General features: G+C 60.6%; 53 protein-coding genes, 4 pseudogenes, 1 riboswitch and 1 other annotated feature (1 of these 59 only partly in view). Of the genes and pseudogenes, 35 read left to right on the top strand and 22 right to left on the bottom strand.

The window, feature by feature from the left end:
• Positions 1-54 carry the 5' portion of an IS110 family RNA-guided transposase gene (locus LOX95_RS13820; RefSeq protein WP_242915591.1) on the bottom strand. Its footprint begins 969 nt before the window's first position, so only the first 54 of its 1,023 coding nucleotides appear in the window; the start codon lies at positions 52-54; its stop codon lies beyond the left edge, outside the window.
• Between LOX95_RS13820 and LOX95_RS13815 the strand changes: the two genes are divergently transcribed.
• The 3 genes from LOX95_RS13815 (at position 1) to LOX95_RS13805 (ending at position 1,379) form a co-directional block, all read left to right on the top strand.
• Positions 1-222: a hypothetical protein gene (locus LOX95_RS13815; RefSeq protein WP_242915638.1), complete on the top strand. Its 222-nt coding sequence runs from the start codon at positions 1-3 to the stop codon at positions 220-222. The genes LOX95_RS13820 and LOX95_RS13815 overlap by 54 nt on opposite strands.
• A complete protein-coding gene (locus LOX95_RS13810) occupies positions 203-895 on the top strand; it encodes an IS6 family transposase (RefSeq protein ID WP_242915590.1) in 693 nt (230 codons plus the stop codon). Before LOX95_RS13815 ends, LOX95_RS13810 begins: the two co-directional genes overlap by 20 nt.
• Before the next feature lie 88 nt (positions 896-983).
• Complete coding sequence (locus LOX95_RS13805) at positions 984-1,379, top strand: hypothetical protein (protein ID WP_242915588.1); 396 nt, start codon at positions 984-986, stop codon at positions 1,377-1,379.
• Positions 1,380-1,491: 112 nt separating this feature from the next.
• Here the strand turns inward: LOX95_RS13805 and LOX95_RS13800 are convergent, their stop codons facing one another.
• Positions 1,492-4,131: a TonB-dependent receptor domain-containing protein gene (locus LOX95_RS13800; RefSeq protein ID WP_242915586.1), complete on the bottom strand. Its 2,640-nt coding sequence runs from the start codon at positions 4,129-4,131 to the stop codon at positions 1,492-1,494.
• Positions 4,132-4,223: 92 nt separating this feature from the next.
• Here LOX95_RS13800 and LOX95_RS13795 point away from each other — a divergent pair, with 92 nt between their 5' ends.
• The 8 genes from LOX95_RS13795 to copD all read left to right on the top strand — a co-directional run bounded on the left by LOX95_RS13795 (position 4,224) and on the right by copD (position 10,610).
• The gene (locus LOX95_RS13795) at positions 4,224-4,844 is read left to right on the top strand and encodes a GntR family transcriptional regulator (protein ID WP_242915584.1); all 621 of its coding nucleotides are present in this window, start codon (positions 4,224-4,226) and stop codon (positions 4,842-4,844) included.
• A 101-nt stretch (positions 4,845-4,945) separates the two neighbouring features.
• Complete coding sequence (locus tag LOX95_RS13790) at positions 4,946-5,353, top strand: organic hydroperoxide resistance protein (RefSeq protein ID WP_242915582.1); 408 nt, start codon at positions 4,946-4,948, stop codon at positions 5,351-5,353.
• A 16-nt stretch (positions 5,354-5,369) separates the two neighbouring features.
• Positions 5,370-6,347 carry a zinc-binding dehydrogenase gene (locus LOX95_RS13785; RefSeq protein ID WP_242915580.1) on the top strand — a complete coding sequence of 326 codons (978 nt, stop codon included), beginning with the start codon at positions 5,370-5,372 and terminating at the stop codon, positions 6,345-6,347.
• Between the two features lie 118 nt (positions 6,348-6,465).
• Positions 6,466-7,158, top strand: a complete 693-nt coding sequence (locus tag LOX95_RS13780) for an IS6 family transposase (RefSeq protein ID WP_242915578.1) — start codon at positions 6,466-6,468, stop codon at positions 7,156-7,158.
• A 119-nt stretch (positions 7,159-7,277) separates the two neighbouring features.
• The gene (locus LOX95_RS13775; protein ID WP_242915576.1) at positions 7,278-7,976 is read left to right on the top strand and encodes an IS6 family transposase; all 699 of its coding nucleotides are present in this window, start codon (positions 7,278-7,280) and stop codon (positions 7,974-7,976) included.
• 266 nt (positions 7,977-8,242) lie between these two features.
• Positions 8,243-8,962: an IS6 family transposase gene (locus tag LOX95_RS13770; RefSeq protein ID WP_242915574.1), complete on the top strand. Its 720-nt coding sequence runs from the start codon at positions 8,243-8,245 to the stop codon at positions 8,960-8,962.
• 366 nt (positions 8,963-9,328) lie between these two features.
• Positions 9,329-9,691: a copper homeostasis periplasmic binding protein CopC gene (copC, locus tag LOX95_RS13765; protein ID WP_242915572.1), complete on the top strand. Its 363-nt coding sequence runs from the start codon at positions 9,329-9,331 to the stop codon at positions 9,689-9,691.
• A gap of 4 nt (positions 9,692-9,695) precedes the next feature.
• On the top strand, positions 9,696-10,610 hold the full coding sequence (copD, locus tag LOX95_RS13760) for a copper homeostasis membrane protein CopD (RefSeq protein WP_242915571.1): 915 nt from the start codon (positions 9,696-9,698) through the stop codon (positions 10,608-10,610).
• Between the two features lie 12 nt (positions 10,611-10,622).
• Here the strand turns inward: copD and LOX95_RS13755 are convergent, their stop codons facing one another.
• From LOX95_RS13755 to LOX95_RS13745, 3 genes are read right to left on the bottom strand one after another with little or no spacing between them, the layout of a single operon-like run.
• A complete protein-coding gene (locus LOX95_RS13755) occupies positions 10,623-11,114 on the bottom strand; it encodes a nuclear transport factor 2 family protein (RefSeq protein WP_242915569.1) in 492 nt (163 codons plus the stop codon).
• A 49-nt stretch (positions 11,115-11,163) separates the two neighbouring features.
• Positions 11,164-11,640 (bottom strand): DUF411 domain-containing protein, encoded by a 477-nt coding sequence (locus tag LOX95_RS13750; protein ID WP_242915567.1) that lies wholly within the window; start codon positions 11,638-11,640, stop codon positions 11,164-11,166.
• Positions 11,637-12,791: an acyltransferase family protein gene (locus LOX95_RS13745; protein ID WP_242915565.1), complete on the bottom strand. Its 1,155-nt coding sequence runs from the start codon at positions 12,789-12,791 to the stop codon at positions 11,637-11,639. Before LOX95_RS13745 ends, LOX95_RS13750 begins: the two co-directional genes overlap by 4 nt.
• A 140-nt stretch (positions 12,792-12,931) precedes the next feature.
• Here LOX95_RS13745 and LOX95_RS13740 point away from each other — a divergent pair, with 140 nt between their 5' ends.
• The 8 genes from LOX95_RS13740 (at position 12,932) to LOX95_RS13705 (ending at position 21,133) form a co-directional block, all read left to right on the top strand.
• The gene (locus LOX95_RS13740) at positions 12,932-13,198 is read left to right on the top strand and encodes a hypothetical protein (RefSeq protein ID WP_242915564.1); all 267 of its coding nucleotides are present in this window, start codon (positions 12,932-12,934) and stop codon (positions 13,196-13,198) included.
• Positions 13,195-13,635, top strand: a complete 441-nt coding sequence (locus LOX95_RS13735) for a Spy/CpxP family protein refolding chaperone (RefSeq protein WP_242915562.1) — start codon at positions 13,195-13,197, stop codon at positions 13,633-13,635. Before LOX95_RS13740 ends, LOX95_RS13735 begins: the two co-directional genes overlap by 4 nt.
• Before the next feature lie 9 nt (positions 13,636-13,644).
• Positions 13,645-14,226, top strand: a complete 582-nt coding sequence (locus LOX95_RS13730) for an RNA polymerase sigma factor (RefSeq protein WP_242915560.1) — start codon at positions 13,645-13,647, stop codon at positions 14,224-14,226.
• Positions 14,227-14,343: 117 nt separating this feature from the next.
• A complete protein-coding gene (locus tag LOX95_RS13725) occupies positions 14,344-16,125 on the top strand; it encodes a copper resistance system multicopper oxidase (RefSeq protein WP_242915557.1) in 1,782 nt (593 codons plus the stop codon).
• A complete protein-coding gene (locus LOX95_RS13720; protein WP_242915555.1) occupies positions 16,122-17,402 on the top strand; it encodes a copper resistance protein B in 1,281 nt (426 codons plus the stop codon). The genes LOX95_RS13725 and LOX95_RS13720 overlap by 4 nt, the downstream gene beginning before the upstream one ends.
• Positions 17,403-17,422: 20 nt before the next feature.
• A complete protein-coding gene (locus tag LOX95_RS13715) occupies positions 17,423-17,803 on the top strand; it encodes a copper resistance CopC family protein (RefSeq protein WP_242915554.1) in 381 nt (126 codons plus the stop codon).
• Positions 17,804-17,871: 68 nt separating this feature from the next.
• A complete protein-coding gene (locus tag LOX95_RS13710; RefSeq protein ID WP_282452807.1) occupies positions 17,872-20,244 on the top strand; it encodes a heavy metal translocating P-type ATPase in 2,373 nt (790 codons plus the stop codon).
• A gap of 196 nt (positions 20,245-20,440) precedes the next feature.
• Positions 20,441-21,133 carry an IS6 family transposase gene (locus LOX95_RS13705; RefSeq protein WP_242915630.1) on the top strand — a complete coding sequence of 231 codons (693 nt, stop codon included), beginning with the start codon at positions 20,441-20,443 and terminating at the stop codon, positions 21,131-21,133.
• Positions 21,134-22,098: 965 nt separating this feature from the next.
• On the opposite strand, the gene metK is transcribed toward LOX95_RS13705, so the two are convergent.
• Positions 22,099-23,334, bottom strand: a complete 1,236-nt coding sequence (gene metK, locus LOX95_RS13695; protein ID WP_242915552.1) for a methionine adenosyltransferase — start codon at positions 23,332-23,334, stop codon at positions 22,099-22,101.
• Positions 23,335-23,440: 106 nt separating this feature from the next.
• Positions 23,441-23,869 (bottom strand): DUF3293 domain-containing protein, encoded by a 429-nt coding sequence (locus LOX95_RS13690; RefSeq protein ID WP_242915550.1) that lies wholly within the window; start codon positions 23,867-23,869, stop codon positions 23,441-23,443.
• 28 nt (positions 23,870-23,897) lie between these two features.
• Positions 23,898-24,001, bottom strand: a riboswitch (SAM-I-IV-variant riboswitch).
• 184 nt (positions 24,002-24,185) lie between these two features.
• On the opposite strand from LOX95_RS13690, the gene LOX95_RS13685 reads away from it, so the two are divergent.
• Positions 24,186-24,437, top strand: a complete 252-nt coding sequence (locus tag LOX95_RS13685) for a beta/alpha barrel domain-containing protein (protein WP_242915548.1) — start codon at positions 24,186-24,188, stop codon at positions 24,435-24,437.
• Between the two features lie 158 nt (positions 24,438-24,595).
• Here LOX95_RS13685 and LOX95_RS13680 read toward each other — a convergent pair whose 3' ends face one another.
• From LOX95_RS13680 to LOX95_RS13650, 7 genes are all read right to left on the bottom strand, one after another.
• Positions 24,596-26,077 (bottom strand): SulP family inorganic anion transporter, encoded by a 1,482-nt coding sequence (locus tag LOX95_RS13680; RefSeq protein ID WP_242915546.1) that lies wholly within the window; start codon positions 26,075-26,077, stop codon positions 24,596-24,598.
• A gap of 37 nt (positions 26,078-26,114) precedes the next feature.
• Positions 26,115-26,176, bottom strand: a sequence feature (sul1 is cis-regulatory element that is thought to sense ions involved in sulfur or methionine metabolism; They are found in Alphaproteobacteria).
• Between the two features lie 131 nt (positions 26,177-26,307).
• Positions 26,308-27,549, bottom strand: a complete 1,242-nt coding sequence (gene chrA, locus LOX95_RS13675; RefSeq protein WP_242915545.1) for a chromate efflux transporter — start codon at positions 27,547-27,549, stop codon at positions 26,308-26,310.
• A gap of 22 nt (positions 27,550-27,571) precedes the next feature.
• The gene (arsH, locus tag LOX95_RS13670) at positions 27,572-28,318 is read right to left on the bottom strand and encodes an arsenical resistance protein ArsH (protein WP_242915543.1); all 747 of its coding nucleotides are present in this window, start codon (positions 28,316-28,318) and stop codon (positions 27,572-27,574) included.
• Complete coding sequence (gene arsN2 / locus LOX95_RS13665; protein WP_242915541.1) at positions 28,315-28,809, bottom strand: arsenic resistance N-acetyltransferase ArsN2; 495 nt, start codon at positions 28,807-28,809, stop codon at positions 28,315-28,317. Before arsN2 ends, arsH begins: the two co-directional genes overlap by 4 nt.
• Complete coding sequence (gene arsB, locus LOX95_RS13660; RefSeq protein WP_242915539.1) at positions 28,755-29,840, bottom strand: ACR3 family arsenite efflux transporter; 1,086 nt, start codon at positions 29,838-29,840, stop codon at positions 28,755-28,757. Before arsB ends, arsN2 begins: the two co-directional genes overlap by 55 nt.
• The gene (gene arsC, locus LOX95_RS13655) at positions 29,840-30,262 is read right to left on the bottom strand and encodes an arsenate reductase (glutaredoxin) (RefSeq protein ID WP_242915537.1); all 423 of its coding nucleotides are present in this window, start codon (positions 30,260-30,262) and stop codon (positions 29,840-29,842) included. Before arsC ends, arsB begins: the two co-directional genes overlap by 1 nt.
• Positions 30,263-30,269: 7 nt before the next feature.
• A complete protein-coding gene (locus LOX95_RS13650; RefSeq protein WP_242915535.1) occupies positions 30,270-30,605 on the bottom strand; it encodes an ArsR/SmtB family transcription factor in 336 nt (111 codons plus the stop codon).
• A 388-nt stretch (positions 30,606-30,993) separates the two neighbouring features.
• Between LOX95_RS13650 and proA the strand changes: the two are divergent.
• Positions 30,994-31,287 (top strand): annotated as a pseudogene (gene proA, locus LOX95_RS13645) (glutamate-5-semialdehyde dehydrogenase); the annotation flags it as partial.
• 97 nt (positions 31,288-31,384) lie between these two features.
• Here the strand turns inward: proA and LOX95_RS13640 are convergent.
• The 3 genes from LOX95_RS13640 to LOX95_RS13630 form a co-directional block, all read right to left on the bottom strand.
• Complete coding sequence (locus tag LOX95_RS13640) at positions 31,385-33,883, bottom strand: membrane-bound PQQ-dependent dehydrogenase, glucose/quinate/shikimate family (RefSeq protein ID WP_242915533.1); 2,499 nt, start codon at positions 33,881-33,883, stop codon at positions 31,385-31,387.
• A gap of 214 nt (positions 33,884-34,097) precedes the next feature.
• Complete coding sequence (locus tag LOX95_RS13635) at positions 34,098-35,453, bottom strand: IS1380-like element ISKpn23 family transposase (protein ID WP_003168745.1); 1,356 nt, start codon at positions 35,451-35,453, stop codon at positions 34,098-34,100.
• A gap of 301 nt (positions 35,454-35,754) precedes the next feature.
• The gene (locus LOX95_RS13630) at positions 35,755-35,937 is read right to left on the bottom strand and encodes a helix-turn-helix domain-containing protein (RefSeq protein ID WP_242915531.1); all 183 of its coding nucleotides are present in this window, start codon (positions 35,935-35,937) and stop codon (positions 35,755-35,757) included.
• A 148-nt stretch (positions 35,938-36,085) separates the two neighbouring features.
• Here LOX95_RS13630 and LOX95_RS13625 point away from each other — a divergent pair, with 148 nt between their 5' ends.
• Positions 36,086-36,517, top strand: a complete 432-nt coding sequence (locus LOX95_RS13625) for a hypothetical protein (protein ID WP_242915529.1) — start codon at positions 36,086-36,088, stop codon at positions 36,515-36,517.
• Positions 36,514-36,810, top strand: coding sequence for a hypothetical protein (locus LOX95_RS13620; RefSeq protein WP_242915528.1), 297 nt, complete (start codon positions 36,514-36,516; stop codon positions 36,808-36,810). Before LOX95_RS13625 ends, LOX95_RS13620 begins: the two co-directional genes overlap by 4 nt.
• A gap of 51 nt (positions 36,811-36,861) precedes the next feature.
• Here LOX95_RS13620 and terL read toward each other — a convergent pair whose 3' ends face one another.
• From terL to LOX95_RS13605, 3 genes are all read right to left on the bottom strand, one after another.
• Positions 36,862-38,340, bottom strand: a complete 1,479-nt coding sequence (terL, locus tag LOX95_RS13615; RefSeq protein WP_242915526.1) for a phage terminase large subunit — start codon at positions 38,338-38,340, stop codon at positions 36,862-36,864.
• Complete coding sequence (locus tag LOX95_RS13610; RefSeq protein ID WP_242915524.1) at positions 38,337-38,747, bottom strand: DUF5681 domain-containing protein; 411 nt, start codon at positions 38,745-38,747, stop codon at positions 38,337-38,339. The genes terL and LOX95_RS13610 overlap by 4 nt, the downstream gene beginning before the upstream one ends.
• Positions 38,748-39,133: 386 nt before the next feature.
• Positions 39,134-40,156, bottom strand: a complete 1,023-nt coding sequence (locus tag LOX95_RS13605) for an IS110 family RNA-guided transposase (protein WP_242915522.1) — start codon at positions 40,154-40,156, stop codon at positions 39,134-39,136.
• Between LOX95_RS13605 and LOX95_RS13600 the strand changes: the two genes are divergently transcribed.
• From LOX95_RS13600 to LOX95_RS13545, 12 genes and pseudogenes are all read left to right on the top strand, one after another.
• A complete protein-coding gene (locus LOX95_RS13600) occupies positions 40,103-40,324 on the top strand; it encodes a hypothetical protein (protein WP_242915636.1) in 222 nt (73 codons plus the stop codon). The two genes, LOX95_RS13605 and LOX95_RS13600, sit on opposite strands and share 54 nt — an antisense overlap.
• A complete protein-coding gene (locus LOX95_RS13595) occupies positions 40,305-40,997 on the top strand; it encodes an IS6 family transposase (protein WP_242915520.1) in 693 nt (230 codons plus the stop codon). Before LOX95_RS13600 ends, LOX95_RS13595 begins: the two co-directional genes overlap by 20 nt.
• A 64-nt stretch (positions 40,998-41,061) precedes the next feature.
• A pseudogene (locus LOX95_RS13590) lies at positions 41,062-41,211 on the top strand (IS6 family transposase); the annotation flags it as partial.
• 181 nt (positions 41,212-41,392) lie between these two features.
• The gene (locus tag LOX95_RS13585) at positions 41,393-42,274 is read left to right on the top strand and encodes a BrxR family transcriptional regulator (RefSeq protein ID WP_242915518.1); all 882 of its coding nucleotides are present in this window, start codon (positions 41,393-41,395) and stop codon (positions 42,272-42,274) included.
• Positions 42,275-45,028 (top strand): DUF499 family protein, encoded by a 2,754-nt coding sequence (locus LOX95_RS13580; protein ID WP_242915516.1) that lies wholly within the window; start codon positions 42,275-42,277, stop codon positions 45,026-45,028.
• Positions 45,029-45,039: 11 nt separating this feature from the next.
• Positions 45,040-46,017, top strand: coding sequence for a hypothetical protein (locus tag LOX95_RS13575; protein WP_242915514.1), 978 nt, complete (start codon positions 45,040-45,042; stop codon positions 46,015-46,017).
• A gap of 13 nt (positions 46,018-46,030) precedes the next feature.
• Positions 46,031-49,228 (top strand): hypothetical protein, encoded by a 3,198-nt coding sequence (locus LOX95_RS13570; RefSeq protein WP_242915512.1) that lies wholly within the window; start codon positions 46,031-46,033, stop codon positions 49,226-49,228.
• Between the two features lie 2 nt (positions 49,229-49,230).
• The gene (locus tag LOX95_RS13565; protein WP_242915510.1) at positions 49,231-49,731 is read left to right on the top strand and encodes a hypothetical protein; all 501 of its coding nucleotides are present in this window, start codon (positions 49,231-49,233) and stop codon (positions 49,729-49,731) included.
• A gap of 8 nt (positions 49,732-49,739) precedes the next feature.
• Positions 49,740-52,253: a DEAD/DEAH box helicase gene (locus LOX95_RS13560; RefSeq protein WP_242915508.1), complete on the top strand. Its 2,514-nt coding sequence runs from the start codon at positions 49,740-49,742 to the stop codon at positions 52,251-52,253.
• Between the two features lie 15 nt (positions 52,254-52,268).
• Complete coding sequence (locus tag LOX95_RS13555) at positions 52,269-52,967, top strand: IS6 family transposase (RefSeq protein ID WP_242915506.1); 699 nt, start codon at positions 52,269-52,271, stop codon at positions 52,965-52,967.
• A gap of 53 nt (positions 52,968-53,020) precedes the next feature.
• Positions 53,021-53,551 (top strand): annotated as a pseudogene (locus tag LOX95_RS13550) (IS110 family RNA-guided transposase); the annotation flags it as partial.
• 289 nt (positions 53,552-53,840) lie between these two features.
• A pseudogene (locus LOX95_RS13545) lies at positions 53,841-54,368 on the top strand (IS6 family transposase); the annotation flags it as partial.
• A 91-nt stretch (positions 54,369-54,459) separates the two neighbouring features.
• Here the strand turns inward: LOX95_RS13545 and LOX95_RS13540 are convergent.
• Together LOX95_RS13540 and LOX95_RS13535 are read right to left on the bottom strand one after the other, a co-directional pair.
• Positions 54,460-55,911: an amidohydrolase gene (locus tag LOX95_RS13540; RefSeq protein ID WP_242915504.1), complete on the bottom strand. Its 1,452-nt coding sequence runs from the start codon at positions 55,909-55,911 to the stop codon at positions 54,460-54,462.
• 66 nt (positions 55,912-55,977) lie between these two features.
• Complete coding sequence (locus LOX95_RS13535) at positions 55,978-56,799, bottom strand: TonB-dependent receptor domain-containing protein (protein WP_248287023.1); 822 nt, start codon at positions 56,797-56,799, stop codon at positions 55,978-55,980.
• Positions 56,800-56,865 lie beyond the last annotated feature (66 nt).

The raw sequence follows: 56,865 nt of genomic DNA, 5'->3' as shown, positions 1-56,865 counted from the left end.
GTGAACCTGAAATACGCTCTTGGCGAGGTCGAGGCCGATCGTGGTAGTCATCATGGTGGACGGTTCCTGTTCTGTGGCCACATCAACAACGACCACACTATGGCGCACTCGACGCCGGACACAGGGGCCGTCCACCCCATCAGTCTAACGCTAAAGGTGCTCCACTTCGAAGGCTGCAAGCCATTGGTGGAGAAGGCGTTTTATGAAACCGCTATCGTTTAAGCGACACCGCTTTCCAGGCGAAGTGATCCGTCATGCCGTGTGGTTGTACTTTCGCTTCAATCTTAGCTTCCGCGACGTCGAGGAACTGATGGCGCAACGCGGAATCGACGTCAGCTACGAAACGATCCGGTGCTGGACGATCAAGTTCGGGCCTCTGATTGCACGGCGGCTGAAGAAACGGAGAGTGCCCCCGACAGGCCGTTGGCATCTTGATGAGATGGTTTGCAAGATCGGTGGCCGACGCATGTATCTGTGGCGCGCAGTCGACGACGAAGGCGAGGTTTTAGATGTCATCGTCCAGCGTCGGCGGGACACAGAGGCGGCTTTGATGCTGATCAAACGTCTTTTACACAACCAACCTGTCGAGCCGGAATCCATCACAACGGATGGGCTGGCATCGTACGGTGCGGCGCTTGAGCAGTTGGAACTGCGGCATCTTCACCGGCCCGGCCGACTGCGAGATAACAACCGTGTCGAGAACTCTCATCTGCCGATCCGACGACGGGAACGACAGCAGCAGAGGTTCAAATCCCAAGCCTCAGCGCAGAGATTTCTCACAACCCACGCAGCGATCTACAATACCTTCAACATCCAACGCCATTTGATCAGCAGACCCACACTTCGTTGCTTTCGCGCTGAAGCGAATGCCGCGTGGGAGGCGGCCGTGGTCTGAAAATGAGCAGGGTAGGGATCTTTCGACTTCGCTTAGTTATCCTGACAGCACCGTTTATTCCCTGATTTTGAAAAGGAGTATTTTGGGCATGATTGTTAAAATGATGTCAGTTGCTGTCGGGGCCTGTCTTCTATCCACCGCGATGGCATCAGTGGCCACAGCGCAGACTCCGGTTCCTCCCGTTACGACCGCCAGTCCGGGCTATCTGTTTCCGAATGATCGTTATCAGCGCGAGCGCGAGGAGCGGAACAGACAATCACGCAACGGCGAGACAACGCGCTCTGCACCGGCAAGCGATAATCCATGTTCTCCCGATGCTTTTCCTGCGGCTGAAAGACGAGCGATGGAAGCACGTTTTGCGCAAATCGATCGCACGCAGGGTCGGGCAGCTGCGACGGCCTATGTCACCGAACAAGGACGCCTGTTCAGCGAGCGGCTTATTGCTGAAGGGATTTGCACACGCGACGGTCGACCTGTTCGCTAGTGGTCGGACCAGTCTCGCAGTGGTGTCGGTTTAACGTGATTGTCGAAATGGCGAAGGGCTGCGCGGCCATTGCGCGCAACCCCGCCAGATGTTCTAGAAACGCCCAGATGTTCTAGAAACGCTTTGTCAGACTGATGCTGGTAATGCGTCCGCGCGGGTCAGCCGTTACCGGATCATAGCCCAGGAAGTGCTGGCTCAGAGGCGGGGCTTTGTCGGCAATGTTTATGATGCCCAGGCCCAGTTCAAGATCGTCACTGACGCTGTAGGTGTAATGTATATCGGCGGTTGTCTGGCTGGCGATCGAGGTGTCGGTAATGCCGGCCCGATCGTTTTTGTAGCCACTGGTGTAGTGCAACAAGGCCGTAATGGCGTGGGTCTGGTTTTGCCACGAAGCCATGAACTCTCCGCGGTTCTTAGGCAGGGAGCGTCCCAGTGTGTTCAGGTTTGTCGAGCCAACACCTGAGATTGACGCGCCTGATCCGCTGATACGGATGTCGTAGGTGTCCACCATCGTCCAGGTCGCGCCAGCACTGAAATGACCATTGCCAATCGGGCGGCTGTAACGGGCGGATACATCAAGGCCTGATGTCTCTATTGACGAGGCATTGATGAAATAGAGCTGCACCATGCTAATCGCGCCATTGGCGCTGCGTTTCACACGCTGTTGAGCGGCGGTGCCCGTTAAACCGGCTGCATCATCTGCGGCGGCCTGATCGATGATCGGTTGGGGGGCTTCCTTGATGACAAGGTTGCTGTAGTCGAACTTCCAGCCATCAAGCGAGAGTTCCAGACCGCGTACAGGTCTCCATACTGCACCTAAAGTCAGATGCTCGGAGGTTTCTGGCTCGAGGTCCGGATTGCCGGATGTGAGGGTGTTCGCAAAAATATAGCTGCCTCTGTCGAAGATGGACGGCTGTGCGGCTTGCGCCCCTTGTGTGGTGTAAACCGATGGCGCGCGATACCCGCGTCCCCATGATCCGCGCAGAGCCAGAGATTCCATAGCATCCCAGCGCAGGGCCAGTTTCGGGCTGAGTTTGCCTGAAGACCCGTCATAGGTTTCGTAACGGGCGGCCAGCAGCGCTTCGATATTATCGGAAACCTTCAGCCGGGTTTCGGCAAAAGCCGCAAACGTGTCCTGAGTGCCGTCAAAATCAGGGGCATATCCTGCGGTGAGCAGGTCGCCTGAATTGACCTGATCGTTCCAGTTGTGACGAAAACCGCTGGTTCGATATTGCAGGCCCAGTGCAAGGTCCAGCGTTGCCGCGTTCCATTCCCCGACGCGGCCGTCCATACGGGCTTCGGCTGTTACGAGGTCTGCGCTGCCGTCCAGTCGGGTTTCTCCGGCCAGAGTTTCAAGCAGTGCAGTGCTGTTTGGTGTCCCGGTTCCCAGAAGGGCGCTACCAAACGGATTATAGAACTGGCAGTTGCCGACACCCGCTGATCCGGTAAGGCGCGAGCAGTCTGCGCCGCCAAATCCTTCAAGAGCGTCCTGTAGGGCGCTGCCAATAACATCGGGCTTGCTGTAGCGGACATCCTGACGACTGGCTGTGGTTTCGAAAGACCAGTTCCATGCGTCATTGAGATGGCCAGAGGCTCCTGCGGCTATGCGCCATGTCTGATAGTCAAACCTGGCCGTAGAGGCGCCTGCAATTCCCCCTATCAGACGACCGCGGAACAGCACGTCTTCGCCATAAGGATTATCGGGATGGAGTTCCGGTATTGTGAGCGTACGCGACAGGATCGGCAGGGAAGGGGTCTGTCTTGCGCGCGTATGCGTCGAGGCCCATGCGGCTTGCCCCCAATAGGAAACCTCGCCCGCATCCTTGCGATAATCCGCAAAAATCTGGGTGCGGGTTTCTTCAGGCGTCAGATCAAAGAAGTCGGAATAATCCAGACGACAGAAGGGGTCTTCTGGAGTGTTGCGATAGCTGCCGACAAAGGCAGGGTTATCGCAGTCGGCATCGGCAACATAGGCACCGCTAGAGGGGCGGTAATAGGATCCCGGCTGTCCATAGCTGCTGACCGCGCTCCAGCTGGCCCGCCCGTATCGCTCGGCTTGTGTGAAGTCACGTTCGTCGGACCCAAGTGCCGAGCGATGGAAATGGGATGCGGCCAGGATCAGGCGCCCGTCAAAAAGATCGAAGCCGCCGATGCCTTCGATAACGCTCTCGTCCGATCCGTCATTCGTGGCATATTTTGCGCGTAGTTCTGGACGGTCGACAGTCTTGCGGCTGATGAAGTTGACGACGCCCGCGACGGCATCCGAGCCATAAATCGCAGAAGCGCCGTCTTTCACGACCTCGACACGCTGAAGGGCGATGGTCGGGATCAGGGAATTAATATCTACAAAAGCCGATCCGTCCGTCGCCACAACGGCGCTGTTGGTCCACCGCTGGCCGTCAACAAGCACGAGTGTAGAGCCCAGACCGAGGTTGCGCAGGTTGATCTGTGCCGTGCTCGAGCTTTGCGGATTATTGAGTTGATCGACGAGATTTTCCGATCCTGAGTTGGCTCCGATCAGGCGCGTGATCTGGGACAGGTCTGTAATGCCGGCTGCCTGAAGTTCTTTCTGGCCAAGGATCTCTACGTTTGTCAGTCGTTCTGCGCCAGATAAACGCGACCCTGTGACGACGATGTCTTCTACTTGAACCGAACGCACGGGATCATTGTTCGCCGATGCGCTGGCCGACGAAACGAGGATCGGGATTGCCGCTCCGGCGCAGAGAAGGGATTGGCGATCAAGCTTGATCATTATCGATAAAATCCAGAAGAACTTTGACAAGTTGCGTCTAGCTGGAGCATGGCAGCCATTATGTCATTCAAAAACGCCATAGATTATCGATAATGCGTGAACCGACTTTGGCTGAACGTATCGCGGACGAGCTGGCCCAGCGCATCATCATTGGCGATTTGAAGCCGGGAGAGCGCCTGCGGCAGGAGGTGTTTGCGCATGAGTTCAACACCAGTCATGTGCCAATTCGCGAAGCTTTTCTGCGCCTTGAAATCCGCAAGCTTGCTTTTAGCGAACCGCGCCGCGGCATGAGGGTGGCCCCGTTGGGAAGCGGGGATACACGCGAAATCGCGCGCATGAGAAGCGCGCTAGAAGTTATGGGGCTGCGAACGTTGTCGGGCAGACTGGCGCCCAAACAACTGGCCAAGGTCAAGGAAGCTCTGGTTGCCGGGGATCAGGCAACCGATCTGGTGGCGTGGGAGGCTTCCAACCGGGCTTTTCATGTGGCGCTGGCCGAGTTGTCGCTGATGCCGCGGCTGGTGGATGCGGTCAGGGATCTCAACATTGCTTTCTCGCGCAATGCTCTGCGCCACGGCAGTCCTGAAGGCTGGAAGCCGGGGTACAGCAATGATCACCAGCGTATCTATGAGTGTCTGGAAAGCGGCGATTACAACATGGCTGCTTCTCTGCTAGAGACCCATATCTGGCACGGTGAAAGGGTGTCTGCACGTTAAGTGCGGACCCGTGTCTTACGAGCCTCAAGCTTATGTGACTGGTCTCTCGTTGTCCGGGGGCTAAACAGGTTTCATTCCAGTTCAGCTCCGAGGATTGAACGATGAAGATTTTCTACAAAACCCGTGCCACTGCGACCGGTGGACGTTCAGGACACACCGCGCTTGATGATGGTGGTCTGTCGTTTGATCTGGCGCGCCCCGGAACGGGCGAAGTCGGTGCCAACCCCGAGCAGTTGTTTGCCCTTGGCTATGCGGCCTGCTTTGACAGCGCCCTGTCGATGATCGCAGGGCAGATGAAGCTGGAAGTCACCAGCAAGACCTCGGTCGAGGTCGGCATCGGTCAGCGCAGTGATGGGGGCTACGCACTCGATATTGATATCTACGTCGAGACCACCGGCATCGACACCGAACAGTCTGAGAAGCTTGTCGAGGCTGCGCATCATGCGTGTCCGTATTCGAATGCGACACGCAACAATGTCGATGTGCGCCTGCACGTGACTGCACTTTAAAAGACCGGAGAGCGACATGCGTAGTGCTGTCCACCAGACATTCGGCGAACCCGCCGAGGTTCTCGCGCTGGCGAAGAGTGCCGTTCCGGAGCCTGGCCCAAGGCAGGTGAGGATCAAGACTATACTGTCTCCTATTCATAACCACGACCTTTGGACGGTGCGCGGGCAGTATGGTTACAAACCGGATCTGCCTGCCATCGGTGGCAGCGAGGCCGTAGGTGTGGTGGATGCGCTGGGGCCCGATGTGACGGGCATTTCTGTGGGGCAGCGTGTGGCTGTTGCCGGTGTTCACGGAAGCTGGGCAGAGTATTTTCTGGCATCTGCGGGCGGTTTGGTGCCGCTGCCCGATGCTATCCCCGATGAAGCGGCCGCCCAACTGATTGCCATGCCTTTCAGCGCGATCGCCCTGCTTGATTTCCTTGGCGTAGAAAGCGGTGACTGGGTGATCCAGAACACTGCCAATGGGGCGGTCGGCAAAACGCTTGCCATGTTGGCGAAGGCACGCGGGATTAATGTCGTGAACCTGGTTCGCCGTGATGCAGGGATCGAGGAGTTGGCCCTCGTCGGTATCGGTAATGCTGTTTCCACAGCATCCGGATCGTGGAAGGACACGGTTCGCAGCCTTGTGGGAGATGCCTCTATTAAAGCTGCCGTTGACTCTATTGGCGGCAAGGCCAGCAGCGACCTGATAGGCTTGCTGGGCGAGAACGGGCTGCTTGTTTCGTTCGGAACCATGGGCGGTGAGCCCATGCAGATCCCTTCCGGCGACGTTATCTTCAAACAGGCCGTGGTTAAGGGGTTCTGGGGCTCGAAAGTCAGCGCTGCCATGCCCGCACCCAAACGGGCCGCTTTGATCGGCGAGCTTCTTCAACTGGTTGTATCAGGAGAATTAAAGCTGCCGGTCGAGGCTGTGTTTGATCTCGCCCAGATTTCCGAGGCTGTTAAGGCGTCCTTGACGCCGGGCAAGACCGGCAAGGTTCTTTTGCGCCCCTGATTGCTGAAATGACTTGGTCAGAGTGCTTGTTTGGCACTCTGATTTTCCGGTGCTGTCAGTCTAACGCTAAAGGTGCTCCACTTCGAAGGCTGCAAGCCATTGGTGGAGAAGGCGTTTTATGAAACCGCTATCGTTTAAGCGACACCGCTTCCCAGGCGAAGTGATCCGTCATGCCGTGTGGTTGTACTTTCGCTTTAATCTTAGCTTCCGCGACGTCGAGGAACTGATGGCGCAACGCGGAATTGACGTCAGCTACGAAACGATCCGGTGCTGGACGATCAAGTTTGGGCCTCTGATTGCACGGCGGCTGAAGAAGCGGAGAGTGCCTCCGACAGGCCGTTGGCATCTCGATGAAATGGTCTGCAAGATCGGAGGACGGCGCATGTATCTGTGGCGCGCAGTTGACGACGAAGGCGAGGTTTTAGATGTCATCGTCCAGCGTCGAAGGGATACAGACGCGGCTTTGAAGCTGATCAGACGTCTTTTGCGCAATCAACCGGTCGAGCCAGAAACCATCACAACGGACGGGCTGGCGTCGTACGGTGCGGCGCTTGAGCAGTTGGAACTGCGGCATCTTCACCGACCCGGCCGACTGCGAGATAACAACCGTGTCGAGAACTCTCATCTGCCGATCCGTCGACGGGAGCGGCAGCAGCAGAGGTTCAAATCGCAAGCCTCAGCCCAGAGATTTCTCACCACTCACGCAGCGATCTACAATACCTTCAACACCCAGCGTCATCTGATCAGCAGATCCACACTTCGTCGCCTTCGCGTCGATGCTGATACCGCTTGGGCGGCGGCTACCGTCTGAAAATGAGCAGGCTGGGGGGCTTTCGGCTTCGCTCAGTTAAGCTGACAGCGCCGTTGAAACGGGGTGCTGACAGTCTAACGCTAAAAAGTCTCCACTTCAGGTGAAGTCTGGAGGCTTTCATGTCTGGCTTATCGTTCAAGCGTCACCGGTTTCCGGGATCGATCATATGTCAGGCGGTGCGCTGGTATTTTCGCTTCACGCTGAGCATCCGCGACGTGGAAGAATTGATGGCGGAACGTGGGATTGAAGTCAGCCGCGAAGCCATCCGGTGCTGGGTGAACAAGTTTGGTCCGCTGATTGCTGCGAACATTCGCCGAACTCGTGATCGCCCAACAGGGCGATGGCATTTGGATGAAGTGGTTGTCAGGATTGGTGGTCGCCGCATGTATCTGTGGCGCGCGGTTGATGATGAGGGCGAAGTGCTTGATGTGCTGGTTCAAAAGCGACGCAACAAGCACGCGGCTTTGAAGCTGCTGCGGCGTTTGCTCCGCAACACAGGCGTTCATCCGGAAGCGATCGTCACGGATAAACTGGCGTCTTATCGCGCGGCGATGAAAGTCCTGAATCTTCGAGGGCGTCATCATCCAGGTGGGATGCGCGAGAATAATCGCGCCGAGAATTCTCACCTCGTCATTCGACGGCGAGAACGAAAGCAGCAGAGGTTTAAATCGCAGGGTTCAGCCCAGCGATTTCTCTCCAGCCACGGCCCGATTTACAACGCCTTCAATCTTCAACCGCACCTGATTTCCCGGCCTGGCCTCCGTCTACTACGGGGTCAGGCCGATACCTCTTGGTTGGCAGCGACGAAAGCAGCCTGAAATCGGGAAGGGGAGGGCTGATTTTGGCTCAACCCAGTTAACTTGTCAGCACCGACGACGTGATGACGGCCAGCTACATGCGCTCGGGGAAATGAGATGTTTCCATGGGTGCTGTCAGTTTAACGCTAAAGGTGCTCCACTTTGATGGCTACAAGCCATTGGTGGAGCAGGCGTTTTATGAAGCCACTATCGTTTAGGTGCTGTCAGTCTAACGCTAAAGGTGCTCCACTTAGAAGGCTTCAAGCCATTGGTTGAGAAGGCGGTTTATGAAGCCGCTATCGTTTAAACGTCATCGCTTTCCAGCCGATGTGATCCGCCATGCCGTGTGGCTGTACTTTCGTTTCAGCCTAAGCTTCCGCGATGTTGAGGAACTGATGGCGCAACGCGGAATTGACGTCACCTATGAAACGATCCGGTGCTGGACGATCAAGTTTGGGCCATTGATTGCAAGGCGGTTGAAGAAGCGACGTGGGTCACCCACAGGCCGTTGGCATCTCGATGAGATGGTTTGCAAGATCGGTGGCCGACGTATGTATCTATGGCGGGCGGTCGACGACGAAGGCGAGGTTTTAGACGTCATCGTCCAGCGCCGGCGGGACACAGAGGCGGCTTTGAAGCTGATCAGACGTCTTTTGCGCAACCAACCTGTCGAGCCGGAAACCATCACAACTGATGGACTGGCATCATATGGTGCGGCGCTTGAACAGTTGGAACTGCGCCATCTACATCGCCCTAGCCGGCTACGTGATAATAACCGCGTTGAGAATTCTCACCTGCCGATCCGACGACGAGAACGGCAGCAGCAGAGGTTCAAAACTCAAGCTTCAGCCCAGAGATTTCTCACCACCAACGCGGCGATTTACAACACCTTCAATATCCAGCGCCATCTCATCAGCAGATCCACACTTCGTCGTTTTCGCGCCGATGCGGATGCCGCTTGGATGGCGGCGGTAGCCTGTTATTTTGCAGGGAAGGGGTACTTTTGACTGGACCCAGTTAACATGACGGCACCGACTGAAGCCCGTCCATGAACTCGGTCACCTTACCGTGGAATGCCGCTGATTTCTCGCGCAGTCGGCGTTAATTGAAGGCGTGCAGACCCCGTATCCCTGCCCCCCGAGGTCAGCGTGCGGCCATGGCGAGGGCGGCTAGCACGCGATTTAGAGAGTTGCCCTAGGCTGGCTCAGAACCGCAGCCGTCCGGATGGGCGGCCATCGCGCCGGAGATGACCAACATGATGAGGGTGTCGACGTCTCCAGCGTCGGACCCTGAATCGGCCACCTTTGAGGGAAGCACCGGTCGGGCGCGTAGAGATACACAGGGCCAGGATCGGCCAATGTCTGGAGACGATTATGCGTAACTTCAATCCCGCGCCCTTCATCGCCGTCGCGGCGGTCGTAACCTTCGCCGCTGGACCGGCGGCGGCTCACGCCCGTCTGGTCAGCGCAAACCCCGCGCCCAACTCGACCGTGGCTGCGACTCAGACACTGACGCTCACCTTCAGCGAGCGCTCTGTTGCCGCTTTTTCCGGCTTTGACGTCGTCAATGCGGCGGGGGAGAAGGTCCCACTTCGGAATTCGGTTGCTGAAGACGGTAAAACCCTGACAGGGACCCTGGCCCGCCCGCTGGCTGCTGGCGCCTACCGTATCGACTGGCGCATCGCGTCAAGCGACGGCCACCGGATGACGGGTTCCTACACCTTCTCGGTGCGCTGACGCCGTGCTCGAATTCGCGATCATCGCCCTCCGCTGGCTTCAATACAGCGGTGCGGTCGTCCTTCTCGGCGCGCCGCTGTTCCTGCTCTACAGCTTCAAGGGCGGCGACGCCCTGAACCTGACCTGGGCGCGTCCCACGTTGATCGTCTCGTCGGTCGTCGTGGCGATAGGCTCACTGGCCGCCTTGGTGATGCAGACCGCCGTCATGGCGGGTTCGTTGAGCGAAGCCGTCAAGCCCGCTTCGCTATCCTTCATGGTCACCGGCACGACCTTGGGCATGGCCATGGTCGCTCGGGCTGTCGTCGCAATTTTCAGCCTTGTCGCACTTGCCTCTCTGAAGCCTGGGCGAACGCTCTGGGGACTGACGGTGGGGGCAGGATTGATCGTGGCCGCCAGCTTCGCCTGGACCGGCCATGGGGCCGCGACCGAGGGGGCTGGCGGGCTTCTCCACCTTGTTGCCGACATCATCCATGCTGCGGCCGCCGCATTGTGGCTGGGGGCTCTGGCAGCCTTGACAATCCTCCTGCTGCGCCGGGCCGCGCCGGACGATTTGACCATCCACAACGCCCTGCACGGCTTCGCCGGCCTTGGGACCCTGGCCGTCGGACTGCTGGTCCTGACCGGCCTCGTGAACAGTTGGTTCCTGGTCGGCCCCGCACGCGTTGGAGACCTGGGAGCCAGCGTCTACGGCCAGCTTCTGATCGCCAAACTCGTGTTGTTCGGCCTGATGCTCGCCCTGGCGGCCGGAAACCGCTTTCGCCTGACACCTGTCCTGGGTTCGGCGCTGGCGGGCGGCGAAGACATTCGACAGGCGCTTCAACGGCTCCGACGCAGCGTCGTCGCGGAGACGCTGGTCGGGGCTGCGTTGCTGGCCGTCGTCGCGGTGATGGGCACGCTCGCCCCGCCGTCGGCCATGTGACGTAGCGGACGCCTAACTGGGGGCGCGCGACGACCAGTGGATGTGATGGATGCGCCAGCCTTCGGCGTGCCGCTTCAGGACCATCGTCTCGGTCGTGAGCCGGTCCACGGCGCGGCTGTTGAATTGGCCCGTCGTGCGGCCTTCGCTGGTAATCCAGGCGACATCGCCGTCGGCCCAGCCGGACCGCCGCGTCACCGTCGCCTCAGACGCAGCGGCGAAGGCGGCGTCTGAGCCCAGGTGGTGGGAGGCGTATTCGTCGCGCGACCGCTCGGCCCCGCCTTCTTCAAAGATCATCACCTCCGGCGCCAACAGGGCCAGCGCGGCAGCCGTATCGCCGGCCTTGAGCGCGGCGTGAAAGGCATCAACGGCGGTGGCGGCGTCCGCTGCTGCCACAGCTACCGAACCTACGGCGGGATCATGGCCGTGAGCGTGGTCCTGGGCGAAGGCGGGTGTCGCCGTGAACACGGCGAACGACAGGATGAGGGCAAGGGATGTGCGAGACATTACAGGCTCCGGATTGTGGGTGATCTGAATGGGCTGAGCGCGATCTGCGTCAGGCCAGCTGGTTGTGGCGAGCGAACACGCGGGTCGCGCCCGAGCGAAGCACCAGCAGGGTGTCGTAGGGCTCCTTTTGTCCCTGCGGCGTCTCCATGCCGGGCGAACCGAGCGGCATGGCCGGCACGGCGATACCGATTGCGGTCGGTCGCTCGGCCAGCAGACGGATGACATCCTGAGCCGGCACATGACCCTCGACCAGATAGCCATCGATCAGGCCGGTGTGACAGGAGGCCAGCGCGTCTGGTATTCCCCGACTGCTCCGGATCGACTGGAGGCTTGGAAGAACCGTGATGGTGGTGCTGAAGCCTGCCGCGCGCATGTGCGCGATCCATCCGTCGCAACAGGCGCAGGTCGGCGTCTTGAAGACCGTCAGGTTCCTCGACGGACGCGTCTGAGCGCAGGCGGTTCCGGTCAAGCCGATGAACAGGCCGACGCCCAGCAGCAGGCGACGGTTCAAGTTGGCGGGGTTCAAAAGGGTTCTCCTTGATCGCTGTGAATGGATCGTCTGGCTTCCACGGGATCAGCGCGTTGCGGTGCCATCCACGCCCGGAGCAGCCGACGGCCGGGGCGCTCGACGAAGACATGGATGGCTGCGGCGGCGGCGAGCGTCAACACCAGCATGGCGGCCAGCTCTGACATGCCCATCCGGTAGTCACCGGGCCAGCCGAAGAACGCTTGCGCCGCGTTGCGCCAAACCATCAGGATTGGGATGTGGACGAGGTAGAGGGCGAACGAAGCCTCGCCTGCGAACAGGGCCACGGGATGGGACAGGCAGGTCCGCACACGTGCCTTGGCCAACAGAGCGAGCGACAGAACGAAGGGACCGGCCGCCGCGACGATAATGCGGTCGTCGGCGCCGAGTTGCATGAGAGTGAGCAGCGCGGCCGTGGTCGCCAAGGCGCCCATGACCGACACGCGGGGCGACGGCGTCCAGCGCTGACCGAGGTAGTAGAGACCTATGCCATAGAGGAATTCAGGGGCGATGCGCAGGATGCCCATGCTGTCCTCGGCCCGAGGCAACACCCGACCGAACTGAGCGCGATAGAATGCGTCGAGCGCGACGAACAGTATCGCTGCAAGTGCGATGATGACCCACGGTCTCGCCCGCAGCCGGAGAGCCAGAGCGGCGTAGGCGGGAAACGCAAGGTAGGCGAACCATTCCGCCGAAAGAGACCAGGCTGGACCATTCCACAGGACCATGGTTTCGCGCGGTAACCAGGCCTGGACGAGCAACAGAGTGCCGGCGAAGTCAGCAGGGTTGAAGCGGCCCGGCTCCAATCCGACGCCGAACAGAGGCGCAAGCAACACAAGTCCAAGCATGCCCAGCAGGATGAACAGATGAGCCGGATAAATCCGCGCGAACCGCGCCGCGAGGAACCTTCGGTAATCGGGGAAGCCGTCCCCTTGCAGATACACGTGCGTGAGGATGAAGCCTGACAGGATGAAAAAGACGTCCACGCCTAGCCGCGCGCGATCCAACAGCCCGACGGCTTCGTCGGGAAGCGTCCATTGAAGCTGGTAGTGAAACAGGACGACGCCGAGCGCGAGAAAGAACCTCACGCCGGTGAGCGGATCGAGCACGTCAGGAAAAGGAACCCGTATGGGGCCTGATCTGTCGTTCATATCGCTCCCCCTTGGACGACGGGATGTCCCGGTCGTTCTATGGTATCTACGCGGGCGGCGGCTCATCCCCTCGTAAGGGGAACGCGAAGCTGGCGCGTATGGCAGATGGGGCGTGAGGCAGGTGCGGAATGATTGATGATATGGACAGACTGATTGGAATGGTTGCGCCAGATGACACCGCGCTGCTCGCCGGCGTGGAAGATGCCGTCTGGGCGCGGGTCAGTGAACGCAAGGACCGTGCGCGCCTAGGCCACGTCCGGGTAGCGGCTGTGGCGCTTGCCCTTGTCGTCGGCGTCACGAATGGAGGTCTGATGCTTCTAGCGCCTCGGCCGGAGCCTTCCGAAATGCGGATTTTCACCGTGTCGGCCGGTTTGTCGCCGCTCACCACCCTGGACGTCCAGGGATGAGGGCGAACTGGAAGTCCATACTCATCACGGCGATCCTGGCGGCGCTGGCCAGCGGTGCGACGACCTGGGGGACCGCGACCTGGGTCATGCGAGAGCGGCAGCCTCCTAACCTTCACAGCATCGTCCATAAAAAACTCGATCTGAGTCCAGATCAAGACCATCGCCTTGACGTCATCGAAGCCCGCTTCGCCGTTCAACGACCCGCGCTGGAGGCCGAAGTCCGCGCCGCCAATCGCGAACTGGCGGCCGCCATTGCCGCCAGCAACGGCGACACGCCCCAGGTTCAAGCGGCGGTGGATCATTTCCATGTCGCCATGGGCGATCTCCAGAAGGCGACAATCGCCCATGTCTTCGAGATGCGATCCGTATTGACCCCGGCCCAGGCCGAGGTGTTCGACAAAGCGGTCGTCGACGCTTTGCGTCACGACGCCGGATAAGCGCCGCGCGTGGAAGCCGAGCAGAGCATCGAGGTTCGCGCGGCAGGCGGAGACCGAGCCTCCTTCACCGCCCTGATGGCTGCGACCAAGGGTGATCTGCATCGCTTCATCCGCCGCTATGTCGGTGACGAGGACGAGGCCCACGACCTGTTGCAGGAGACCTATGTCGCCGCCTGGCTGGCCGTGCGACGATACGATCCGACGCGGCCCTTCGATGTCTGGCTGCGCTCCATCGCCCTGAACAAATGTCGCGATTGGAGCCGTCGGAGAGCGGTTCGCCGCGTCGTGCGCGGGGTCATGGGTCTTGATGCGCCCGAGGCGACAACGGTGAGCGACGATACGCCTACACCCGAGGTCCGGCTGGACGACCTGCGCAGGGTGGCGGACCTGAAACGCGCGTTGGCAGACCTTCCGGACGGCCTGAAGGCTCCCCTCCTGCTCGCGACGCTCGAAGGGCGGTCTCATGCCGAGATCGCAACAATCCTGGGCGTCACGCCGAAGGCTGTGGAGACCCGCATCGCCCGCGCGCGCATGAAATTATCAGAGGTCTTGGCGCGCCAAGCCGAGCGAAGGCGCCTGACCCCGCCATGATGGGAAGGCGCAGAAGGCTTTGATCTGGGTGGCTGTGGCGTCCTGTCGCAAGGGCTTGGTCGCCAGGATGCGTATCTGAACGAATGGCTGAATAGCAGATCAAGGAACTTCTTGCTGATGTCGACCCCACACTTCGATCGTCGAACCCTTCTTCGTGGCGCCGTCGCGGGTGGCGGCCTGCTGGGATTGCAAGGGCTCCTACCCGCTTGGGCTCAGACCGGATCAGCCGGGCTGCGCGCCGATTTGCCGACGCTGGCGGGGCCGAATATCGACCTGACGGTGGGCCGCTCCGAATTCATCGTCGGCGGGCGCACCGGCCATGCGGTGACGGTCAACGGCCTGTTGCCCGCCCCCATGCTGCGGATGCGCGAAGGCCAGAACGTGCGCCTGTCGGTCACCAACACACTGGACGAGGACACCTCGATCCATTGGCATGGCTTGCTGCTGCCGTTCCAGATGGACGGTGTGCCGGGCGTCAGCTTCCCCGGCATCAAGCCGCGCGAGACCTTTGTCTATGAGTTTCCGCTGAAGCAGTCGGGCACCTACTGGTATCACAGCCACTCGGGTTTGCAGGAGGCCATGGGCCACTATGGCCCCATCGTCATCGACCCGGCGGGCGCCGATCCGGTCGGCTATGACCGCGAGCATGTTCTGGTCCTGTCGGACTGGAGCTTCATGCATCCGCACGAAATCCTGGCCAAGCTGAAGAAGAGCCCCGGCTACTTCAACATGCAGAAGACCACACTGGCGGGCCTGCTGGACGGATCGGACGGTATGAGCCTGGCCGAGCGCCGGATGTGGGGGGCCATGCGGATGGACCCGCGCGACATCCTGGACGTCAACGGCACGACCTACACCTATCTGGTCAACGGCCACGGGCCTGAGGAGAACTGGACCGGCCTGTTCCGGCCCGGCGAGCGGGTGCGCCTGCGCGTCATCAACGCCTCGGCCATGTCGATCTTCAACGTCCGCATTCCGGGTCTGGCCATGACCGTGGTTCAGGCCGACGGCGAGCACGTCCGCCCGGTCGAGGTGGACGAGTTCCAGATTTCGGTCGCCGAGACCTATGACGTCATCGTCCGTCCGCTTGAGGACCGCGCCTACACCATCGTGTCGGAGGCCATCGACCGTTCGGGCATGGGGCGCGCGACCCTGGCCCCGCGTATGGGCATGACCGCCGAGGTTCCCCCCCTGCGCAAGGTGCCGAACCTGACCATGACCGACATGGGCATGGGCGGCATGGACCACGGCAGCATGGCGGGCATGGACCACTCGGCACACGGTGCTGCAGGGGCCGCCACAGCCGGAGCCGCCGCCGCGCCGATGGACCACGGCGCCATGAGCATGCGTGACCCCAACAACGCCCCCGCCGACATGGCCGTCGGCGTCGGCGTGGACGCTATCGCGCCCGCGCCCGCCAACCGTCTGGGCGAGCGGCCGCAGGGGCTGCAGGACGTGGATCACCGGGTGCTGGTCTATACCGACCTGCGCTCGCTGACGCCGAACACCGACACCCGCGCCCCGTCGCGTTCGATGGAAATCCACCTGACCGGCAATATGGAACGGTTCATGTGGGGCTTTGACGGACGCAAGTTCTCGGAGCTGGTCGAGCCGATCCGGTTTGAGCTGAACGAGCGGGTCCGCGTCACCCTGGTCAACGACACCATGATGGCCCACCCCATCCACCTGCACGGCCACTTCTTCGAGCTGGTCAACGGCCATGACGGGCATCAGCCGCTGAAGCACACGGTCAATGTGGCACCGGGGGGCAAGGTGACCTTCGACCTGACCGCCAACGCGCCGGGCGACTGGGCCTTCCACTGCCACCTGCTGATGCACATGCACGCGGGGATGTTCAACGTCGTCACGGTTCGTCCGCTGGAAGGAGCCGCCCGATGAGCCGCGCCCTGTTCGCCGCTGTCGCGGTTCTGCCCCTGATGCTGGCCGCCGGTTCGGCCGTCGCCCAGACCCATGGCGGCCACGGAGCCCACGCCGCGCCCGCCCGTCCTCCGCAAGCCCGGCCGACGCCCGCCCCCAAGCCCAAGCCGCGCGCCGCCGCCCCTCAGCCCCGTCGCGCCACGCCGCCGGCGCCGGTGGCGACCGATCCGCACGCCGGCCATGACATGAGCGGGATGCAGGCGGCTCCGGCCCCGGCGGCTGCGGCCGACCCCCACGCCGGGCACGACATGAGCGCGATGCAGATGGCTCCAGCCCAGGCGCCTGCCGCGGATTCTCACGCCGGTCACAACATGGGCGCGGTTCCGGCGGCTGCGGCCGACCCGCACGCCGGTCATGACATGAGCGGGATGCAGGCGGCGGCGGCTCAGGCGCCTGCCGCCGATCCCCACGCTGGTCATGACATGTCGGCCATGACTGGCGGTGCGCCCAACATCCCGACTAGCGTGGACGCTGTCGGGGGACGGATGGTCGAGACGCCGCCGCCTGCCGCCGCCCGCGCCGCGCCCGCCCATGCGGCGGACCTGCTGTTCGACCCCGCCGTCATGGCGGCCTCGCGCAAGCAACTGCTGGTCGAGAACGGCGACATTCGCTCTACCGCCGTGCTGATCGACTCGATTGAATCCAGCTTCGGCGATGGGGAGAAGGGCTATAGCTGGAACGCTCAGGGCTGGACCGGCGGCGACATCAACCGCTTCTGGTGGAAGACTGAGGGCGAAGGCGATTTCGGCGGCAAACTGCACGAAGCCGAGGTCCAGGCTCTCTACAGCCGCGCCATCGCCCCCTTCTGGGACGTTCAAGCGGGCGTGAGGCAGGACTTCCGCCCCGACGGCGACGACACCACCTATCTGACCGTCGGCGTTCAGGGCGTCGCCCCCTATTGGTTCGAAATGAACGCCGCCGCCTTCCTGTCGACCGAAGGCGACCTGACCGCCCGTGCCGAGGTCGAATATGACCAGCGCATCACCCAGAAGTGGATCGTTCAGCCGGCCATTGAAGTGGCGATGTCGGCCAGCGACATTCCAGAACTGGAGATCGGTTCGGGTCTGACCTCGGTCACGGCGGGCCTGCGCCTGCGCTACGAAATCCGTAAGGAGTTCGCGCCCTACGTCGGGGTCGAGTGGAGCCGGTCGCTGGGCGACACCGCCGACTACGCCAGGGCGCGTGACGAGGATGCCGAAGATGTTCGCCTGATCGTCGGGATCAAGGCCTGGTTCTAATCGAGGATATTGGACTCATTATGCGTATTTTCGTTCTCACCGCCGTTCTGACGGTCGCCGGAGCCGCCGCCGCCCAGGACCCGCACGCCGGCCACGCCGGGATGCAGCAGTCGACCCTGGCTCCATCGGGCATCGTCACCACGCCCGCCGACGGCGCGATGACGAATGGGTCACCGGAACGCTTCAGTGCGACCTTCCCGCACCCCATGATTCTTAAGACCGTCACCCTCACCGCCGAGGGCCAGGCGCCGATCGTGGTCGCAGCCCCGCCCGCGCCCGCCGCCGCGATTGTCAGCGTCGCCTTGCCGCTTCTCGCTCCGGGGGCCTACACTGCCGTATGGACCGCCGAAGCCCCGGACGGGCACAAGATGTCCGGCTCCATCAGCTTCATGGTTCACTAGGATCAACAACTGTCGGCCCGACATCGGGTCGGGGGCCGGATCGATCTACGATTGAAAAGGGGCGGCTCATGGCCGAGTCTAAACACAACGCATCTGCTGGACCTCATGGGTCCGCAAGTCATGCACAGCACGGGCCGGACGGAATCTCCGACACGGCCGTCGATCCGGTTTGCGGCATGACCGTCGATCCGCAGAAGACGGCCCACCACGCCACCCATGCCGGCCATGATCACCATTTTTGCAGCGCAGGCTGCCGAGAAAAATTCGTGGCCGATCCTGAACATTACCTGAGTCCGTCTGTTGATCGGATTGTGGAAGCCCCGGCGGGGTCGATCTGGACCTGCCCGATGCATCCGGAAATCCGACAGGATCACCCTGGGGCCTGCCCCATCTGCGGCATGGCGCTCGAACCGGAGATGGTGACCGCAGGCGCTGGCCCCAGCGCCGAACTGACCGACATGTCGCGCCGGTTCTGGGTTGCACTGGTGCTGACCCTTCCCGTGTTTGTCCTTGAAATGGGCGCGCATCTCTTCCCCGCGCTGCATCATCTCCTGCCCATGAAGCTGTCGATCTGGATTCAGTTCGTCCTGGCGACGCCGGTCGTGCTCTGGGCAGGCTGGCCTTTCTTCGAACGCGCATGGGCGTCGCTAAAGACCCGCAATCTCAACATGTTCACCCTGATCGCCATGGGGACAGGAGTGGCCTGGGGCTACAGCGTCATTGCGACCTTGATGCCGGACATCTTCCCGGCCGCCTTCCGGGCCTCGGACGGGTCGGTTGCGGTCTATTTCGAAGCTGCCGCCGTGATCACCACCCTGGTGCTGCTCGGGCAGGTTCTCGAACTGAGGGCGCGCGAGCGGACCTCCGGCGCGATCAAGGCCCTGCTCAACCTGGCACCGAAAACCGCGCGGCGTATCGCCGATGACGGCAGCGAAGAGGAAGTCGCGCTCGAACTGGTTTTGGTCGGGGACCGGCTGCGCGTGCGGCCGGGTGAAAAGGTGCCGGTCGATGGTGTCGTCGAGGAAGGCCGCTCGGCGCTCGATGAATCGATGGTGACTGGCGAATCCATGCCGGTCACCAAGACGGTCGCCGACACGGTGATCGGCGGGACGATGAACCAGAGCGGCGCGCTGGTAATCCGCACAGACAAGATCGGCCGTGACACCATGCTGGCCCGCATTGTCCAGATGGTCGCCGAAGCGCAACGGTCGCGAGCGCCGATCCAGCGTATGGCTGACCAGGTCGCCGGATGGTTCGTGCCGGCGGTGTTGGTGGTCGCGGTGATCGCCTTCGTGGCCTGGGGCATATGGGGACCGGAGCCCCGCCTGGCGCACGGACTGGTCGCGGCGGTGGCGGTGCTGATCATCGCCTGCCCCTGCGCGCTGGGGCTGGCGACACCGATGTCGATCATGGTCGGCGTAGGAAGAGGCGCCGGCCTCGGCGTCCTCATCAAGAACGCTGAAGCCCTGGAGCATATGGAGAAGATCGACACCCTGGTCGTCGACAAGACCGGGACGCTGACCGAGGGCAAGCCTGCCGTCACCCGGATTATCGTCTCAGAGGGTTTTGAGGAGGAAGAACTGCTGCGCATCGCCGCCGGGGTCGAACGGGCGTCCGAACATCCCGTCGCGTTGGCGATCGTCAACGCGGCGATGGACCGCAACATCGAAATCCCCTCCGTCAGCGACTTCGATTCGCCGACGGGCAAGGGCGCGGTGGGAACGATTGAGGGCAGACGCATCACGCTGGGCAATGCCCGCTTTCTGGGAGAGGGCGGGATCGACACCTCTTCCCTTGCGACGCAGGCCGACCAACTTCGCACGGATGGGGCGACCGCGATTTTCATGGGCATCGACAGCATGGTCGCAGGGGTGTTCGCCATTGCTGATCCGGTCAAATCGACCACGGCCGAAGCGCTCACCGCCTTGCGCGCCGATGGCATCACCGTGGTGATGCTGACGGGCGATAACCGCACGACGGCCGAAGCGGTCGCGCGTCAACTCGGCATCGACGCCGTCGAGGCTGATGTGCTCCCCGATCAGAAGGCCGCTGTCGTCGCGCGGCTGAAACAGGAAGGCCGTATCGTCGCCATGGCTGGCGACGGGGTCAATGATGCGCCTGCGCTGGCGACAGCCGACGTCGGCATTGCGATGGGGCCGGGCACCGACGTCGCCATGGAAAGCGCGGGCGTGACGCTTCTGAAAGGCGATCTGAACGGGATCGTCCGGGCTCGCGAACTGAGTAAGGCGACGATGTCGAATATCCGACAGAACCTGTTCTTCGCCTTTATCTACAACGCCGCCGGAGTGCCGATCGCGGCGGGGGTTCTGTATCCCTTTTTCGGCATCCTGCTCTCGCCAATGATCGCGGCGGCGGCGATGGCGCTGTCTTCCGTCAGCGTCGTGACCAACGCACTGCGCCTCAACCGCGTGCGGCTGTGAGTAGGAGCACAACCAGGTCCGATGGCGGGACGGAACTGAACTGTTGCGCAGGGGCGTGCTGGTGGCGTTCAGCCAGACTCTGCGTGGAGGACGCGGCCTGCATGAGATGATCGAGACCGTGGCCTGGTGCTGTCAGTCTAACGCTAAACATTCTCCACTTAGACGGCTGCAAGCCATTGGTGGGGTGGGCGATTTTATGAAGCCTCTATCTTTTAAGCGACATCGTTTTCCAGCTGAGGTGATACGCCATGCCGTGTGGCTGTACTTTCGTTTCAGCTTGAGCTTCCGCGACGTCGAGGAACTGATGGCGCAACGCGGAATTGACGTCAGCTACGAAACGATCCGGTGCTGGACGATCAAGTTCGGGCCTCTGATTGCACGGCGGCTCAAGAAGAGGAGAGTGTCTCCGACAGGCCGTTGGCATCTCGATGAAATGGTCTGCAAGATCGGAGGACGGCGCATGTATCTGTGGCGCGCGGTTGACGACGAAGGCGAGGTTTTAGATGTCATCGTCCAGCATCGGCGGGATGCAGAGGCGGCTTTGAAGTTGATCAAGCGCCTTCTTCACAATCAACCAGTTGAGCCAGAAAGCATCACAACGGACGGTCTGGCATCGTACGGTGCGGCGCTCGATCAGCTGAAACTACGGCACCTTCATCGTCCCGGTCGGCTTCGAGATAACAACCGTGTCGAGAACTCGCACCTGCCGATCCGGCGACGGGAGAGGCAGCAGCAGAGGTTCAAATCCCAAGCCTCAGCACAAAGATTTCTCACTACCCACGCAGCGATCTACAACACCTTCAACATCCAGCGCCATCTGATCAGCAGATCCACACTTCGTCGTTTTCGCGTCGATGCGGATACCGCATGGGCGGCCGCTACCGCCTGAGAATGAGCAGGGTAGGGGGCTTTCGGCTGCGCTCAGTTACCCTGACAGCACCTTTGCCGATCCGACGACGAGAACGCCAGCAGCAAAGGTTCAAATCCCAAGCTTCAGCTCAAAGATTTCTCACAACGCACGCAGCGATCTACAACACCTTCAATATCCAACGTCATCTGATTAGCCGATCCACACTTCGTCGCTTTCGCGGCGATGCAGATGCTGCTTGGGCGACGGCAACGGCTTGAGCAGGGCGGGGTGGGGGCTTCTGATCTGGTCGCCGTTAACGTGACAGCACCTCAGCCACCGCGCGGACGTTTGGAAACGTCGCGCGCCAAATCTCAAACGCGCGAAGCTGCATGGCCGAATATTTGATGAGTTCGGACAGAAAATGGTGCCGCAATTCATCCCCGGAAAGCGACGAAAATGGTCTGAAATCGGCAAGGGGAGGACTGATTTTTGCTCAGACCGGTGAACTTGTCAGCGCCCGATTTGTATGGGGTGTAGTGAAGGTGTGCGAAGCCGTTGAAAGGTCACGCTTCGGTCGCCCCAAAAGGGGGGAGAAGGGTGCGTTGACCAAGCGGCATTGCGACTTAAGAAAACGATGATACTTATGATTCGCTCTTATTCTTAAGTCGTGGTTATATGCTGACGTGGGGTAAGCTTCATGGCCCCATACTCAGCCCGACGGAAAGTCACGCAGCGCCCCCCGAACGATCGTGTGATTTCCAGTCGGGCTGTTCTTTTAGGTGTGTGTAGTTTGCAGTCGGAACGCTCGGAGAGATGGCCGTAGCCGCCTCTGAAAGCCGTTCCCTAATGCGCCAGGATTTGCACATCATATAAGATGCTGAGTATTGCGCTCGTAGTTACATTCAGCGCTATCTGATCCGCAGGCCTACACTTGGTCGTTTTCGCGCCGATGCCGATACCGCTTGGGCGGCTGCTGTCGCCTGAACAAGGTTATGTTGGGGGATTTAACTGCGCTCAGTTAACGTGGTAGGTCTCATTTTCGATCGAACGGCATCGCTAAGAGCCCCCGCGCGGTCCGTGGTTTCCCAGAGATAGGTCCCGCTGTCGCGGAACGCGCCAAAATGGCCGAGCGAGGACGTCGCTGTGTAAATTGGACGCTTGAGCTGAAGCGCTTCAATGATCCCGGCGGGCGACAGATCAAACACCTCCCGGATAGCGTCAGCGATAATCTCGTCCGGTACGGTAGCCGTCCCATCAGTGTCGACCACGATGCTGATCGGTTCTGCGAGGCCAATGGCATAGGAGAGTTGGACTGTTGCCTTTCGGGCCAGGCCCGACGCGACGGTAGCCTTCGCAATCCAGCGGGCCGCATACGCACCCGACCGGTCCACCTTGCTGGGATCTTTTCCCGAAAAGGCACCGCCACCGTGCGGTGCAGCACCACCGTAAGTGTCGACAATGATCTTGCGGCCCGTCAGCCCCGTGTCTGCCTTGGGGCCGCCAATGGTAAAACGGCCGCCGGGATTGAGATGCATGACGAAGTCCTCAGTTCGCAGCTCCGGAGGGATAATCGTGTCGACGACGAAACGCTGAAGCCACCAGCGCACCTGTTCGAGCGTAAGGTCCGCAGAATGCTGCCAGGAAACCACGACCGACTGGACGCCAACGGGCCGGCCATCCTCATAGCGAACGGTAACCTGGGTCTTGCCATCGGGCCTCAGCGGACGGACTGGAGAGGCCCCACGCTGATAGCGCGACCGCTCGTTCATTTCCTGTGCGCGATTGACCAGCGAATTCGCGAGGCTCCAGGCGAGTGGCATGAGCTCAGGAGTTTCATCGCACGCATAACCGAACATAATACCCTGATCGCCAGCACCGAGGTTAGCAGAACCGTCAACCGCCTGACTGATCTCCGCGGCCTGCGCATTGAACGCCAATTCAATCAGGCACGTTTCAGGGGCGATATCATTGTCGGCAGTGCCGTAGCCTACATCCTTCAAAGCCTTGCGAACGAGTGCTTCGGCTTGCGCTTCGACCTGTCGGGCAACCCCGGGCTTGGCCTTGAATTCACCTGCAACAATGATGCGATCATTGATGGCAAATGTCTCACAGGCGACCCTGGCGTCAGGGTCAAGGGTAAGGAAAGCATCCAGTACGGTGTCGGAAATGCGGTCACAAAGCTTGTCCGGATGCCCAGCACTGACGGCTTCGGACGTGAAAAGGCCGTTGATGATCTTCATGGTCTGGTTCCACTTTTAGCCAGATTTGACGACGCGCCGGGGTTGGCAATCAGGATCAAATCCCCCCAGCCCGTGAGGTGAGCCAGCCCTGTTTCTGCCTTTTCTGTCAGCGTAAGAGCACAAGCTCCGGCACGGCATTAGCCCCGATCCAGAGGATTGCGTTCTGTCGGTATTTGCGGCCGAGTTCGCAGGCGTTTTCGCGGGAGATGCCGATCGCGAGGTAGCTGGCTTCGGCCGGCCAAGTCGGGTCCTCGCCTTGTCCTGCTCCCTTTATTATGGCTGCCCCCGTAGAAGCGAGGTCCTGGTACAGGCTGGCTTGGTTGGCCGCGTTTTCTTCTGCCGTGACAGTCTGACTGAAGGGATTTTCAGCTGTAATGAAGGTCGCTCCGCTCCGGTCGGTCAGTACGAACCGGTGGGCAAGCTCATGTGATCGCTGACCAATTTTAAGGACGAAGAATCCGTCATCCGAAAGGACGTGATAATTTGTAGCACTGTAAGCTGCTACGAGGTCGTTGTTTACTGCGGTCGTTGACATTAAAGAACCTCCATTTGGAGGGGCGACACAGCTTCCGCTTTGTTGCTCAGTTGAGCCACATCTGCTTACGCAAACCACCTTGCCCGGACTGGCAGGTTGGTGTGGGTGTCGACCCAACTCTTGATGATTTCCACTGCATATCCCTGAAATAGCTTACATGGCAAGTGGAGCTAAAGATGGGGGACAATTTTTGCTTCACACTGACGTGACCCCCATTTCTCATCCAGCCATAACGAGAGTCCGAGGTGATCTTGATCTGCTCCCGGGAAACTGGATCACCTGAAGTTAGAGTTTTCCGGGAGCAGATCAGTACAGCGTGGCCGGCGGGCTGTTTCCTGAACAGGCCGCCGCGCTCGCGACGGCGGCTATCAGAGGCGATCGCGAGGAAGCGGGCCGATGCGACGCCGCCTTCGCCGGCTTGTGGGACTTGTTCCGCGCCCACGGCAGTCTTCGGCTGATGTATGCGGCGGCGAATATGCTGGGGCTGACCGAAGCGTCGCCGCCGAAGCCGCTTCTGGGACCCGATGAGAAGCTGAAAGCCAGTCTTGCGAAGGCTTTGCCGCTCTGAGACCGCGGGGGAGGCAAATGTGAGGTTTTGGTCAGGGAGCCAAGGACCGCTCCTGGCGCGTCGCCGACATCAGCGTGGATAGGCGAGGACATCTGACCATAGGTCGACGAAAAGCCTTCCACTGGGGCAAGAATGACGAACCCTCTCAGGAGGGCTCATCAGTGCGACAGCCCGATGGGAAGATGGCTCTTGTCGTGACGGCCCACCCGCTCCACTAGAGACTGTTCATCAGCGTTCATGCCAATGACCTCGACTTCGGCCCCCTGCTTCCGATAACGGAAAACGACCTTGTCGACAGCGGCGACGCCTGTCAGGTCCCACAGGTGGGCGTCGGTCATATCGATCTCCACGCGCCTGGGGCTGCCGTGGTGTTCGAAGGCTGCGGCGAAGACATCGGCCGAAGCGAAAAACAACTGCCCAGACACGCGGTAGCGCAGCACGCCGTCTTCCGGCGTTTCGATCTCTTCGACGACCACGGTCTTACCGACCTTGCGCATGAAGAAGACGGCCGAGAGGATCACGCCCAGGACGACGCCCTTGGACAGATCATGGGTGGCCACGACAGTCGCCGTCGTGGCGATCATGACGATGGACGACTGGAACGGCGTTGAGCGCAGCTTCAGGACTGAGCCCCAGTCGAAGGTTCCGATGGACACCATGATCATCACCGCCACCAGAGCCGCCATGGGTATCCGCGCCACCCAATCCTGAAGCACCAGGATCAGGAACAAGAGGAAGAGGCCAGCCCATAGCGTGGACAGGCGGCCTCGCGCGCCGGAGGTCACATTGATGATCGACTGGCCGATCATGGCGCAACCCGCCATGCCGCCGAACAGCGGCGACAGGATGTTGGCGATGCCCTGACCGCGCGTCTCGCGGTCCTTGTCTGAAGGGGTGTCAGTCAGGTCGTCGATCAGGTTCGCCGTTAGCAGGCTTTCCAGCAGGCCGACGAAGGCTAATGTAGCCGAGACTGGCGCGATAATGGCGAAGGTCTCCCAGGCCAGCGGGACGGCCGGCAGATGGAAGATCGGCAGGGATGAAGGCATTTGACCCATGTCGCCGACCGTGCGGACATCCAGACCGGTCATCATCACGAAGCCGCTGATCAGGACGATGGCGACCAGGGGCGAAGGCACGGCCTTGGTCAGGCGAGGGAAGCCGTAGATGATGGCCAGGGCAGCGCCGACCAGAGCGAAGGTCTGCCAGTTGGCGCCGATCAGTTCCGGCATCTGAGCCAGGAAGATCAGGATGGCCAGAGAGTTGACGAAGCCGGTCATGACGCTGCGGCTGACGAAGCGGATGTAGCGGCCCAGTTTCAGCAGGCCGATGATGATTTGAAAGACGCCGCACAGGATCGATGCGGCGAACAGGTATTCCAGGCCATGATCACGGACGAGCGTAACCATGAGCAGGGCCATGGCGCCGGTCGCGGCCGAGATCATGGCGGGTCGCCCACCGACGAAGGCGATGGTCACGGCGATGACGAAGCTGGCGTAAAGGCCCACGGCGGGATCGACGCCGGCGATGATGGAGAAGGCGATGGCCTCCGGGATCAGGGCCAGCGCCACGACGGTGCCCGCCAGCAAATCGCGGCGAGGGTTGGCGAGCCATTGCTGGCGCGCGGATGCAATAATGGACATTCAGGATTTCATTTGGACGAGCCGCATGCGGCGGCTCAGTTTCCCGACGGATCGGCGGACGGGATAGCCACCCGGCAGCCCAGGGGCGCCGAGTCCAAGGTGAACGACGGCATGCATGCCGCTACGGGGCTTTGAATGCAAGATCCGTCACGTTCACTGCGCAAGAGGTTTGGACGAATCGACGGGGGGCGGCCGCCTGTTTCAGGTGCCCGCGACGGGTGCGGCTAGTGTCAAATCAATGCGACGGCGACCCCGCTTGCGGCGGTCAGGGCAACGACTATCCATGGTGGGCACTTCCACACCGTCAGCAGAACAAAGCCCGCCAGCGCCACGAAGAAGTCGATCGCACTCAGGATCGCGCCGGTTCCTACAGGGGTATAGAGGGCGAAAGCCAGAATGCCGACGACTGCCGCGTTCGCGCCGCGCATCGCCGCCTGGGCCGCCGGTCGGGCGCGCAGCAGACTCCAGAACGGCAGCACCCCTGTCACCAGCAGCAATCCCGGCGCGAAGATCGCCACTAGACAAAGGGCGGCCCCGGCCAATCCATTCGGAGAAGGCTCCATGGCGGCGCCCAGATAGGCGGCGAAGGTGAAAAGCGGCCCCGGTACGGCTTGGGCCGCGCCATAGCCCGCAAGAAAGCCATTGGAATCGATCCAGCCGGGCTGCACCACGCCTTCTTCGAGCAGGGGCAGAACGACGTGACCGCCTCCGAAAACGAAGGTGCCGGCTCGATAGAAGACGTCCAGCAAGGCGACGCCGTGGAGTCCTGTCGCCATGGAGGCGAGCGGCAAGCCCGCCAGAAGCAGAAGGAACACGGCCAGGGCCGTTGCGCCGGCGCGCCGTGAAATCGGGAAGCTTGGAGTCGACGCTGATGTGGCGTTCGTCGTCCGGCAGAGGCGCAGCCCCGCCAGGCTGCCGATGACGATGGCGACGATCTGACCTGTCGCTCCGCCGAGCAACATCAGGATTACAACAGCGGCTAGGCCGATAGCCGCTCTTTGCCAGTCGGGGGTCAGGGTGCGGGCCATCCCCCAGACCGCCTGAGCGACCACAGCCACGGCCACCAGCTTCAGTCCATGCAGCAGGCCCATTCCAACCGGACCGTTGAGCGAGGCTGCGCCCACGGCGAACAAGACCAGGAGCGCGGCGGACGGCAGTGTGAAGGCGCACCATGCCGCAATGCCGCCCAATGGGCCGGCGCGCCACAAGCCCAAGGCGTAGCCCGCTTGGCTGGAGGCTGGGCCGGGCAGGAATTGGCACATGGCGACCAAGTCGGCGTATCCGGCTTCATCGATCCAACGGCGTCGCGAGACCAACTCGTCCCGGAAATAGCCGAGGTGCGCCACGGGCCCGCCGAACGACGTGAGGCCGAGCTTGAGGAAGACCGCGAAGACCTCTGTCGGCGAACCGGCCAGTGGCGCGCTCGGGCACCCGTGGACTGAGCTGGATTCGCCGCTGATTTCCGTGGCCATTCTCTAACAGTCCAGCCTGAGGCTACGCAGACCTGGTCGCGATCGCGGACAGGTCGTTGGCCGCATCGATCGGCACGCCTGACGCCTTCCGCTCGGAATAGCGATCCACCAACTGGCCGGCATGGGCGCGGGTCAGGACGGTGAAGCGCACCAGTTCCTCCATCACGTCGACGATGCGATCATAGTAGCTGGACGACTTCATGCGGCCGTCGTCGTCGAACTCCATGAAGGCCTTGGCGACGCTGGACTGGTTGGGGATGGTGATCATCCGCATCCAGCGGCCGAGCAGGCGCAGGGTGTTGACGGCGTTGAAACTCTGCGAGCCGCCGGAGACCTGCATGACCGCCAGGGTGCGGCCCTGGGTCGGACGCATGCCGCCCATGCTGAGCGGCAGGTGATCGATCTGCAGCTTCATGATCCCGGAAATCTGGCCGTGGCGCTCCGGGCTGCTCCAGACCATGCCCTCCGACCACAGGGCGTGCTCGCGCAGTTCATGGACGGCGGGATGATCGTCGTAGGCGACCTGATCGGTCAGCGGCAGGTCGGACGAATCGAAGATGCGCGTCTCGCAGCCCATGAAGCGCAGAAGGCGGGCGGCCTCCTCGACGCACAGCCGGGAAAAGGACCGATCCCGCAGCGAGCCGTAGAGCAGCAGGATGCGCGGCGGATGGTCGTTCGGACCGAGGCCCAGCGCGGGGCAGCTGGACAGATAGGCCGGGTCGAGCGCGGGCAGGTGGTCGGGATCGGGCAGGTCGCGAAGGCGGGTCATTGGATACGCAGATCCTTGAACATGAAGGTCGCCGATGCCGGGCACAGGCCGCTGAACTGGCGAGAAGCGGCGATGGCGGGCGGCGCGGCTGACCGAAGGGCGACCGAGTAGCCGCGCCGCTGGAAGAAGGCGGCGGCCGAGGTCGTGAGCAGATAGAGGCTGGCAGCGCCTTGCTGGGCGGCTTCAGTTTCGAGCCAGGACAGGATCGCCCCGCCGTGACCGCCGCCGCGACGGCCGTCAGGGACGATGATGGAGCGGATCAGGACGTCGGGCCCGACCTGCTCCAGCCCGCCGTAGCCGACCAGCCCCTCGCCATTCTCAAAGCGGAAGAAGCGCCGGTCGGGTTCGTGGAGGTCATCCGTCGGCAGTCCGGCAGCCTCCAGCGCGGCGATCAGGTCGGCGGTGGGTTCGGGCAACGCCGAGACGTTGAAGGCCATCAGCAGGCGTCCTTCTTCGGGGCGGTCGCGGGGAAGTAGCGGCGGCCCAGCCACAGGGCGACCGACACCAGCAGGATCAGCACCGGGACCTCGACCAGCGGGCCGATGACCGCCGCGAATGCGACCGGCGACGCCAGCCCGAAGGCGGCGATGGCGACGGCGATTGCCAGTTCAAAGTTGTTAGAGGCGGCGGTGAACGCCAGGGCCGTGGTGCGCGGATAGTCCGCCTCGATCAGCTGTCCCATCAGGAAGCTGACCACGAACATGACGAAGAAGTAGATCGTCAGCGGGATGGCGATGCGCAGCGCGTCCAGCGGCAGGGCGACCACCTCGCCGCCCTTGAGGCTGAACATGGCGACGATGGTGAAGAGCAGGGCGATCAGGGTGACCGGCGCGATGCGCGGCAGGAAGCGTGTCTCGTACCAGTCGCTCCCCTTGCTCGCGACCAGCGCCCGCCGGGTCAGGAAGCCGCCGAGGAAGGGCAAGCCCAGATAGACCAGGACGGCGCCGGCGATGGTCCAGACGCTGACGTCCACCACGCTGCTCTCCAGTCCGAACAGGGGCGGCAGCACGGTCAGGAACAGCCAGGCGTAGAGGCTGAAGAAGGCGATCTGGAAGATCGAGTTGAAGGCGACCAGGCCCGCCACATACTGGTTGTCGCCGCGCGCCAACTGGTTCCAGACCAGCACCATGGCGATGCAGCGGGCCAGACCGATCAGGATGACGCCGGTCATGTATTCCGGCTGGTCGCGCAGGAAGATGACCGCCAGCGCGAACATCAGCACCGGCCCCAGCACCCAGTTCTGGAACAGGGAGAGCAGCAGCACGCGCTTGTCGGCGAAGACGCGCGGCAGTTCCTCGTATTTCACCCGCGCCAGCGGCGGATACATCATCAGGATCAGGCCGATGGCGATGGGGATGTTGGTCGTCCCGACCGACAGGCCGTCGATCCAGGCGGGAAGGCCCGGCACGACCGCACCCAGCAGCACGCCCAGCGCCATGGCCGCGAAAATCCACAGTGTCAGCCAACGGTCGAGGAAGGACAGGCGGCGCTTTGGCTGGTCAGTAATCACGGCGTCAACCATCAGCGGACCCTCCGGCCCTCGGCGTCGATGACGACTTCGCCGTCCTCCTTGGTGAAGGGCTTGAGCCCTTCCGACGGCAGAAGGTCGAGGACCGCTTCGGACGGGCGACACAGCTTCACCCCCAGCGGCGACACGACGATGGGACGGTTCAGCAGAACCGGATGGGTTTCGACGGCGTCCAGAAGTTGATCGTTGGACAGGGCGGGATCGCCGAGGCCCAGTTCGGCGAAGGGCGTGCCCTTCTCGCGCAGCAGACTGTGCAACGGAACGCCCATACGCTCGACCAACTCCAGGATCATCCCGCGGCTGGGCGGGGTCTTCAGATACTCGATGACATGGGGCTCGATCCCGACGTGGCGGATCAGGGCCAGGGCGTTGCGCGACGTCCCGCAGGCGGGGTTGTGATAGATGACGACGTCCATGAGGTCCTCAGGCGCGGCAGGGCGCGAGTTCGGCCAGAAGCGGCTCGCACAGGTCGGCGCGGCCCTGGCAGCAGTCCTTCAGCAGGAAGACGACAAGCGCCTGAAGGCGGCTCAGATCGGCGCGGTAGATGATCGAGCGGCTGCGACGCTCCGAGCTGATCAGGCCCGCGCGGGACAGAACCCCAAGGTGCGCCGACATGGTGTTGGCGGGCACTGCCAGTGCGTCCGCGATCTCTCCGGCAGGCAGGCCAGCGGGTTCATGCTGGACCAGCAGGCGGAAGGTCTCCAGCCGCGTGGGCTGGGCCAGGGCGGCGAGGGCGAGAATGGCGGCTTCTGATTCCATGATTCCAAGATAATGGAATCAATAACGGAGTCAAAGGCCCAACTAGTGCTCATGAATGTCGGCTTTGCGCGCGGATAAGAAAGGCCGCTTCTGGCGCATTTGCGAAGTCGCCACACTTCGGAGTGGACTTCGCCCGCGACCAGAGCGGTAGTCCGTTCATGACCTCAGATGATTTATACCAAGTCTGCATATGCCGCGTGCGGACTTCTCCCTTGTTCACACAGCCGCCACCGAGCGGTTCGGGGTATACGCCGACCCAATCATGGCCGTGATAAATGCCGACACTGGAGAGGCGGTTCAGGATGCCAATCTTGCCCTCGTCACTATCCTAGACGGACGCCTCAAGGCGGAGCGCGGAGCTTTCGATCAGTCTATTGCAGGTTTGACGATCAGCTCGGCTCTTGTCGATTCCGCTGTGCACCACATCGCCCGCTACGGCTCGGGCCACACCGAGGCTATCGTCACCGCCGACGCCGAGGCGGCCGAGCGTTTCGCCGCCCAGGTCGACAGCGCCATCGTCCTGGTCAACGCCTCCACCCAGTTCGCCGACGGCGGTGAGTTCGGCTTCGGCGGCGAGATCGGCATCTCCACCAACCGCCTGCACGCCCGCGGCCCCGTCGGCGCCGAGCAGCTGACCACCTACAAATACGTCGTCCGCGGCCAGGGCCAGATCCGGCCGTGACAGCAGGAAGCCGGAGACGTCTCCGCCTCCGGCTCCTCGCCGTTCACCTCATCCGGGCCTCAAGCCGCGCGAAGCGCGATGGGCCCGCAGAGCAATCCTATGCTCTGCCCTCGGGCAGAGCATAGGCGATCACATAGTCGCCTTCCGGCGTCTCCATGAAGTGATGGCCGCCGGCCATGATGACCAGGTATTCGCGGCCGTTCTGCTCGTAGATCATGGGGTTGGCCTGGCCGCCCGCGGGCAGGACGTCGGACCAGACGGTCTTGCCGGTCTCGATGTCGATGGCGCGGATCAGGTCGTCGGTCGCCGCGGCGATGAAGATCAGGCCGCTGGCCGTCACCACCGCGCCGCCGTTGTTGGGCGTGCCGATCTCCAGCGGAAGCATCGAGGGGATGCCCCACGGGCCGTTCTTGCGCGCCGTGCCGAACGGACGGTCCCACAGGGTCTGGCCGGTACGCATGTCGATGGCGGTGATCCCGCCATAGGGCGGCTCCTTGCACAACAGGCCCGTCCACTTCACGCGCCAGCCGGCGTTGACGTCGATGGCGTAGGGCACGCCGATCTGCGGGTCGCCGGCGCCTTCGCCCTTGGACAGGCTGCCGCCGCGTTCGGCCGCTTCCTTCTGCTGGGCGATGTAGCGCGGGTCGTCGCGCGGGAACCAGCCCTTTGCATTGGCCTCGGCGCGCGGCACCAGCCGGTTGTAGTTGGGCATGTCGTTGTAGTTGGCCACGATCACGCCGCGCACGGGATCGACCGCCACGCCGCCCCAGTCCGAGCCGCCGTTATAGCCCGGATAGTTGATGTAGTGGTTGGTCGAGGGCGGGGTGTAATAGCCTTGATAGTTCGCCTTCTTGAAGTTGATGCGGCAGAACATCTGGTCGATCGGGGACATGCCCCACATGTCGGCCTCGACCAGGTTCGGCTTGCGCAAGGTGGCGAACAGCGAGAACGGCTGGGTCGGCGAACGCTGGCCCTGTTCGGTCCCGCCGGTGGTCGGCACCGGCCGTTCCTCGACCCGGTGCAGCAGTTGTCCGGTGGCGCGGTTGAAGACGTACATGTCGCCTTGCTTGGTCGGCACCAGCAGCGCCGGTACCACGCCCGCCGCCGTCGGGAAGTCGATCAGCGTCGCCTGCGAGCCGTGGTCGAAGTCCCACACGTCGTTGTGGACGGTCTGGTAGTGCCAGCGCGGTTTGCCCGTCGTCACGTCCAGGGCGACGATGGAGGTCGAATACTGCTTCTCCAGCGGGCGGCGCGAACTGGACCAGTAGTCGGCCGAGGAGTTGCCCATCGGCAGATAGACCAGACCCAGATTCTCGTCGACAGAGGCCGTCGTCCACATGTTGGGGGTGCCGGGCGTATAGGTCTCGCCCTCCGGCGGCAGGCCGTTGCGGTCCGGACGCATCATGTCCCAGGCGAAGCGCAGTTCGCCCGTCTCGACGTCGAAGCCCTGGATCACGCCCGAGGCGTTCCACCGCTTCTGGCCGTCCAGAACCTGGTGGCCCGTGACGATAACGCCACGCACGATGACGGGCGCCGAGGTGATCGACACCATGCCGGGATAGGGGTCGCCCATGCCGACCTTGATGCTGACCGCGCCGTTCTGGCCGAAGGCCGGGCACGGACGCCCGGTGCGGGCGTCCACGGCGATGATGCGGCCGTCCAGGGTGCCTTCGATGATCTTGACCGCGCAGGGTTCGGCCGGATTGGCGTTCGCCCGGGCATGATAGGCCACGCCGCGGCAGGCGGCCGTGTAGGGAATCTGGTCGTCGGCGACCTGCGGATCATAGGTCCACTTCTGCTGGCCCGTATTGGCATCCAGGGCGAACAGCTTGTTTCGGGCCGAGCACAGATAAACGGTGTCGCCGATCTTCAGCGGCGTGGTCTCCGCCCCCCACCGCTCGCCGGGCAGGTCGCCGGTGCGGAAGGTCCAGGCGCGTTCCAGGCGGCCGACGTTGTCCTTGTTGATCTGGGTCAGCGGCGTATAGCGCTGCGCGCTGTCGGTGCCGCCCCAGGCGGGCCAGTCCGCGCCCGTCTTCAGCAGGGCGGGATCGTTGTAGCTTCCGCGCGCGCCGGGCACCGGGTGGTCGATCTGCGCCTTGTTGGCCTGGGCGATGACGACGCCGAAGATCAGGGTCAGAACCGCCAGACCGGCCGCCGATCCGGCGGCCAGCCGCCCCGCGCCGCGCCGCAGCGCCGGCAGGGTCGCGATGACCAAGAACATCAGCACCAGCGGCCCGACCAGGCGCGGCACCAGGGCCCAACCGTTCAAGCCCTTTTCCCAGAAGGCCCAGATCAGCGTCGCCAAGAAGGTCGCGGCGTATATCCACGCCCCACGCACGTCGCGCAGCACCAGCAACACGCCCGAGGCGATAAGCGCCAGGCCAGCCAGGACATAGTACCAGGAGCCGCCCAGAGCGGCCAACTGCACCCCGCCGACGGTCAGGATCAGACCGATCACGGCCAGCAGGACGCCGAGAAGCAGGGTCAGCCAGCCTCCCAGACGGGTTGGCGTTGTCCATCGTGGCATGAGAGCCCCCTGAAACTGCGGATCAAGGAACGGCAACGCTGTCTCAGAGGCGGAGTTCCAAACATACATTCCCCAAGTGGCATGCCGTCTGACGTGAGTTTCGCCTGAATCCGACCGCAGGACAATCATTTTCCGTCCCGAGCGGCGTCGTCGGGCGCGCAAGGCGCTGAGACAGGGCAGATCGGCCCGCGAAGCCGCCGTGTTGTGCCCTGGTGGCGGTGTTTTTCAGCGCAGCGGACAGACCCATCCTGCCGTTTTCGTTCAGTTTGGGCGTGGATGGCGGTCATGCGCATAGCGGAGGCGCTCGCAATCGGCGGATGGCGGCGAGGATGGCGCGGACCATCGGACCGGTGACGGCCACCTCGGCCAGCTGGAAGGTGATGGCGCGGGCATGGCGGACGACACGTGCCCCGATCTTGATCAGCTTCAGTTGCAGGCTGGTCAACGACCAGTCGGCCATCGTCTCGGGCAACTCGATGCAGCGCAAGAAGATGGCCAGGTTGTAGGCCAGCGCATGCAGTTGCAGTCGCACCTCATTGTCGCGGAACTTCCGGCATGACAGCCGCGTCCAGTGGAAGGCATATTTACCTTCCTTGATGTGCTGCTCGGCGGTGCCGCGCTGGTTATAGAACCGCACCACCCAGTCGGGCTCCATCGGCAGGTTGGTGACGATGAAGCCGACACGCGGGAACAGTTCGCCCGGATGCCATTCGATCTTGGCGATCACCCGGCGTTCCTTGTCCCAGGATGCCGCCTGATACTCGAAGTCTTCGTAGAAGCGCTTGACCTTGGTCAGCGAAGGTCGCCCGACAGGGCGCGTCAGCCGATGCGCGATCTTCTCGCGCAGGACGTTGTTCGCAGGCAGCCGGATGGCGTAGAAGAATCGGGCTTCTTCCAGCCGCTCATAGATCGCGGGGATCGCGTAGGCGGCGTCAGCCCGGAAGAACCGGCCGCAAAGGTCGCGCTCCGCGTAGCGGGCGATGACGGGGTCGAGAACGTCCCGCCAGCCATCGGCGCTGTGGACGTTGCCATGGCGCAAGGCGCAGCGCTCCAGCATGCCGAACTGGTTGAACAAAAAGTTCGGGTGATAGCAGGTGCAGTCGAAATGCCCGTTCCAGGCCGCGCCCTCCTGATCGCCATGGGTGGGGCTGACCGAACTGTCCATGTCCAGAACGATGTACTTCAGCCCGTTACGGTCATGGAACCGGTCGATCCATTGGCCATTCAGGTCGGCCAGCGCGGCACGGTTCTCGGGCTGTGCCAGTGTCTCGGTCTCGAACCGTCCCATCTGCGAGGCCGAGGCCGCTTGCGCATCGACAGCCCTTCCACCCACGACCTGGCGCATCACCGGATCGAGGGCCAGGCGGTCGGCGTCGTTCACATCCTCGTATCCGGCCAGTCGCCCGAACACCGATTGCCGGAACAACCCGTCAAGCCGGTGGACCGTGTTCTTGCCGCGCCGGGTGTCGCGCAATGCTTTTGCCGCCAGATCGGACAGCCCGAGCGCGTCATCCAGCTCGCGCATCACCAGCAGGCCGCCGTCGGAACTGAGCTGCGCACCTCGGAACTCCACATGCACCCGGCGGTCGAACTCGACCCGATCTGCCCGCTTCGAACCCGCACCCTCTGGGTGATCCATCAAACGCGCCCCTCACGGCCATCAACACCATGATTTATATCGGAAATATTGAGATCCTGACAGCAAAATCAGCGATTTACTTGGGGAATGTGGGACCAAGGCATGTTTGACCGCAGCGATGCGCTGGAGGCAAAGTTTCGGCTGGGCGTGTTTGCAGGACATTTGGCCGAGTATGCCGTGAGCCTTTCGTCCGATTTGGATATGCTAGAATTATCCGGCGCGGCCGGATGCCTACAAAGCTATCTGGAAGATGCCAGAACCTTAGCGCAAGCCATGGAAGTTCTGGATCGCCGCTCGCGACCTATTCTTCCAGGGCCACCAACTCGCTTAGCGTGATCTCAAGACCAGCCGCGAGCTTTTCAAGAACGGTAATGGTGGGATTGCGGATACCGCGTTCAACACCCGAGACATAGGTACGGTGCAGGTTTGCGCGATGTGCAAACTCGTCTTGCGACCAGCCCTTGGCTTGGCGCAGCTGCTGCACGCGCAATCCGAGTTTTTTGCAAACATCCATAGGCGCAGATGCGGGCAATGCATCTGATCGGGCGACAGACGATGAGTCTCATTTTGGTTGACTTGTCAGCGACTTCTGAGCGACCAGCGTCACCGTGTTGAGACTTATAGGATGAACCATGAAACTATCGGGGATGGCCTTTCTGGCAGTGTTGTTGAGCGCTGGCACAGCGGCGGCGCAGGAAGGCGAGGGTGCTCAAGGCGGGCTCTTCAGCGAAGAGCAGATTGCCATGGAGGTCCGCATGACGCGGTCGTGGTTGGAAGAGAGTTTGGTGGATTACGAAAGCGCGCGGTTCAGGAATGTGCGTGTGGTGCTTCTAAGTCCCAATCGCCGCGACCGTAGTCAGGTGGTTCTGGCTGTGTGCGGGCAGGCCAATGCGCGGAACCGGATGGGCGGCTATAACGGGTACAAGGACTTCTATTTTTCATCCGCGATGGATGCGTTCAGAGGGCAAGACTTTGGTGTATTTGCCAGTGAAGTCTGCGGTCGGGCTAATAGCCTAAACGAGACCGACTACACCGATCAGTTGAAGTCGGAGGGTGCACAATGAAGCGCGCTTCGTTTGCTCTTGTTGGGGCGCTTCTGAGCCTGGCAGCCTGTGCGTCCATTCCGCAACCCAGCATGGCCCCGTTTCAAACCCGTGCCGGTGGCCTAGGGTTCACCATGCAAGGGTTGGCCCAGTTTACCAATGATCAGGCGGCGATCGAACTGACCGCGCGCGAAGCGTTAAAGCAGGCCTGCAATGCCGAGATCGAGAACTTCAGCATCGAGTTTATCGATGCCACCAGCCGAGGAGGCATACCGCATACGGCTTATACCGGTCGGGCCGACTGCAAACGCTAACCTCTGCACTCACAAAGCAACAGCGGCGTCTTTTGACGCCGCTGTTTTCGTTCAACGTGGCCGAGGCCCATCGCGACGTGTGTCGGAATCCTTGAGAATATTGCGTCCCTGACGGCTGGGGGCCCAGTTGAGGAACTGGCTGAGACTATCGACCTGATCGTCATAGCGGGCGGCAGGAAAGGTCTGCATCTCGCGATGGAGATCATCAAGCCAAGTCGCTGAGCGCGGCAGTTTGGCAAAACCGGAATAGAGCCGCTCTACTGATGCAAAATACCGCTCGGCCTTGGGCAGGGTAGCGTTGATGCCAAGCCGTATACAGGCACGGGCATGAAACTGGGGATCGCTAATCCCGCGCATGTCTCTTGCGAGGTCTTCCAGCAGAGCCGGTCCCACCGAAGACTTCTCGACCAATATGGCATCGGCCTTCCAGAGTTTGCGCTCAAGCCGCAGACGGGCCAACAAGTCCGGATAGAGTAGGCGCTGGCGTATCACATCGAGCAAGAGCCAGCTTGTGCCGTCATGTCCCCAGATGGTGCCGACCGAATAGTCGGCCTTGGGATCACTGGAGGAGGCCACATCCCAACTGTGCACCACCTTGTTTAGCCGATTGCGCGGTGGGGCTTCGTCGTAGAACTGAACCTTGTCCCATTGCAGATAGTCACCCTCCAAAGGTGTCGGGTTCTGCTGGTACTGGGCTTCAAAGGCACGCGGGCCCATCTCGGCCTTGAGCTGGTCGAGGACTTCGCGGGGTTCACGCTGAGGATTGAGAACATCGCCGATGCGCCGGATATGGGTTCGGCCGTGTGATAGGGGAATGATCTCATCGCGCATGGCAATGGCAGGAAGGTCCAGATGACGATAGCCGCCCTTGCTGCTTAGGTGAGCGGAGACATCATCTTCATGCAGTCGCTGCTGGATGGCGATGACCGCGCCGGTCTGTTTGTTATCGAGACGACTAAGCAGGGTCTCGTCCACAAACCGCTGCGCCTTGGCCCGCGCTTCCGGATAGGACGCGTCCTGGGCCTTCATCAGGTCATCGATAATGATCAGGTCGGCCCCGATGCCTGTGACTGTGCCGCCGACGGCGGTGGCAAAGCGATAACCGCCTTGGCGCGTGCCAAGGTCAGCTTCGGTATCGCGGATGATGGAGGCGGCAGTTTGTGGAAAGACCTCGCTATACCAGCGCGACTGGATCACCTTGCGAAAGCTGCGCGACAAGGCGGCTGACAGCTCCTGCCCGTAGCTGGCGCAGATGATGCGGGTCTCGGGGCGCTGGCCCAGCAGCCAGGCCGGAAACGCCACCGTGGTCATGATCGACTTCAGGTGGCGCGGCGGCACGGTGATCTGCAGGCGGCGCTCACGGCCTTGGGCCACTTCAGCTAGGGCCTGGCACATGGCTGACAGATACCAGCCCCGAGACAGGGTTGTGTCGGGGTTCAGATGACGAAACACGAGTTCGAGGAACACCTCGAACTCGTGTCTGGCCAGGCTGTGCACCATGATGTCAGCGGGGAGGGGAAGCGCGCTCATGATGCGCCTCCTTCACTCGAAGAGGAGACGAGATCGGCCATATAGGCGTTGATGATCTCGTCATAGCCGGCTGGCTGGATCTCGCTCGGACGATGCGCCTTGTTCTCGTCTAGCAGCGAAGTGGGGCCTTCAGCCTCGATTTTGAGCAGGGTCTGGAACGCCTTGGGGCAGCCTTTGACGGCCTTGTCGACCTGTTGACGCACGGCCACCTGGCGCTTGGACATCTTTTTGGTCAGGCCATCGACGGTGACAGAAACCTTGCGGTCCAGTTCTTCACGCAGAAGGGTGGCCATATTGCGTGAGCCCTTGGGTCGCCCCTTGGGGTTACCGCTTTGTCCCTTGGTATATTGATGGGCCTTGGGCGGCCTTGCAAAGCCGACCGCATAGTCTGTGAGGGTGTGGGACATGACGCATCACTCCCATCACGCGGCCAGGGCCCGGGTGCGAACACGCACACGAGGTTGGGCTGGAGCAGGAGCATGAGTGTCTGTCTTTGGTTCGCTGGTCACCACGCTCGGTGCTGTCATCTGTGGACGGCCCCTGCACTGCAAGGGTGAATCTGGTTTGAAGTGACGATCTGGGTGTTGCGGTCATCTGTCCGGCCTGTTTGTGCGGCGTCGATGGCCGCTGGCCCTGATGGAGTCCGCTGGACCAGGTCCCAATCAGGCTATCGAGCTCAAGGCTCCGACAGTACCTCGGGTTTTCCCAGCCTGCGGCCACTACCTGATCATCATCATCCCATATGCACCCTTCCAGTTCGGAGCTACAAACCAATGGTTCGCAGCAATCTCGGTTAAACCTTAGCGATAGGTCTGTAGGTCTCGCCTCGCGCCATTACCGCCCACGCAATCCGGGCGGTCTTATTGGCCATGGCTACGGTCACGACGCGGGATGGCCGACGCTCCAGTAACGCCTGGACCCAGCCAGCTGATGGCGTCACACCGGTTCGAGCACGCCGGATCACCGACGTAGCCCCGACCACGAGGAGCTTGCGCAGATAGCCATCTCCCTTCTTGGAGATTTGGCCCAACCGCTCCTTGCCACCAGATGAGTTTTGTCGAGGAACCAGTCCCAGGAAGGCAGCGAACTCACGACCGGATTTGAACAGTTTTGGATCGCTGATGCTGGCCGCCAGAGCGGTTGAAGTGATAATCCCGACTCCAGGAATGGTGGCCAGACGCTGGCTTGTCTCGTTCTCGCGATGCCAAGCTAGCAGTCGCCGCTCAAGCGTGCGTATTTGTACGGCCAGGGCATCAAGCTGGGCACCGAGCATCTGCATTGTCAGCACCGCCGCTTGCGGAAGCGTCGAAGGATGTGTCTCTCGCACCGACTGCAGGAGATCAGTGATCCGTCGCGCGCCCTGCGGGACGACGAGGCCGAACTCTGCGCAATGGCTGCGGATGGCCCGGATCAGCGTGGTCTTCTGTCGAACCAGCAACTCCCTGGTCCGATGCAAGGTCAGGATCGCTTGACGCTCAGCGCTCTTGACCGGCACGAACCTCATCGTCGGACGCGTCACAGCCTCGCAGATTGCTTCAGCGTCAGCCGCATCATTTTTCTGGCGGCGGAGGTAGGCCTTTACATAACTCGGCGGCATCAACCGAACTTCGTGGCCCAAGGCAGAGAGTTCACGGGCCCAATAATGGGCGGTGGCGCACGCTTCCATGCCGATCAGGCACGGGGGTAAATCTCTAAAGAACCTCATGAGTTCAGCACGCCGCAGCTTCCGGCGAACAGTAACCTGTCCTTCGCTGCTAACGCCGTGAACCTGAAATACGCTCTTGGCGAGGTCGAGGCCGATCGTGGTAGTCATCATGGTGGACGGTTCCTGTTCTGTGGCCACATCAACAACGACCACACTATGGCGCACTCGATGCCGGACACAGGGGCCGTCCACCCCATCAGTCTAACGCTAAAGGTGCTCCACTTCGAAGGCTGCAAGCCATTGGTGGAGAAGGCGTTTTATGAAACCGCTATCGTTTAAGCGACACCGCTTTCCAGGCGAAGTGATCCGTCATGCCGTGTGGTTGTACTTTCGCTTCAATCTTAGCTTCCGCGACGTCGAGGAACTGATGGCGCAACGCGGAATTGACGTCAGCTACGAAACGATCCGGTGCTGGACGATCAAGTTCGGGCCTCTGATTGCACGGCGGCTGAAGAAGCGGAGAGTGCCTCCGACAGGCCGTTGGCATCTCGATGAAATGGTCTGCAAGATCGGAGGACGGCGCATGTATCTGTGGCGCGCAGTCGACGACGAAGGCGAGGTTTTAGACGTCGTTGTCCAGCGCCAGCGGGACACAGAGGCGGCTTTGAAGCTGATTAGACGTCTTTTGCGCAATCAACCGGTCGAGCCAGAAACCATCACGACGGACGGGTTGGCCTCGTACGGTGCGGCACTCGATCGGTTGGAACTGCGCCATCTGCATCGCCCTGGCAGGCTTCGTGACAACAACCGCGTTGAGAACTCACATCTGCCGATCCGACGACGGGAGCGGCAGCATCAGAGGTTCAAATCCCAAGCCTCAGCCCAGAGATTTCTCACCACCCACGCCGCGATCTACAACACCTTCAACTTCCAGCGCCATTTGATCAGCAGACCCACACTTCGTTGCTTTCGCGCTGAAGCGAATGCCGCGTGGGAGGCGGCCGTGGTCTGAAAATGAGCAGGGTAGGGATCTTTCGACTTCGCTTAGTTATCCTGACAGCACCCAGCAGCAGAGGTTCAAATCTCAAGCCTCAGCCCAGAGATTTCTTACCACCCACGCAGCGATCTACAACACCTTCAACACCCAACGCCATTTGATCAGCAGGCCGACACTTCGACGCTTTCGCGTCGATGCGGATACCGCATGGGCGGCCGCTACCGTCTGATAGCGCGCAGGGTAGGGGTCTTTCGACTTCGCTCAGTTAACTTGTCAGTGCCCCCAGCAATATCAATCGCTTTACGCGCAATTTCGATTGCGCGCGTTCACCCCGTCGGATAGCGTCGGCTAGAACCCAATAATTGGGCGCGCATAGTAATCGTGCGCATCGACCAAGGGGGGAGCGCGTAGTGGAAATCGACAGGTCGGAACTTCGTTGGGGCGTCGAGCAGCGGCTCGAGTTCATCGAGTTTCGCCTGTTCTGGGAGGGGCATGTGAACAGAAGCGATATCATGGAGCAGTTCGGGCTGTCGGTGAACCAAGCTTCATCCGACCTGAATCGCTACATCAGCTTTGCCCCCGACAACATGACCTACGACAAGAGCGCACGCACCTATGTGCGCGGCCCAGGGTTCAAGTCTGTGTTCGGGAAGCTGGACGCTGGCCGCTACCTGGCCCAGCTACGCTCCCTCGAGGAAGGGCTCGTCGACCGCGATGACTGCTGGACCACTGACCTGCCGGCCTTTGGCTCGCCTCCAACTCCTGCACGCGGCGTTCATCCTGAAACTTTGCGCGCGGTCGTTGGCGCCATTCGCCGCACCGAGGCGATAGAGGTCAATTACCAATCCCTGTCCAATCCAGAGCCGCGCTGGCGCTGGATTGCGCCCCACGCCATCGCTTTCGATGGGTTTCGTTGGCATGCGCGAGCCTTCTGTATGACGGACGATTGCTTCAAGGACTTCCTGCTGTCGCGGATGCTGGAAGTGCGCGGGACCGCTGAGGCTGCAACCATTGCCGCCGAAGATGCCGATTGGCATTCGGAGGTCACGCTGGAGGTGGGGCCCCACCCGGACCTTTCCGAAACACAGGCCAAGGTCATCGCGCTCGACTATGGCATGCAGGACGGTAAAGCCGAGATCAAAGTTCGCCGCGCGCTGCTCTATTACACGCTCAAGCGCCTAGGGTTGGACACGGATCCATCCGCCAGGAAGCCGCAGGATCAACAGATCGTGCTGCTGAACCGGGAAACATCATTTCCGGCGCAGCCGGCAGAACGAATTGGAGAGGCTTAAATGCTTGGTTTGAAGCTGAGGGATGAGTTCAAAGGGCGGCGCCTCAAAGGGACGGCGATTGAGCTATCCAACGATGCGAATACAGGGGCAACCCAGGTTCCGGCCCGTGACTTTCTCGAGATCACGTACCCTACGCTCGATCTATTGAAAGGCATAGAAGCCGTTGGCCCCCAGCAAGGTCGACCGGTTGTAGTCATGGGTGAACGCGGCCTCGGTAAGTCACACCTTATGGCGGCTCTCTATCATACTGTTAGTGATCCCGCCTCAACCGGGGATTGGTTGAAGAGCTGGTCCACTACCCTGTCTGACCCGGCGATCGGTCAAATCCCGCTGCGGAATGGCATGCTCGTCATCGGGGAAAGCCTCCATCGTCAGCGCTATAAGTTCCTCTGGGACATTCTGTTCGAACGACATCCGCACGGCACGTATATCAAGGGGAAGTGGGAAGGTATGGGTGCCAGCAAGACTGACATTCCGTCCGACCAGCTCATCCTCGAGATGCTGCGGCATTCGCCGACGATGCTGCTGCTCGACGAGTTTCAGACTTGGTTCGACGGTCTCACGAATACCAAACAGTATCCGTGGAAAAACTGGGCGTTCAACTTCATCCAGATCCTCTCTGAGATTGCAAAGGAGTACCCCGAACTCCTCGTGCTCGTGGTTTCGGTTCGAAACGGGACAAGCGACGCATACCAGCAGATCCACAGGGTGAACCCCGTTCAGGTGGATTTCCGTGCTGGCGGTAGCCCCGACAAGATCCAGCATGATCGCCGTCGCATGCTCCTCCATCGGCTGTTTGAAAACCGGCTGCAGATCGGCTCGTCGGCAATTGAGGGCGCCCTCGACGTTCATATCAACGAGTACTTTCGGCTGCTCGGTACGCCATCTTCGGAACAGGACAGGAAGCGGCGAGACTTTGTCGAATGCTGGCCCTTCGCGCCGCACCTCCTGCAACTCTTGGAGGATCAGGTGCTTGTCGCTACAGACGCCCAAGAGACGCGCGACCTCATCCGCATCTTGGCGAACCTGCATAAGAGCAGCGGAGAGAACGCGCCAGTTTTGACAGCTGCCGATTTTCGGCTCGACGACGATGCATCTGGGATCGGAGCACTTCTGGACTCGGTTGCCAATCAGCAACACCGCGCCCTACGCGACAAAGCCCTTCGCAACCTTACCTCTGTAACTGAAGCCGTGCCGGACCACGCCTCGAAGGTCCCACATCTTCAGGAAATCATCGGCTCGCTGTGGCTTCGGTCAATAGCGGTCGGAAACATGGCCGGCGCAGAGCCTTCGGTTCTGCAAATCGACCTGACGCGTGCAAAACCAGTCGATGACAATGCTTTCCAGGTTGAGCTCGCAACGGTCATCGAGAACAGCTTCAACATCCACCAAGATGGAGCGCGGCTCGTCTTCAAGGAAGAGGAAAACCCGCAGGCCAAAGTCATGGCCTCCGCGAGAAATGACAAGCTTTTTACGGACGGATCGGACCTCATTCAACTCGCGAAGGAAACCCGCTACGTCATCGGTGGCAGCGAGGAAGTCGCCAAGACATTCCGTGTCATAGCGTTGCCCCGCAATTGGCTGAACGACCCTTGGACGGGCTTGGACGAGAGTGAACAGCCCGAGCGTTGGGACGACAGGCTACCGATTTTGGTGCTCCCGGAGGAGCCGGATCGCATAGATGAGCGCCTTGGACGGTGGCTCAAAGATCACCTCCAGAAGCGTCGGAACACGGTTCGGTTCCTGATCCCTCGGAGTGGGACTTCGAACGCTTTCTATGATCGCGACCTTCTCGTCCTCGCTAGGGCGGAAATGAAGGCGCAGGAATGGGGTGCGCAGAATGCGGAGTATCGTAAGCTGCAGTCGAAATACCAAGGTGAGCTGCGGGACATTCTCAAGAAGCGGTTTGATCGTTTTGCCGTACTGCACACTTGGAACTTTGGCGACCCGTCGAAATGCGAGTTCCATATCGAGACACTTCGCGAGCAAGGAGCGAAGGTTCCGGAAGCGATTGAAACTGCGATGACGAACGACCTGTTCGTCCCAGAGGATTTTGAACACCTAGTGCTTGAGGCCGCAATCAATAACAGTTCGGTCGGCAAGCTACTCAAGGAACTGCAAGAGCCTCGCCCGGCAGGCCAGGATTGTATCCCATGGTTGGGCGAGACGGCCATGAAAGAGCGGATCTTGCGTCTCTGTGCCAAAGGCAAGATCGCGATCAACCTTCGGGGAATGGAGTATCTTCAGGCCCAGTCAGGCGAGGACGAAGAGACCGCGTGGCGACGCTTGCGGCCGAAGCTTTCGTACACGGGACGACAGCTTGACGAGGTGTTCATCTTGCCGCCGTCTGCTGTTCCCGCGACCGGGGGGGCAAATCCGCAGCCAGCTCCGGGAACGCAACCCACTAGCGGGCTCTTCGGCGGGGGCACAGAGCCGACGCCTACGCCTCCGGGAGGAATGTCTGAGAATCCGGGATCAGCGCCAGGCGTGCCAGACCCGATGCCGCAACCTGGTGGCGGCATCTTCGGCGGTGGCGCCAGCTCTGGCGCGCCTCGTATGCCCTTCGCCGCGCCCGCGACCTCACCGCTCAACCTTATCGGGAAACTCGAAGGTTGGGGAATTGGTCCAGCAACGCCTGTGAAAGCCGTCACCATAAAGGTGGACGCTGCGACTGGCGCGCAGCTGAAGGAACTCCTCAAGAAGTTGCCTGATGGCATGACGTTCGAGTTGTCACTCGACAAGGAGGACAACTGATGGCGTTGGACTTGGAAGCGATTGCAGGCCTGACCACAGCTCCTGATGATGAGGCTTGGGCCACGATCATCGAGCGCGTCATATCGATCTGCGGAGCACCGCTGGATGCCGAAAAGGCGCCTGGAGAAGTGACCCGACGGGATCGTGCCATCGGCGAGATCGACCACTTTCTGTCGTCGGCGGCATGGGGGTTGTGGCAGACCTTTGGGAACACCGCCCCGCGGAATGCTGACAAGATCGTTGAATGGTGGTCCGCGCCTTATAGCGCCAAAGCCGTCTTGATCCTCGATGGCCTTAGTCTGCGAGAAATGCCTTGGCTTCTCGAGGGCGCAAAGGAACGCGGGTTTGTTGTCCACACCGCTGCCGCCTACGGTGCGGAAATTCCGTCGGAGACGAATGCTTTTGCCAAAGCGCTAGGCTTCGGAAGCCGGAGCCAACTTCAGAACAACGGTGGTGGGCTCGTCCACAAGCTGGCGCCCGCCAGAACCGAGACGATTGACCTTCCTTGGAAGGACTGCGCCGGTCTGATCGACGCCTCGCCAAACTGGGTGTTCTGGCACCAATGGCCCGATAGCAAGCTGCACGACGGTGCCGGTGCCGGTCAGGGTCTGGATCTCCTCACGCGCGATATCGCAACGCAATTGACCAGCGATGATTTCTGGGAGTTCGTCGAGCGCCTCGCGACCGGTCGTCGTTTGGTCATCACCTCTGATCATGGGTATGCCGCTACAGGGTTGTTCTACGACGCGATGGACGAACAGGCGTCCTTCCTCAAGGGCGCGCTGAAGAGCGGACGGCTTCTATCCGGCGAGCACGATCCCGGTCCCTTTGTCCCGCCCGTTGCCCTTTCGGTGGAAAGCCAGCACGGCAAGCACCTGCTCGCAGTCGGGCGATGGAAATGGAAAAGCCAGGGCGGCTACCCCACCCTCGCGCATGGCGGCTTGTCACTGCTCGAGATGCTCTGCCCGTTTGTTGAATTGACGAAGTAAGGAATTTACGCCCATGGCGACCAAGAGAGAACAGATTGCCCAACAGGTCGCGCGTGCGGTTGGTGCCGGCAAAGCCGTCGCGATGGAGACCGTCGATTTCAGCGATCCGAACCGCCCCAAGACCTGCCTTGAGGTAGATTTCCCGATCCTGCCCGTGAACCAGGTTGCCGTGATTGAAGGCAACGCGGGCAAGCCGATCTATCAGATGTCGAAATGGTGGGCCCGGCGGCGGTCCAGCGTGTTCCGCTCCATGCTCATTGCTGCGGCGACCAAGGCGCCAGAGGATCCGTCCCATGCGGCGAAGCTGGTCTGGGACAATTACTACGCCAACCACCAGAAGAAGGGCGCCTTCAAGCACCTGAAGGTGGCCGACATCTTCATGGGCGGCGGTACGACGCTGGTCGAAGGGTCCCGCCTCGGCATGCAGATGTCGGGCAACGACCTGAACCCGGTGGCCTGGTTCGTGGTCAAGCAGGAGCTGGCCGATGTCGATTTGGATGAGGTGAAGCGCCTCCTGGCCGATATCGAGGCCGAGGTGAAACCGCAGATAATGCCGTTCTACTACTGCGACGGCCCGAACGGCGAGAAAGGCACCTGGACGCACAAGCCATCAGGCAAGGCGATGGGCGCGGATTTCGATCCGCTGGCCCTGAAGCCCGAGGAGCGGAAAGACTATGCCTACGACGGCCCCGAGATCCTACACACCTTCCTTGCAAAGCATGGGCAGTGCAGTGTTACGGGTTGTCACCACCGCACGCCATTGATGACTAGCGCGCAAATCGCAATAAAAACACTGACAGTAAAAAGCTGGAATCATACGTGCAAGAATTGCAGTGCATCATTTGATATTGAAAGTGAAGTTGCTCGGCTTGCTCCCGAGGCAATTCACTACATCTCCCCGAGCGAACAGCTATTTTCGCCAATTGATCCAAAGAAAGGAGTCGTATGCCCTTCCTGTGGCGATATTTCGATGGTCAGCCTCGGGAAAGGTATAAACAAAAAGGTCAATTCTTCTGTATTTATATGCCCTGAATGGCTGTCCGGCGATCCAAGCAAAGGTGAAGACGGCATTGCTCTTGGCGGTTCCCCAGCGGATCCTGCTATTAATACAGAGAAATGGAATCTCCGAAGGGCTGCTACGCCTTACCTAATAGAAGTGCGGGGTGAAATCCCTGAGATTATCCAGATTCACGGCGGGAAAATTCAGCTAATTACCGGTAAGGAGGGTGGAACAGCTCGCCCTGGATCATTTACATGTGCAGCCTGCGGTAAGCATCAGGAGGTCGTCGAGGCAATTCGCGCCACTGACAAATCCGCGCCGTTCGCTGCGTATGCTATTCAAGGCTACGATGAACGACGATCATCTACCCCTTACAACGGAAAATTTTACGCTGCTTTTGGCTTGGAACATGCCAAACAATTTAGTGCCGCTGCTCTAGAGTGGGAAAGCCTTCGAGACGGTGAGCTGAAGGATTTTTGGCCCAGAAGTGATATCCCCGAAAGCCTTCGCGCATCGATCAAGGACGTGATTACGACTGGCCACGGTTATCGAAAATGGTCGGATATGTTCAATCCGAGGCAGCTACTCGTACATGCACGCCTGTTACAAGCAATATTGAGGGTCGGAACGTATAGCTGGGGCGCTCGAGAGTATGTTCTAGGAGCTTGGCAGAATTACCTGCGCGGTCAGTCTATGTTTTCTTTTTGGCACATTACCAAAGATCACTATGCACCCGCTCTTTCGAATAGTGACTACCGCCCCAAGATGACCGTCGTAGAAGTTGGCGTATTTTCTCCAATTGGATACGGAAACTGGACCTCGGCAGTGAAGCCCGTTCTCGAGGGTGGGGAGTGGTCTAGGCACCCTTGGGAACTAGTGCCCGCAACGGCCGTCGAAGAAAAAAATCCGGAGATAGCAAAAGCCATCCCCGGAAAAAGCGAGAAAGTCTATCCTGGCGATATCGTTAGGACTGCCCCTGTATTTCAAGGATCATCGACCGAACTGGATCAATACGCTGATCAGTCCTTTGATATAGTAATTACTGACCCACCTTTCGGAGACTTGATTCAATATTCAGAGCTTGCGGATTTTTTCTATGTTTGGCTTAGACTTGCACTTAGGGACAAGTATCCGATATTCTTTTCTCCAGAGTATACACCAAAGACTCTTGAAGCCGTTTCAAACCGATTTAGAGAGCCCGAAGATCCCGATGCATTCTATCAGAGGATTATGACACAGTGCTGGCGTGAAGCTGCTCGAGTCTTGAAGCCTGGCGGGCTTATGGCTTTCACATTCCACCATAGTGAAGATGAGCCTTGGGTTGCCGTACTCGAGTCTCTTTTTGATGCCGGTTTTTACCTCGAGGCCACGTACCCAATTCGTTCAGACGAAACGAAGGGGGAAAAGGCTGAGTTTGGTTCGCAGAAGGTTGAGTACGACATCGTGCATGTTTGCCGGAAACGCATTCATGAACCGAAGGCCGTCAGTTGGGCCCGTATGCGCCGTGAGGTTCTGGCAGATGTTCGACAGCTGCAAGGCCTGCTTGAAAATCACGCCCAGCGGGGTCTTCCGGAAGCCGACATCCAGGTCATCCGTCGCGGCAAGGCGCTCGAATACTTCTCGCAGCACTATGGGAAGGTCTATGTCGACGAAGGTCGACCGATCAAAGTCAAGGATGCCCTCGTCGGCATCAATCAGCTGATCGACGAAGACGCCAACAAGGCCTCCGAGCCGCCGCCGGTGACCGCAGAGCCGATTACCCGACAGTTTCTGCGCATCTTCGACGGCAAGACCGAGCTCGCTCGTGACCAGATGCAGAAGATGCTGCGCGGCTCAGGTATCGCGCCGGATGAATTCGTGAACCGGGGCTGGGCTCGCGAAGAGAAAAAGGTGTTCTACCTCAACGACCCGCTGGCCATCGCGCAGGATTGGCAGGGACGGCACCGGCGCAAGCTGTCGGCTGACCTGGACCAGACCTTCGTTCTGATGGGGGCCTGTTATGACGGCAGCGGCATTAACGCGGCCGACACGCTGAAGAACGAGAACTTCAAGCCGCACGCGGCGCTGAAGAGCCTTCTCGAGTGGATGAGCAAACGGGGTCAGACGCAGCAGATGCGCAACGCGGCCTCGCGGGCGCTGAGCATCTACAACAACTGGGCTGCCAGCAACAAAGAGCAGGTCCAGCAGCTGTCGTTCTTCTTGGAGGATTGAGCATGAAACAGGTGCTCGACAGCGTCTGGCAACGTCGGGGCGTCAGCTGGATTTGGGACGACGACGCCTTCGCGAAGGTTGCGAGGGCGAGCGAGGTCTACAGCCTGCGCCAGCTGATGCTTGCCACCAAATCGTGGCCGGACGATCTGCCGAGCAATGGGGGTGACACCTTGGTCGTGGCGGGTCTTGATGCCTGCCTCGACCTTCTGTCGCCGACGGACGCCGATGCCTGGCTTGGCGGTGCCCTGAAATCGGCGATCCTCTCCTTCCAAGATTTCTACGATGGTCAGGCATCGCTGGTGTTCTGGCTGCCCAACGGCCAGAGGCGAATGCCCATCGACCTTGCGACCGATGCCGTGCGGTGGCGATGCTCTGCGCCATTTTCCAGCGAGACGATCGATTTCGGACGGGTCTTGTGGGGAGAGGCCTGGGAGTATCCGCAAGAGATCATTCTCGCGCAGGGCGGCAAATCGGTCGGCCTATTCCATTTGAGGATCACCTGATCGTGCAAATGGAACAGACCACCTTTGGCCCTGGTGAGCGGATCATCCATCTCGATTTCGGCGCTGGCGTTGTGCTTGAGGCACCGCGCGACGGCTATCTTCGTGCATTCTTCAGCATCGGAGAGCGCCGCGTTCCGATCGCCAGCGTTCAGAAGGAGCTGTCGCGCACCGAGCGCATTCTGCGATCAGTTGAAGGCACGGACGAACGGGCTCGATCCGTCTGGCTATCCTATGAGGCCCATGCATTGCCCGTGATGGAGAGCGCGTCCGCGCTCACGTCCGCGCGGATCGACCTTCTGCCTCACCAGGTCGTCCTGACACATCGCATCGCAACGGCCTCGCCTCGTCGCTTTCTTATCGCCGACGAGGTCGGGCTTGGAAAGACAATCGAAACCGCGCTCGTGCTCCGTGAACTGGCAAGCCGCGGTGAGCTTGATCGTGCCCTGATGGTTGTGCCTGCGGGCCTCGTGAACAACTGGCACCGGGAGCTGAATGAAGTCTTCAACCTGGACTTCGAGGTCTTTGGGTCGGAAGGCGATATTACCGACCGCAAAACAAACGCGTTCGCGAAACACGACCGGCTCATTGCCAGCATCGACACGTTGAAGCGGCCGGCGCGCATCAAGCGCCTGTTGGAAGCCCCACATTGGGATCTTGTTGTCTTTGACGAGGCGCACCACCTGACCGCCTATCGAACAGGTGGGAAAGTTCGGAAGACCGAAAACTACAAACTCGGCGAGGCTTTGAAAGGTCACACCCGAGACCTCCTTCTCCTCTCCGCGACGCCACATCAAGGAAACCACTTCCAGTTCTGGATGCTCGTCCAACTGCTGAATCCCACCCTCTTCGGCAGCCCTGAAGAGATGTTGGAAAATCGACATCGCTTGAATACCGTGATGTTCCGACGGACCAAGGCGGACGCTTGCCGCCCGGATGGTGACCCGCTCTTCGCACGCCGGTGGGTACATACAGAGTCCTTCCTGATGGGTGACGAGGAGCGACGCTTTTATGAGCGGCTGCGCGAATACCTCGAGGAAGGTTTCGACCTGGCCAAACGGAAAGGAAATCAAGGGCGAGCCTTGGGCTTCCTCATGGCGATTTTCCAAAAGATCGCAGCGTCCAGCTTCGCTGCCGTGAGGCGAACGCTCAAGCGACGTATGCTCATGCTCACCCTGCACGAGGCGCTCCTGCGGGACAAAGAGCTTGATATTGAAGGCCGCGAACGACTGTTCGATGAAGCGCGAGAGCTGATTCATGCCGAATGGGGGCTTGAAAGGGATCCGATCGGGAAAAGCGAAGTCGACCGGATAATGGCCGACCTAAAATATCGGCTCGCAAAGAAGTTGGACGAGGAGGCGCTGGAGATGGCCTCCGATCCTTATGGCTCGGAGTTTGCGTCTTCTCACATGGAAGATGTCGCCTCGGCAGCGATCAACCTGCATCTCCCGGAAGAGCGGTTGCGAATTGCGGACTTGCTCTCGGTTTTTCCGGTGCAGCGTGAAACCAAGGTGCAGAAGCTCCTCGACGGCCTTGGCACCTTGTGGCGACAAAATCCCAACGAAAAGATCGTGATCTTTGCCACGTACTTGGGGACAGTTGACCTCCTGGCCCGTGAAATCGAGGCGACATATCCTGGTCAAGGTGTCGTAGTTCTCCGTGGCGGTGATCACGGCGCCAAAGCCGCTGCCGAACGCCGCTTCAAGTTGAAGGACGGGCCTCGTGTAATGGTCTGCACCGCAGCAGGCCGCGAGGGCATCAACCTGCAGTTCGCGCGCATCCTTTTCAATTTTGACCTGCCCTGGAATCCGATGGATATGGAACAGCGGATCGGTCGAATTCATCGCTATGGCCAAGCGCATACCGCGCAAGTCTACAATTTGGTCCTTTCGGATACGATCGAAGGGCGCATTTTTCTTCTGCTTGACGACAAGCTCACGGAAATCGCGAGAACGCTCGGGAAAGTCGACGATCAAGGCAACGTTGCAGAGGATCTGCGTTCTCAGATACTTGGGCAGCTGTCAGAGCGATTGAATTATGACCGGCTCTACCAAGAGGCTCTGGGGGATCCCGAGCTGAAACGGACCGCGGTTGAACTTGAGGCGGCCTTGGCAAACGCACGCGAGGCACGGGAAGTAGTATTCGACCTCTTCCAAGATCTCGAAGGCTTCAGTCTGGATGATTACAAGCCGTTCTCTGATGTTTCCACAGGCTTGGAGCGGTTGGTTGATTTCTTGTCGGCGGCCATGGCGGACCGGAATCTAAGGCTCTCGAAGGTTGATGCAGAGACTATCGATTTACTTACAGTCGATGGTGCCCGCCGCATTCGGTTTACACTAAACCGCGATGTCGCAACTTCCTCTGAAACGTGCGATCTGCTGGGGCTTGATCATCCGGCGGTCCAGGAGGAACTGGGCAGGTGGCGTTCGCTCAACCCGAATTTGCTCGGAGTAGCCCTTGAGGGGAATGGGATTGAACCAGCCGGTGCTGACAGTCTAACGCTAAAAAGTCTCCACTTCGGGTGAAATTTGGAGGCTTTCATGTCTGGCTTATCGTTCAAGCGTCACCGGTTTCCAGGATCGATCATTTGTCAGGCGGTGCGTTGGTATTTTCGCTTCACGCTCAGCATTCGCGACGTTGAAGAATTGATGGCGGAACGAGGAGTTGAAGTCAGCCGCGAAGCTATTCGGTGCTGGGTGAACAAGTTTGGTCCGCTGATTGCTGCAAACATCCGCCGAAATCGGGATCGCCCGACGGGTCGATGGCATTTGGACGAAGCGGTCGTCAGGATTCGTGGCTGCCGGATGTATCTGTGGCGCGCGGTTGATGATGAGGGAGAAGTTCTTGATGTGCTGGTTCAAAAGCGACGCAATAAACATGCGGCTTTGAAGCTATTGCGTCGGCTTTTGAGAAATACCGGCATTCATCCAGAAGCGATTGTTACGGATAAACTGGCCTCGTATCGTGCGGCGATGAAAGTCCTTCATCTTCAAGGGCGGCATCAGCCGGGTGGAATGCGGGAGAACAATCGCGCTGAGAATTCTCATCTCGTCATTCGACGACGAGAACGAAAGCAGCAGAGGTTTAAATCGCAAGGCTCAGCCCAACGATTTCTCTCCAGCCATGGTCCGATCTACAACGCCTTTAATCTTCAACCGCATCTGATTTCTCGACCCGGCCTTCGCGTACTGCGAGGCCAGGCTGAAACTGCTTGGGCGGTAGTGACGAAAGCAGCCTAAAGTCGGGAAGGAGAGGGCTGATTTCGGCTCAACCCAGTTAACTTGTCAGTACCAGAGAGACACATCCTTCGACGCTTCCGCAAGCGGCGGTGCTGACAATGCAGATGCTCGGTGCCCAGCTTGATGCCCTGGCCGTACAAATACGCACGCTTGAGCGGCGACTGCTGGCCTGGCATCGCGAGAACGAAACAAGCCAGCGCCTGGCCACCATTCCTGGGGTCGGGATCATCACTTCAACCGCTCTGGCGGCCAGCATCAGCGATCCAAAACTGTTCAAATCCGGTCGTGAGTTCGCTGCCTTCCTGGGACTGGTTCCTCGACAAAACTCATCGGGTGGCAAGGAGCGGTTGGGCCGAATCTCCAAGAAGGGAGATGGCTATCTGCGTAAGCTTCTCGTGGTCGGGGCTACGTCGGTGATCCGGCGCGCTCGAACCGGTGTGACGCCATCAGCGGGTTGGGTTCAGGCGTTGCTGGAGCGTCGGCCATCCCGCGTCGTGACCGTAGCCATGGCCAATAAGACCGCCCGGATTGCGTGGGCGGTAATGGCGCGAGGGGAGATCTACAGGTCTATCGCTAAGGTTTAACCGAGATTGCTGCGGACCATTGGTTTGTAGCTCCGAACTGGAAGGGTGCATATGGGATGATGATGATCAGGTAGTGGCCGCAGGCTGGGAAAACCCGAGGTACTGTCGGAGCCTTGAGCTCGATAGCCTGATTGGGACCTGGTCCAGCGGACTCCATCAGGGCCAGCGGCCATCGACGCCGCACAAACAGGCCGGACAGATGACCGCAACACCCAGATCGTCACTTCAAACCAGATTCACCCTTGCAGTGTAGGGGCCGTCCACAGATGACGGCCCCAACAAGTTTGGTCCGCTGATTGCTGCAAACATCCGCCGAAATCGGGATCGCCCGACGGGTCGATGGCATTTGGACGAAGCGGTCGTCAGGATTCGTGGCTGCCGGATGTATCTGTGGCGCGCGGTTGATGATGAGGGAGAAGTTCTTGATGTGCTGGTTCAAAAGCGACGCAATAAACATGCGGCTTTGAAGCTATTGCGTCGGCTTTTGAGAAATACCGGCATTCATCCAGAAGCGATTGTTACGGATAAACTGGCCTCGTATCGTGCGGCGATGAAAGTCCTTCATCTTCAAGGGCGGCATCAGCCAGGTGGAATGCGGGAGAACAATCGCGCTGAGAATTCTCATCTCGTCATTCGACGACGAGAACGAAAGCAGCAGAAGTTTAAATCGCAAGGCTCAGCCCAACGATTTCTCTCCAGCCATGGTCCGATCTACAACGCCTTTAATCTTCAACCGCATCTGATTTCTCGACCCGTCCTTCGCGTACTGCGAGGCAAGGCTGAAACTGCTTGGGCGGTAGTGACGAAAGCAGCCTAAAGTCGGGAAGGAGAGGGCTGATTTCGGCTCAACCCAGTTAACTTGTCAGTACCGAAAAAGGGCCCCCGTTAACGGGAGCCCTCTGTAGACACTACTTGCGATAGTCGAGCTGTGGCGGACCGTCGCCTACAAGCGGACGATAGACGAAATCGGCACCACGGCGTTCGTGCAATTCGGCAGTGGCTGCGGTGATGGTTTCAGGGCTGACAAAAAGTTCTGCGGCTGTGAGGGCGAGGGCTTTGGTTGCCAGAACGGTGCCTTTTACACCTATGCTGTGACCGGCTGCGGCGACGTTCTGCCAGCTATGGCCAGCAGAGCCTGGAACGAAAGTCGCCGTAGAAAGACCAACAGTCGGAACCACCCAGCTGACGTCCGATACGTCGGTTGAGCCGCCGCCGCCGTCAAACGACAGGCGCGCAGGACGGATTTCACCAACGCTGGAAAGCGGCGGTTGAGTGGCCAGTGTCTTCTGGATTTCCGTAGCGAAGGCGTTTTCTTCCGGCGTCCACGACAGCGTGCCGGAGTAGCGCAGATTGCGATCCATGACCTCCATCAGCGTGCCGTTCGGCATCATGCTGTAGACACCGCCGATCTGCTGGAACTCATAGCGGGTTCCGGTGCCAAGCGCCGCGCCTTCGGCAGCCTTCTTGACGCGCTCGACCACGTCCAGCACCGTCATGGGATCACCATGGCGGACGTAATAATAGACCTCGGCAAAGTTCGGAACCACGTTCGGAGCCTTGCCCCCGTCGGTGATGACATAGTGGATGCGCGTAGCTTCGTGGACGTGCTCGCGCATCATATTGACCATGTAGTTCATCGACTCGACGGCATCGAGTGCAGAGCGACCACGATCAGGTGCACCGGAAGCGTGTGAGGAGGTGCCGTAGAAGCGGAACTTACCGCTCACATTGGCCTTGGTCGTGCCCTGGCTGGCATCGTTCGAACTGCCCGGGTGCCAATGAAGGGCGACGTCAACGTCGTTGAACAGGCCATCGCGCACCATAAAGGCCTTGGCCGAGCCGCCTTCTTCGGCCGGAGTGCCGTAAAGACGGATCTCGCCCTTGATATTGTTGGCGATCATCCATTCGCGTACGGCGATGGCGGCATAGCTGGATGCCGTGCCGAACAGGTTGTGTCCGCAACCATGGCCGGCATGACCTCCCAGCGTTTCCTCGACAGGAGATACAGCCTGAGACAGTCCGGGAAGGGCGTCGAACTCGGCTAGAATGCCGATAACGGGACCTTCGCCATTTTTGAAGCTGGCAACGAAGGCTGTCGGTTGGCCCGCAACACCGGCGGTGATTTCGAAGCCAGCATTGCGCAGATCACTTTGCAGCAAGGCCGAGCTTTGGGTCTCTTGATAGCCCAGTTCGGCAAAGCCCCAGATTGCGAGGGCGGTTGAGCCGATTTGTTCGGCATCGCCTTCGACGGTTTGGACGATGGCGGCTTTCTGGGCTTCGGGCAGGTCGGCAGCAAATGCAGGCGCGGTTGAGTAGGCAGACAGCGCGAGCGCCATGGCCGTCATGGTTTTGAAATTCATAGTCCGTCCTCATGAACGCGGATAAAAAACGGGCCGTTTCCATAAGGAAACGGCCCGCGAAAAAGGTTAGAAGCTCTTCGTTACGGTGACCGAGTAGTACCTGCCGAGCGTATCGTAGTTCTGGCCGTCAAAGCTGCCGGCGAAATTGCCGACCTGTGGCGGCTCCTTATTGAACAGGTTGGTGACGCCAACGCGCACGCTGAGGTCCTCCGGCAGGGTGAAGCGCCCGTTCAAGTCGAAGACGTCATAGGAAGCGACGCCTCGGGTGGTGCTGGCTGCGTTACGAATCTGTTCGGCGCTGATCATCGCCGCAGTGTGGCGCCAGCGTAGGCTGATGTTCATCCAGTCCTTAGAGTAGGAGAGGGTGGTGTTGGCCTTCCAGTCGGGGTGGGCCACGCCGGCCCCCTCCTCGACAGCGGTGCCGCGGCTTCCAACGTAATTATACGAGACACCTCCCGGAAGGTTCTGGATTCCGAACTTGTCAACGTAACTGACAACCGTGCCCAGCGACAGGCTACCGGCATTGGCAGGTAGGCCGATGTCGGACAGTTCGAACGTCCAGTCGACCTGCAAATCTACGCCGCTCACTTCGAACGCACCCAGGTTCAGCGCGGGCTGGCCCGGCTCGAACAGGAAGCCTGTGGTTGGGTTACGCTTCCCCATGACCTGACAGTAGTAGTTGTTAACGTCATAGGTGGGGTTGGTGCCATTGAGATTGAAACAGTTCTCGATGGTCTGGATGATTGGCAGATTACCGACCGCCCCGGTGACTTCGATCGAATACCAGTCGATGGAAGTCGTGATCCGCTCAAGAAGTGGATGGGAGAAGGGCGACTGGATGACTGCACCGAACGAATAGGTGTCTGTTGTTTCTTCCTCTAGGCTCAGGACCCATTGATTTGCGGCGTGCGATCTGATTCAGGCTCCTGAGGAGTCTGGATTATGAGCAATCTT

It is taken from the genome of Brevundimonas pishanensis, assembly GCF_022750635.1.
Lineage (GTDB): Bacteria > Pseudomonadota > Alphaproteobacteria > Caulobacterales > Caulobacteraceae > Brevundimonas > Brevundimonas pishanensis.
Note: the sequence above shows the minus strand (reverse complement) of the source record. Positions and strands in the feature narration are given on the sequence as shown.

What these genes read in the sequence shown, in the direction of transcription:
- LOX95_RS13810 (WP_242915590.1), top strand. Translation starts at nt 203, where the DNA reads ATGAAACCGCTATCGTTTAAGCGACACCGCTTTCCAGGCGAAGTGATC.
- LOX95_RS13805 (WP_242915588.1), top strand. Translation starts at nt 984, where the DNA reads ATGATTGTTAAAATGATGTCAGTTGCTGTCGGGGCCTGTCTTCTATCC.
- LOX95_RS13800 (WP_242915586.1), bottom strand. Translation starts at nt 4,131, where the DNA reads ATGATCAAGCTTGATCGCCAATCCCTTCTCTGCGCCGGAGCGGCAATC.
- LOX95_RS13795 (WP_242915584.1), top strand. Translation starts at nt 4,224, where the DNA reads ATGCGTGAACCGACTTTGGCTGAACGTATCGCGGACGAGCTGGCCCAG.
- LOX95_RS13790 (WP_242915582.1), top strand. Translation starts at nt 4,946, where the DNA reads ATGAAGATTTTCTACAAAACCCGTGCCACTGCGACCGGTGGACGTTCA.
- LOX95_RS13785 (WP_242915580.1), top strand. Translation starts at nt 5,370, where the DNA reads ATGCGTAGTGCTGTCCACCAGACATTCGGCGAACCCGCCGAGGTTCTC.
- LOX95_RS13780 (WP_242915578.1), top strand. Translation starts at nt 6,466, where the DNA reads ATGAAACCGCTATCGTTTAAGCGACACCGCTTCCCAGGCGAAGTGATC.
- LOX95_RS13775 (WP_242915576.1), top strand. Translation starts at nt 7,278, where the DNA reads ATGTCTGGCTTATCGTTCAAGCGTCACCGGTTTCCGGGATCGATCATA.
- LOX95_RS13770 (WP_242915574.1), top strand. Translation starts at nt 8,243, where the DNA reads ATGAAGCCGCTATCGTTTAAACGTCATCGCTTTCCAGCCGATGTGATC.
- copC (WP_242915572.1), top strand. Translation starts at nt 9,329, where the DNA reads ATGCGTAACTTCAATCCCGCGCCCTTCATCGCCGTCGCGGCGGTCGTA.
- LOX95_RS13755 (WP_242915569.1), bottom strand. Translation starts at nt 11,114, where the DNA reads ATGTCTCGCACATCCCTTGCCCTCATCCTGTCGTTCGCCGTGTTCACG.
- LOX95_RS13745 (WP_242915565.1), bottom strand. Translation starts at nt 12,791, where the DNA reads ATGAACGACAGATCAGGCCCCATACGGGTTCCTTTTCCTGACGTGCTC.
- LOX95_RS13740 (WP_242915564.1), top strand. Translation starts at nt 12,932, where the DNA reads ATGGACAGACTGATTGGAATGGTTGCGCCAGATGACACCGCGCTGCTC.
- LOX95_RS13735 (WP_242915562.1), top strand. Translation starts at nt 13,195, where the DNA reads ATGAGGGCGAACTGGAAGTCCATACTCATCACGGCGATCCTGGCGGCG.
- LOX95_RS13725 (WP_242915557.1), top strand. Translation starts at nt 14,344, where the DNA reads ATGTCGACCCCACACTTCGATCGTCGAACCCTTCTTCGTGGCGCCGTC.
- LOX95_RS13720 (WP_242915555.1), top strand. Translation starts at nt 16,122, where the DNA reads ATGAGCCGCGCCCTGTTCGCCGCTGTCGCGGTTCTGCCCCTGATGCTG.
- LOX95_RS13715 (WP_242915554.1), top strand. Translation starts at nt 17,423, where the DNA reads ATGCGTATTTTCGTTCTCACCGCCGTTCTGACGGTCGCCGGAGCCGCC.
- LOX95_RS13710 (WP_282452807.1), top strand. Translation starts at nt 17,872, where the DNA reads ATGGCCGAGTCTAAACACAACGCATCTGCTGGACCTCATGGGTCCGCA.
- LOX95_RS13705 (WP_242915630.1), top strand. Translation starts at nt 20,441, where the DNA reads ATGAAGCCTCTATCTTTTAAGCGACATCGTTTTCCAGCTGAGGTGATA.
- metK (WP_242915552.1), bottom strand. Translation starts at nt 23,334, where the DNA reads ATGAAGATCATCAACGGCCTTTTCACGTCCGAAGCCGTCAGTGCTGGG.
- LOX95_RS13690 (WP_242915550.1), bottom strand. Translation starts at nt 23,869, where the DNA reads ATGTCAACGACCGCAGTAAACAACGACCTCGTAGCAGCTTACAGTGCT.
- LOX95_RS13680 (WP_242915546.1), bottom strand. Translation starts at nt 26,077, where the DNA reads ATGTCCATTATTGCATCCGCGCGCCAGCAATGGCTCGCCAACCCTCGC.
- chrA (WP_242915545.1), bottom strand. Translation starts at nt 27,549, where the DNA reads ATGGCCACGGAAATCAGCGGCGAATCCAGCTCAGTCCACGGGTGCCCG.
- arsH (WP_242915543.1), bottom strand. Translation starts at nt 28,318, where the DNA reads ATGACCCGCCTTCGCGACCTGCCCGATCCCGACCACCTGCCCGCGCTC.
- arsB (WP_242915539.1), bottom strand. Translation starts at nt 29,840, where the DNA reads ATGGTTGACGCCGTGATTACTGACCAGCCAAAGCGCCGCCTGTCCTTC.
- arsC (WP_242915537.1), bottom strand. Translation starts at nt 30,262, where the DNA reads ATGGACGTCGTCATCTATCACAACCCCGCCTGCGGGACGTCGCGCAAC.
- LOX95_RS13650 (WP_242915535.1), bottom strand. Translation starts at nt 30,605, where the DNA reads ATGGAATCAGAAGCCGCCATTCTCGCCCTCGCCGCCCTGGCCCAGCCC.
- LOX95_RS13640 (WP_242915533.1), bottom strand. Translation starts at nt 33,883, where the DNA reads ATGTATGTTTGGAACTCCGCCTCTGAGACAGCGTTGCCGTTCCTTGAT.
- LOX95_RS13635 (WP_003168745.1), bottom strand. Translation starts at nt 35,453, where the DNA reads ATGGATCACCCAGAGGGTGCGGGTTCGAAGCGGGCAGATCGGGTCGAG.
- LOX95_RS13625 (WP_242915529.1), top strand. Translation starts at nt 36,086, where the DNA reads ATGAAACTATCGGGGATGGCCTTTCTGGCAGTGTTGTTGAGCGCTGGC.
- LOX95_RS13620 (WP_242915528.1), top strand. Translation starts at nt 36,514, where the DNA reads ATGAAGCGCGCTTCGTTTGCTCTTGTTGGGGCGCTTCTGAGCCTGGCA.
- terL (WP_242915526.1), bottom strand. Translation starts at nt 38,340, where the DNA reads ATGAGCGCGCTTCCCCTCCCCGCTGACATCATGGTGCACAGCCTGGCC.
- LOX95_RS13610 (WP_242915524.1), bottom strand. Translation starts at nt 38,747, where the DNA reads ATGTCCCACACCCTCACAGACTATGCGGTCGGCTTTGCAAGGCCGCCC.
- LOX95_RS13605 (WP_242915522.1), bottom strand. Translation starts at nt 40,156, where the DNA reads ATGATGACTACCACGATCGGCCTCGACCTCGCCAAGAGCGTATTTCAG.
- LOX95_RS13595 (WP_242915520.1), top strand. Translation starts at nt 40,305, where the DNA reads ATGAAACCGCTATCGTTTAAGCGACACCGCTTTCCAGGCGAAGTGATC.
- LOX95_RS13580 (WP_242915516.1), top strand. Translation starts at nt 42,275, where the DNA reads ATGCTTGGTTTGAAGCTGAGGGATGAGTTCAAAGGGCGGCGCCTCAAA.
- LOX95_RS13570 (WP_242915512.1), top strand. Translation starts at nt 46,031, where the DNA reads ATGGCGACCAAGAGAGAACAGATTGCCCAACAGGTCGCGCGTGCGGTT.
- LOX95_RS13565 (WP_242915510.1), top strand. Translation starts at nt 49,231, where the DNA reads ATGAAACAGGTGCTCGACAGCGTCTGGCAACGTCGGGGCGTCAGCTGG.
- LOX95_RS13560 (WP_242915508.1), top strand. Translation starts at nt 49,740, where the DNA reads ATGGAACAGACCACCTTTGGCCCTGGTGAGCGGATCATCCATCTCGAT.
- LOX95_RS13555 (WP_242915506.1), top strand. Translation starts at nt 52,269, where the DNA reads ATGTCTGGCTTATCGTTCAAGCGTCACCGGTTTCCAGGATCGATCATT.
- LOX95_RS13540 (WP_242915504.1), bottom strand. Translation starts at nt 55,911, where the DNA reads ATGAATTTCAAAACCATGACGGCCATGGCGCTCGCGCTGTCTGCCTAC.